Source organism: Flavobacterium glycogeni, from assembly GCF_048286775.1.
Taxonomy (GTDB): Bacteria; Bacteroidota; Bacteroidia; order Flavobacteriales; family Flavobacteriaceae; genus Flavobacterium.
Genome location: NZ_JBLVPV010000004.1, coordinates 57,411 through 115,081, shown reverse-complemented (window position 1 = coordinate 115,081; position 57,671 = coordinate 57,411). Strand labels below are relative to the sequence as shown.

Genomic DNA, 57,671 nt, shown 5'->3' with positions numbered 1-57,671 from the left:
GTTCCTATGGCGTTAACTACAGTACTTTGGGTCGTGGCTCCATTAGACCATAAATAACTGGATCCTGGAGAGGCGGTTAGGGTAGTGCTTCCGCCACAAACATTCAAAATACCTGATATGGTAGCAGTAGGGTTTTTTACTACCAGTTGAATCGCTATTATTTTAAAACATGTCGCATCTTTAGAAGCCCTCACAAAAATAGTGGTACTCGTACTCTCATAATTTAAAAAATTAGCAATAGCATTTGTGTCATTGGTAGCATCATTAAGAGTAGTAAAATAACTAAAGGTCAATCCGGGTTGAATACCCGCAATAAGTGCATCGGCATTGGTCAAGTTGAAAAATTCTTTTCCATTGTGGTTGGTGTCGCAAAGTTCTAAACTTCCTGTTTGAAGTGTGAAATTACAAGTGCTACTACAATTCATAAATGAAATATCCCAACCTGGATTAGCGTCGTCATCTGTTGCAGAAGCAAAACTTGTTCCATTACAATTGGTTTGTGTAATGCCGTAATTGATAGTTACCCCAACATTATAATTGCCAGTGGTTACATTAATTAAATTGGCAGCTTCCAAATTAAAACAAAATTTATGGTTCACTAAATCCAATGATAAAGGAGTAGAGGTTGTATAAATTACTGTGTTTGTGTTATCATAAACTTTCATTGTAATTGATGTAACTGTAGCAGAAATACCGCCGGAATTAGGTAAAGTATAATTTCCACAAACAGAAATGGGCATGCTTGGGCAAATTTTATATAATGGATCCAGTTCAATACTTCCTTGTGAATTTTCAGTAGAATGTAACAAACAAATATCATCTATGTAAGCATAACCAAAATGTCCCATCAAACCACATCTTGTAGCCATAAACTCAACCGTAAATTCTTCATTGTTAGGAATAGAAGAAATATCTAAAATACCAGATTGCCAATTTTTGGTATACAATACGATACTTCCTCCTTCTAAATTAGGTGCTTGTGTGAAAATACAATTCGTTGGATCACCAATTAGACAAAATTCACTGACAACAACACCATTTTTATTCAAAACCCGGGCTTTAAAATAAGGTTGCTCATTATTATGACCACTTTCTGTAATACTTTGTAAAATTGCTTTGTAATTAAATTTTAAAGTAGTTTCGTTATTGGTTTTAAAACGCTTTGCCTGAACCATTCCCATATTGTAATTAGAGGATTTATAGTTCACTTTTAAAGAATATTGATCAAAAGCATTTATGTTGCCAATGTATTCATCCAAAAAATTCGATGGTATTGTAGAAACCATCAAACTACTATTATTTGGGTCGTATTGCCTGATATTTTGATTTGCAGTTTCTGTAACTGATTTACATTGTATAGGATTTTGAACAAATCCTTCGGTGAACATGAAGTCTTTTAAAACATTGACTCCTGTTACAGTTTCATATTCTTCAAATCCACTATTGGAACACATCTGAACAGCAGTTTGTGCTAATGATAAACGATTACTTATTTTGGTGTCAAAGTCAATGTTTTGTTGTTTTTTTTCAAAATAGGTCTTGCGCTCTATGGAATCAGTTATTAAACGACCATTCTGATCTTCGATTTTTATATTTCTGATAGAGGAAAAACCAGAAACCTTTTTATCATGTAAAGGTTGTAATGTATTTTGTGCAAAGATTGTAAAACAAGTAAAATAGAATAAAACGACAAAGATATTTCTCACAGTAAGAGTATTTAAAAGGACCCAAATATAGCTAAATATTTACAAATTAAAACAGGAAAAGGTATTATTTAAAACCGTCTTTAAGTTTTGATAGTTTTTATCTCACTTGTAAATGACTAGCACAAATTTTTACGCAAAAACCGATAAATATCCCTTATTTTTGCACAAAACGTATTCCTTTTGAAAACCAAATTATTCTTAATTACGCCTCCTTTTACCCAACTGAATACACCGTATCCGGCAACCGCTTATATCAAAGGGTTCCTGAATACCAAAAATATTGAGTCTGTTCAGGCGGATTTGGGTATCGAAGTGATTTTGAAATTGTTTTCGAAAGTCGGGTTAGAGAAATTGTTTAAAGTTGCAAGTTCAACGTTTAAAGTTGGAGAAGCTTCGGATAATTCTAAAAGAATTCACGCTTTACAAGATGAATATCTAAAAACTATCAATCCGGTAATTGCTTTTTTACAAGGGAAAAATCCAACATTGGCGCTTCAAATTTGTCAGGAAGATTTCTTGCCGGAAGCGTCCCGATTTGCGCAATTAGAAGAACTCGATTGGGCTTTTGGAACGATGGGAACACATGACAAAGCCAAGCATTTAGCGACTTTGTATCTCGAAGATATTTCGGATTTTATTGTGGAATGTGTCGATGCTAATTTTGGTTTCAGCCGCTATGCAGAACGTTTGGGACGAAGTGCGAATTCTTTTGACGAATTGTATGAAGCCTTGCAACAGGAACCAACTTATATTGATACCGTTCTTCTTTCTATTTTAAAAGAGAGAATAGAAACCATTCAACCTACATTATTCTTGATTTCAGTTCCGTTTCCAGGGAATTTATATTCGGCTTTTCGTTCCGCACAATGGGTGAAGAAGAATCATCCAAACATCAAGATTTCTATGGGTGGCGGTTTCCCTAATACTGAATTGCGTTCGCTTTCGGATGCACGCGTTTTTGAGTTTTTCGATTTTATTACGTTGGACGATGGCGAAATGCCAATCGAATTGCTTGTGGATGCTGTCACCCCGAGCGTGTCATCCCGAGCGCAGTCGAGGGACGAGGGGCAATTTAAAAGAACATTTCTACTTGAAAACGGAAAAGTAGTTTATAAAAATAATTCCCTAAAACACGATTACAAGCAATCGCAAGTAGGAACGCCTGATTATTCGGATTTGCTTTTGGATAAATACATTTCGGTTATCGAAATTGTGAATCCCATGCACCGAATGTGGAGCGATGGGCGCTGGAATAAACTTACCATGGCGCATGGTTGCTATTGGGGAAAATGTACGTTTTGCGATATTTCTTTGGATTATATAAAAATCTACGAACCGGTTGCCGCTAATTTATTGTGTGATCGAATGGAAGAAATGATTGCACAAACAGGTGAGAACGGATTTCATTTTGTTGACGAAGCGGCACCTCCGGCTTTGATGCGCGCTTTGGCACTCGAAATTCTTCGCAGAAAATTAGCAGTGACTTGGTGGACGAACATTCGATTCGAAAAAAGCTTTACCAAAGATTTGTGTCTGCTTTTAAAAGCTTCCGGTTGTATCGCCGTTTCCGGTGGATTGGAAGTAGCTTCCGATAGATTATTAAAACTGATTGATAAAGGCGTAACAGTCGAGCAAGTGGCGAAAGTCACCCGAAACTTCACCGAAGCAGGTGTCATGGTTCATGCGTATTTAATGTACGGATATCCTACGCAAACCGTTCAGGAAACGGTAGACAGTCTCGAAATGGTACGTCAATTATTTGAAGTGGGCATATTGCAATCGGGATTTTGGCATCAGTTTGCCATGACAGCGCACAGTCCTGTGGGAATGTATCCGGAGAAATTTGGTGTTTTGAAAGAAACGGAAGCCATTGGAACTTTTGCCAATAACGATATTAATTATACCGATTCAACAGGAATTGACCATGATAAATTCAGTTTTGGATTGAAAAAATCCTTGTTCAACTTCATGCACGGAATCTGTTTTGATTACGAGTTGCAGGATTGGTTTGAGTTTAAAATTCCAAAGACTAAAATTTCACCTGATTTTATTTTTGATGCCTTACAGGAAGAAGAGGATTTCAATAGTAAACCCACAGCCAAAATTGTTTGGTTAGGCGGGAAGCCATTTACAGAACATTTTACCAAATCCAAAAAAGGGAATTCTTGGGAAATGATGACTTTGACTTTTCATGATAAAAAGGAAAGTTTCAGTATTCAAACGAATAAAAATGAAGGAGAATGGCTGGTAGAAATGCTACAAAAAATCTCCGTTTCGAATGCTAAAATTTATAATTACCAAGAAGTTAAAGCTGATTTTGAATCACATCTGGAAGACTTTGAATTGTTTTGGTACTCAAAGCCTATTAAAACTCTCAGAGAGTTTGGATTATTAGTCTTATAAGTTTTTCCGCCTAACTATATCTATTTAGCATAAAACTTAATTTTTGGTTTACGAAAACGTTTTCTTTTACTTATTTTTACGATTCTAAAATAGAAACAAATGAGTATTGGTTATAAAGTTAATGTAAACGACACTTTTCATTTTGATTTGGAAAAGGAAAGTGTTTCACAACTGGATGCAGTGCGTGTGGAAACGAATAAGTTCCATATTTTACACGAAAACACTCCTTATCAAGCGGAAATCATCACTTCTGATTTTCTTCAAAAAAACTATACCGTCAAGGTAAACAACAACACGTATACCGTTGCCATTTCAAATCCTTTGGATATTTTGATTAAGGAAATGGGATTCGAAACGGGACTTACCAAACAAGTCAATTTTATCAAAGCACCTATGCCCGGATTGATTCTCGAAATCAGTGTTGTGGTTGGACAAACAGTAAAAGAGAATGACAACCTGATTATTTTGGGTGCCATGAAAATGGAAAACAGTTTTCTTTCCCCGCGAGATGGCGTTATCAAAACCATATCGGTACTGATGGGAGATGCCGTAGATAAAGGACAGTTGTTAATTGAATTCGAATAAAACACCACTAATTCGCTAGTTAAAAATAGAATGTTGAATTATTCAACGCAAGTGATTGTAAGAGGATTAAAAATCAGCGAATCTGCGGTTAAAAAATAAAAAATGAAAAAATTATTAGTTGCCAATAGAGGGGAAATCGCCATCAGGGTGATGAAAACCGCACAAAAAATGGGCATTAAAACCGTAGCAGTTTATTCAACTGCCGACAGAAATGCACCGCATGTAAAATTTGCCGATGAGGCCGTTTGGATTGGAGAAGCACCTTCGAGTCAATCGTATTTATTAGGGAGCAAAATTATAGAGGTTGCGAAATCTTTAAACGTAGATGCCATTCATCCGGGTTATGGATTTTTGAGTGAAAATGCTGATTTTGCTGAAGAAGCGGAGAAAAACAACATCATTTTTATTGGTCCAAAGTCGAAAGCGATAAAAATCATGGGAAGTAAACTGGCGGCTAAAGATGCCGTTAAGCAATACAATATTCCAATGGTTCCCGGTTTTGACAAAGCCATTACGGATGTCGAAAAAGCAAAAGTGGTTGCCAAAGAAATTGGCTTTCCGATACTGATTAAAGCATCTGCCGGAGGTGGTGGAAAAGGAATGCGTGTGGTAGAAAGTGAAGCTGATTTCGAATCTCAAATGGATCGTGCCATCAGTGAAGCAATTGCTGCTTTTGGAGACGGTTCTGTTTTTATCGAAAAATATGTGGGCTCGCCAAGGCATATCGAAATTCAGGTGATGGCGGACAGTCATGGTAATGTGTTGTATTTATTCGAAAGAGAATGTAGCATCCAGCGTCGTCACCAAAAAGTAATTGAAGAAGCGCCTTCTTCGGTTTTAACTCCGGAATTGCGTAAAAAAATGGGTGAAGCAGCCGTTTTGGTGGCTAAATCTTGTGATTATTTAGGAGCTGGAACCGTCGAATTTTTATTGGACGAAAACAATAATTTCTACTTCCTAGAAATGAATACCCGTTTGCAGGTGGAACATCCCGTTACGGAATGGATTACTGGAACCGATTTGGTAGAACTGCAAATTAGAGTGGCCAGAGGAGAAGCATTGGCAATCAAACAAGAAGATTTGAAAATAAAAGGACATGCGATGGAATTGCGTGTGTATGCGGAAGATCCGATGAATGATTTCTTGCCGAGTGTTGGTTATTTGGATGTCTATCAATTGCCTGTTGGCGAAGGAATTCGTGTGGATAATGGTTTTGAACAAGGGATGGATATTCCGATTTATTACGATCCTATGTTGGCCAAATTGATTACTTATGGAGAAACCCGTGAAGAAGCGATTCAAATTATGATAAAGGCCATTGAAGACTATCATGTGGAGGGTGTGCAGACGACACTGCCTTTCGGGAAATTTGTTTTTGAACATGAGGCGTTTCGTTCCGGAAAATTTGACACACATTTCGTAAAGAACTATTACAATGCTGATGTGTTGAAAAAACAAATGGCACAAGAAGCCGAAATAGCTGCTTTGGTGGCTTTGAAACAATATTTTGAAGATCAAAAAATAGTACGCTTACTAAATTAAAATTGTTGTTTTAACCATTAAGAAATTAAGAAAAATTAAGCACTGCTTTTCTAAATAAAACTTAATTTCTTAATGGTTTTAAATAAAATTAGCGAATTGGCGGTTAAAAAAGAACAGTATGAAAGACAAAATAAATACATTAAACGATAAAATTGCCGAAGCGCATTTGGGTGGTGGCAAAAACAGAATTGCAAAACAACATTCGAATAAAAAACTAACGGCGAGAGAACGCGTCGAGTATTTGATGGACGAAGGTTCTTTTGAAGAAATCGGGATGTTGGTGACCCACCGAACGTCTGATTTTGGAATGGAAAAAGAACTGTATTACGGTGATGGTGTCATTACGGGATATGGAACCATAAACGGACGATTGGTCTATATTTTTGCACAGGATTTCACGGTTTTTGGTGGTTCATTATCCGAAACCCATGCCGAGAAAATCTGTAAAGTTATGGATATGGCAGTCAAAATGGGAGCACCTATGATTGGATTGAATGATTCTGGTGGAGCACGTATTCAGGAAGGTGTTCGTTCTTTGGGAGGTTATGCCGATATTTTTTATAGAAATGTACAAGCCAGCGGTGTGATTCCGCAAATCTCAGCTATTATGGGACCTTGCGCTGGTGGAGCCGTGTATTCTCCTGCGATGACTGATTTTACGATGATGGTTGAAGATACCAGTTATATGTTCGTAACAGGGCCAAATGTGGTAAAAACCGTGACCAACGAAACCGTGACTTCGGAGGAATTGGGTGGTGCGAGTACGCATTCCACTAAATCTGGTGTGGCGCATTGCACCTCGACTAATGATGTGGAATGTCTGGAGGATTTGAAACGCTTGTTGAGTTATTTGCCACAAAGCAACAAAGAAAAAGCACACAATTTACCTTACGAACTCAATGATGAGGTACGTACCAAATTAGCGACTATTATTCCGGATAATCCCAACAAACCGTACGATATGCACGAGGTGATTGGTGGTATTATTGATGAAGATTCGTTTTTTGAAATTCATAAAAATTATGCCGAAAATATCCTTGTTGGTTTTGCCCGATTGGGAGGAAAAAGTATTGGGATTATAGCCAACCAACCGATGATTTTAGCCGGTTGTCTCGATGTGAACAGTTCGAAAAAAGCAGCTCGATTTACCCGTTTTTGCGATTGTTTTAATATTCCGTTATTGGTTTTGGTGGATGTACCGGGATTTTTACCGGGAACCGACCAAGAGTGGAACGGGATTATTGTTCATGGTGCGAAATTGTTGTACGCCCTTAGCGAAGCAACCGTGCCAAGAGTAACCGTAATCACCCGTAAAGCCTATGGCGGTGCGTATGATGTAATGAACTCCAAACACATTGGTGCCGACATGAATTTTGCCTGGCCAACTGCCGAAATTGCAGTGATGGGAGCCAAAGGCGCTTCTGAAATTATCTTCAAGAAAGAAATTAACGAAGCCGAAGACCATGAAGCAAAACTTTTGGAAAAAGAAGCGGAATATGCCGATTTGTTTGCGAACCCATATACAGCAGCGCAACGTGGTTTTGTAGATGAGGTAATCTTACCGCAAGACACCCGACGCAAATTGATAAAAGCCTTTAGTATGCTCGAAAATAAAGTGAGTGTTACTCCTAATAGAAAACACGGGAATATTCCTTTGTAATTGTTGGATAGAATTGAAGAAACCACCTGATGAAGGTGGTTTTTTTGTTTTATGCTTTCTAAATTATTTTTCTAATACGAACCGAAACCCAATCCCGTGTAAATTTTCTATTGCAACTCCTTTTTCGTTGGCAAGTATTTTACGCAATCGGGAAATAAAAACATCCAGACTACGTCCCATAAAATAATCGTCATCGCCCCAAAGTGAAGTAAGGATTTGTTCTCGTTTTAGAACTACATTTTTATTGTCTAGAAATAATTTCAAGAGTTCGGATTCGCGTTGCGTGAGGGGTATCTTTTCGTTTTCGTTGTATAGAATAAAATTTTTGGTATCAAATTGGTATTTACCGATTTCATAAATCGATTTCTCAGCAGTATTATTTTTATGGGAACGTTTCAGAAAAATCTCTATTTTTAGGATTAATTCTTCAATACTGAAAGGCTTTACGAGATAATCATCGGCTCCCAAACGCAATCCTTTAATTCGATCTTCCTTCAAGGTTTTTGCCGAAAGGAATATAATAGGAATATCAATATTGACCTTTCTAATTTCAGTAGCCAATTCGAATCCGTCCATTTTGGGCATCATAATATCCAGAATGCAAATATCAAAATCGCCTTTTTTGAAGTTTTCCATACCTATTTTTCCATCGCAACAATGTGTCACTTCATAGTGGTTTTGCTCCAAATTATCTTTGGTAAGGAATGCTAATGTCGCATCGTCTTCGGCATAAAGAATTCTGGAAGTACTCATTGTTTATTAGGAATTAAAATGGTTAGGGTAATGCCTTTTTCGATATTATTGGTAGCGTTAATTTTCCAATGATGCAAATTGCAAATCTTTTTTACATAATACAAACCCAATCCAAACCCATTGACTTCATTGCTTTTTTTACTTGGAATTCGGTAAAACTTGTCGAATATGAAAGAGAGGTTTTTGTTTGAAATTCCGATTCCGTTATCAATAAATTCGAGTTTTAACACGTGATTTTCTTTCGATAATCGGATAACAATTTCGGGTTTCGCATCGCAATATTTTGCGGCATTGTCAAGGAGATTGTAAACTAAATTATTGAAATGAAAGGAGTCTGCAATTATTGTATAATCAGGTGAATCTGATTTGATTGTTGTTGTAATTTCAGGATATTTTAGTTTGATGTTTTCGATGGCATTTTCAATTATCGGAATTATCGCAATGTTTTCTGTATTCAACTCCAAAGGAGAATAATCGGATTTGGCTATTGTCAAAATTTTCTCGATATGCTGGTTTAGTTTATTGCTTTGATTGATAATAATTTCGGCGTAGGTGTAGAGTTTTTTATCCTTTTTGATGGGTTCTTGCTTGATTAAATAATTAGAAGCAATCAAAATGGATGATAACGGTGTCTTGAATTCATGCGTCATATTATTAATGAAATCCCGTTGTAATTCGGAGTATTTTTTTTGCTGTAAAAGCGTAAAAATAGAATAGACATAAATCAGTAAAATAAGAATTAACACCAACGAAAGTACAAACCAAAACCGCAATGAACTGAACAAATAAGTGGTTTCATTGGGGAAACGAATGGCAAAATAATATACTAAATCCCTATGTTTTGGGAAATAAATAGACTGTTTTCCTTTTGATTTGTCCGACAAAGAAATATAGTTTCCATATACCATTTCATCGCTTTGGCAATTGTACATGGCATATTCAAAATCGGTCGCGAGATTCATTTTTTTGAACTCGGATTTTAGATAAAACTCTAAAATGTCAGGCTCAAAATCATTATCGATATTCACTACATAATAATCATTTGATATTTTTTTTACCGGATTTTCTGTGGGTAAATCATGGTTGGTACCTTGGTATAATTTTTTGGCAACCTCAAGTAAGGCGATATGTGTTTTTTGGCTGAACTTTTTTTCCTCAATAGTAAAAGCTTCTTTAGTCCAAAGCAGTTGCGCTACCAGTATGCCAATGATGGCAATGATCCCGAGAACGATGATACTGTTGAGTTTGTTTAGTTGCAAGTAAAATAGATTTTAAAGTGTAATATTAATCAAAATTACATTCAAAAATTGCCATTAACAAGTCGTTAACAAACATTTGAAACTGCTTAACAGGAGCCAAAGATTTTCTAATCTACTTTTGGTATGTTCAAATGAAATAATCTATTGTATAACTATTATAAAAATCAAATTATGAAAATCATCAAAATTTCAATGTTGGCATTAACTCTAGGATTAATGTCATTTTCAGCCATCGCTCCAGCAAATGCTTTGGTGTCAAAAGTTTCGTCTGTTGCTTCGTCCATTTTATGGAAAAGTGAGAGTATAGATGTAGGGCAAATTCCTCATAACACACCAAAAGCCATTAATTATGAATTTAAAAACACAGGAAAAACAACGGTAATAATCACTAACGTACAAGGGTCATGCGGTTGTACAGCAACCGATTATACCAAAACACCAATTCTTCCTGGGAAATCTGGAAAAGTTACTGCTACGTACAATGCGGCCAATAAAGGTGCTTTTACAAAAACGGTTACAGTTACAACAAATGCCGAGGGAACTCCAAAAGTATTGACCCTTAAAGGAATTGTTATTTAGGTTTTGAAGGTTGTTTAAAATGTTAAAAACTCGATTCGTCTTAGATAAATCGAGTTTTTTTATGCCTAATCTGAGTTTTTTTGCTTGTAATTTGATTTTTTTAGATCAATCATTTTTAAATAAAATGTTTATCTTTCCTTTTTTAAATTTAAAAAATGAAATACAACAGATGTGGGAAAAGCGGTTTATTACTGCCACAAATATCTTTAGGATTATGGCATAACTTCGGTTCGGTGGATAATTTTGAAAATGGGGAGAACATTGTCATAGCCGCTTTTGATAAAGGAATTACCCATTTTGATTTGGCTAATAATTATGGTCCGGTTCCGGGTTCGGCAGAGACTAATTTTGGTAAAATACTGAAAAATAATTTTCAGGGAAATCTGCGTGATGAAATCGTAATTACAACCAAAGCCGGTTACACCATGTGGAACGGTCCTTATGGCGACTGGGGTTCCCGAAAATATTTGTTATCAAGTTTAGACCAGAGTTTGAAGCGTATGAATCTGGAGTATGTAGATATTTTTTATTCACATCGTTTTGATCCGGAAACGCCTTTGGAGGAAACCATGATGGCCTTGGACTATGCCGTGCGAAGCGGAAAAGCGTTATATGCGGGGATTTCCAACTATAATGCAGAACAAACCAGAGAAGCTACCGAGATTTTGAAACGATTGGGAACACCTTGCTTGATTCATCAAGTGAAATATTCGATGTTTGTTCGGCAACCAGAAGCGGGATTATTAGATGTTCTGGAAGAAAAAGGAGTAGGTTGTATTGCTTTTTCGCCTTTGGCACAAGGACTTTTAACGGATAAATACCTGAAGGGGATACCTGAAAATTCCAGAGCTTCTAATCCAAACGGGCATTTGCAATCAGAAGAAGTTTCTGAGGCAAAAGTTGAAAAGATTGTAGCGTTGAATGAAATAGCGAAAGGACGAAGCCAGTCTTTGGCTCAAATGGCATTGGCTTGGTTGTTAAAAGACAACCGAATTACTTCTGTTTTGATTGGTGCGAGTTCAGTTGGTCAGTTAAATAATAATATTGACAGTTTGCAAAATCTGGATTTTTCTGCAGCCGAATTGTTGGAGATTGAGAAGATTCTGGGATAATTACAGTATAGAAATGATCTATTGATTGGATGTATGCAAAAAAGATAAATTAGATTACTTAGTCCGTTTCTGATAAAGAATAAAGATGTTCCATTTTGAAAAAATAGGCAAAGTCTGAAAGAAAATGGAAAAGTAGGGATTTAAATGGATCAAAGAGCAAGGTTAGGGAGCTTTTACGAAAGTATACCGTTGATAAATAAACCTTTATTAAAGTAATCTCCGTCAGTTTTAATTGATTGGAGATTCTTTTTATAATAAAAAAAGGTTAACTTGCGCTAAAGAAAAAAAGTGATATATCTTACAAAAATGTGTAATGTATTTTAGTTTTACTTTTTAGATTTGACTTTATTCCATGAAGAGATTAATTCATTTAAATACGTATTCTAAACTACTGTTGTTGATACTTTCGACAAGTATTTTCTTTTTTCTAATTTACATCTCACTCTACCTTTATACCGTTCAAGAAGAACATCATTTTTACAAAACTACATACAATCAATACGACAAAGAAGTAAAGTCTCTTTTTAGGCTCAATTCCAAAACGGCTACAGCCACTATTATTGATGTTACCTATTGGGACGAGTTGGTCCATTTTACAAAAACAAAAGATAAAAAGTGGTATGATAAATATATTTTAAGTGTATTTGAATCGTATGAATCGGATTACATTGGTATTTATGGTTTAGATCAAAAAATAATAAATAAAACAGCTTCATCTAAGATTAAAAGTCTTGATTTTATTTCAAAAGAGATGATGTCAGTGCTTTATACATCTAAACTGAAAAGATTTTACATTAAAATTCCAGAGGGTGTTGTCGAGGTTTTTGGGGCAACAATTCATCCTTCAAATGATCCTAAAAAGATTAAAACGAAACCTTCCGGTTATTTTTTTATGGCCAGACTTTTAGACGAACCCTTTTTTAATGCTTTGGGAAATATAAGCAGCTCAAAGATTAATTTAGTTTCAAGTGATTATGTAATTGCAAATGAAGATGATTTTGTCATTGTAGGCTTAGATTTAAAAGATTGGAAAAATGAAGCTGTAGCCAAATTACTTTTTAAAAGACCTTTCAATTTAAATTACACGAATACAAAAGAGATTCTTTTTATTGTTGTTCTGGTTTCTTTAATTAACATTTTTGTTTACGTTTATTACACGAAAAGATGGGTTTATAATCCGTTAAAGTTAATTAAAAGTATTCTTGAAACGGGTAATATGAGTTCCATTAATAGTTTAAAAAGATCCCAAGGAGAGTTTGGATACATTGGAAACCTTTTTGAAGAAAATAGCAATCAAAGGAAGCAATTAGAAATTTCCAAGCAAAAAGCAGAAGAAAGCGATACGCTAAAATCCTCTTTTTTGGCTAATTTGTCGCATGAAATCAGAACGCCCATGAATGCCATAATGGGATTTAGTGATTTACTTTCTGATACAAATTTGGAGGAAGACAAGAGATTAGAGTATTTAAAAATTATAAAAAATAGCGGGAGCAGTTTAGTGTCAATTATCGAAGATCTTATTGAAATGTCTAAAATTGATGCGAAGCAAATTGTGCCTAATTATAAAGGATTTGATTTAGAAAAATGCATCACAGAATTGTATGATTCCATTAAAATTACCATTCCTAAAGACAAAGAAATTCAATTTTATATACTTGAAAATCCAGATAAAATCCAGGAAAATATTCTTACTGATGAAACGAAACTGAAACAGATTATTGTTAATTTAATTACTAATGCAGTAAAATTTACGGATAGAGGTTTTGTTGCTTTTGGATATTCAATAAACAAAGAAAAAGAAGTTTTAGAATTTAAGATTGAAGACTCAGGCATGGGAATCAGCGAAAATTATTTAAAAGTAATTTTTGATAGATTTAGAAGAATTGAAGGCGATGGATCTATCGAATTATCAGGATTAGGTCTGGGGTTATCAATTACAAAAGCGTATGTTGAATTGTTAGGTGGTGAAATAAAGGTAAAGTCAACAATTGGATTGGGTTCTGTTTTTTCATTTACAATACCATTAAAATGGGATCAAACGGTAAAAGCTATAAAACCCAAAAAAATAAAATCTTTTTCCCAAAATCATGAAAATAAAATGATTTTAGTAGCAGAAGATGATGCAATTAATTTCTTGCTGCTGAAAAAAATTATAGAATCAAAAAATCATATTGTCCTAAGAGCTAAAAACGGACAAGAAGCAGTAACCATTTGTACTGAAAACCCAAACATTAGTTTGGTATTCATGGATATAAAAATGCCTATTTTAGATGGTTATCAAGCCTTCGAAAAAATAAAAGTAATTAGACCTGAGCTTCCTGTAATAGCCCAAACGGCCTATTCCTCATTTGAAGATAAAGAGAAAATGATGCAATCCGGTTTTATGGACTGTATTACAAAACCACTGGATAAGGAAAAAGTGTTAGAACTGCTGGATGCTGTTTTTATGGAAATCAATAAATAAAATTCAGAACACTTAAGCTTGAAGGAATACTTTTGATTGTGCTGTCTTTACTTATTTCTAAAGTTTCTCAAAATTTTTAGAAACAGACTTGTCTCCGTTTTTTAGTATTCTTCAGAATAATTTTTAAACTTTTCATCAGATTAATAGATGTAATGCCATTTTTGGTTAGAAATTACTGTAACCCGTTTATTGCTAAAAATTAGAATCAAACGACTCAGATGAATTGCCGCTGGTTAAAACCAGCGGCAATTGATAAAAAAATAATACAGTAATTTCAAAGACTAAATGGTATAATTTTACTAGATTTAAAACATTAGTGAGGACAAGTGAATCGTTAATCGATATTGGAAATAATTTCAAACGGCTGATTAATTTTCCAAAACTTATATTTCAAAGAATTTAAATTACAAACACATGGTTTTTAAATCGATAAATCCGTTTACCCAAGTAATTATAGCCGAACACGAAGTATTGACAAATGCGCAATTGAATCAAAAACTGCAATTGTCAGAGCGTGCATTCAAAAATTGGAAACAAACCACATTTGGGCAAAGAGCGGATCTGATGAAAAAGTTAGCCAATATTCTTAGAGAAAAGAAAGAGGAGCTGGGTTTGTTGATAACCAATGAGATGGGTAAGGTGCTATCTGAAAGTGTTTCTGAAGTGGAAAAATCAGCTGGAAACTGTGATTTTTATGCCGAGAATGCCGAAAAAATACTGAAAGAGGAATATTATGATACTCCTTTCAAAAGCATGTCCGTTTATGATCCAATGGGAGCTGTTTTTGCAATAATGCCTTGGAATTATCCTTTTTGGCAAGTGTTGCGTTATGCAGCTCCGGCAATTATGGCGGGCAATGTAACTCTTTTAAAACATGCGCCAAACGTTATCGGTTGTGCAAAAGCTATTGAAAATGCGTTTTTGGAAGCCGGTTTCCCTGAAGGTGTTTTTCAACAAATTACTATTGATATTCCTCAAGTCGAAAGTGTGATTGCTTCGGATGTAGTGCATGGAATTACTTTGACCGGAAGCGAAATGGCGGGTTCATCTGTAGCTGCATTGGCAGGAAAGCACATCAAAAAATCAGTCATGGAATTGGGTGGTTCAGATGCTTTTATAGTTTTGAATGACGCAAATCTTGAAAAAGCAGCAACGGTTGCAACACAATCCAGAATGTTAAATGCCGGTCAGGCTTGCATTTGTGCCAAACGATTTATTGTCACTGAGAAAGTAGCGGATGAATTTGCTGCGCTTTTTACCCAAAAAATAAAATCTTTGCTACAAGGGAATCCATTACAGGAAGGAATTAATATGGGACCTCTGGCTCGGTTGGATTTAGCGGAGAAATTAGCGAATCAATTGGAAAAATCATTGCAACAAGGCGCGGAATTAATACTAGGCGGGGAGCGGGAAAATTGTAATTTTCAACCAACACTAATTGATTTTGTAGATTCAAATAATATCGCGTTTCAGGAAGAAACTTTTGGTCCATTGGCAACCATTTGTAGAGCTAAAGATGAAAATGATGCTATAATGATTGCCAATAATCATAGATATGGTTTGGCTGCAGCTATTTGGACTGAAGATCGCGATAATGCGTATAGACTGGCAAGGAGAATTGAAGCGGGAAATGTGTTTGTGAATTCATTAGTGCGGTCTGATTCCAGAGTTCCTTTTGGAGGAATAAAAAAATCAGGTTATGGAAGAGAATTGGGAACAATAGGAATCAAGGAATTTATGAATATGAAAGCATTGATTATCGAATAATAGCATTTGATACTTATTATAAGTAAAGAATCGAGAACAGGGATTGTGTTTAAACAAACCTGTCCTCGATTTTTTTGTTCAATCTATTCCCTATTTATAAAAGAGTCATGCTTTCAATTGAGAGCTAGATTTTCGTTACACTAATAGGTATAGATAACCGCTTTTAAATCTTTTGGCTTATTGGAAAGAATCACAATAAATGGAGATCCTTTAAGCGCGGCATTTTGTTTTAATCGTTTTTCGCCATTATCTGAAAATGATAAAGGAGATTCTCCTTTCGTACCTCCATAAAAACTAGTTATTATACCGGATTCTTTCAATCCTATAGTTTGATGTTTTTTTAACACAACCACTTTTTTATAATCCGATTTTCCATTTAGTTGAATTTTTTCAGATATGATTTGAGAATCACTGTTTGATTTTTCATTCAATTGAGCCACGGCATATTGACTAATTGTCTTTTCTTCAGCGCTTTTGGGTAGTGTATAATGCACTAAATTATTTTCTGTTTTAATAAAGTTTATATCCATTGTGCCACCATCATGTTTAATCATTTGATGGGTTTGCGCAATTAATGACGCTGTAAATAAAATAGTGAATGCTGTAAATAAATTTTTCATGTGTTTAGATAATAAGGATGACCCATTCTTGATTTGGGAAATATGTTGGTGCTTTTTTTAGTAAAGAAATGTGGATTAAACGACTTCTGGCGGCGGAGTCAGATTTTTTAAAACAAACTCTTTGACAACAAATAAATCAAAAGAATTAATGCTGTTTTTATTAAAAGAATAATATTCGAAACAATTAAAAATTTCAATTGCATCTATAAAAAGTAGTTTCAGCTTACTCTCTGTATTGTTTTCTTCGGTATTATTTCCAGTTAGTTCATAAAAATCATATTGCTTCTCATGAATAAGTATTGAAAGTGTATCACTTACCCAGATAAAGGAAAAAGTGAGGAATAGAAGCAAAACGGAGATTTTAAGTGCTAAACGAAACATATTTTAAATGTACTAAAAAAGGAATGTATAGGCAATTAAAATTTTTATAAAATAAGCAGTACTGATAGTGCAATTGGGTTTCTGTAATTGTTAATCCAGTAGCTTCTGTAATGTCATGTAAATTGTGTTTCAAAAGTTAAAAACGCTCGATAGGAAAGTTTTTTTGAAATGTTTTTATGTTTTTGAAAAATATTTTAGTTTAAAAATACATATAAATTTAAAGGGGGTGTGTTTTAATTGTATTGTAAAATTGTTTAAAAAATTACTTTTTGTTATTTATTTTTTGAATTTGTATTGAATATTTAGGGGGTTTGGTTTTAAAGTGTATTATTGAATTTTTAAAATTGGTGCTTTAAAATACGGAATGTCTATTATTTTTTAACGATTTTTCGTTATTGATAATTCTTCTGAAAACGAGGTAAAAAAGTTATAAATAGTAATTCAAGTGAAATAAAAGTTAATAAATTCGCTTCAGAAACAAGAAAATTTGACAATAAAAAAAACGCATATAAATGTGGTTTTCTGGATTAGAAGTAATAGAATTTTTTAAAATGTATAAACTAAGACCAAAATAATAACCAAACTAGATTACTAATTAAAACCAATTAAAGATGAAAAAAAACCTAGCTATTATAGCATTAATGCTAACAACAAGTTTGACTTTCGCGCAAGACGCTCCAGTTGCCCCTTCAACTACTTTTGCAGGATCTGCAGATGCCTATTATAAATATGATTTTTCTGGTGTAGACAACAGTTTGACCAGTTTTACAAATTCTCATAACTCATTCGAATTAGGGATGGCTTCTATAGAAGCATCTCACAAAATGGGGAAAGCATCTGTTTTTGTTGATTTAGGATTTGGAAACAGAGCGGCTCAATTTACTTATAATGATGAGAAATCGACTTTTATGATTAAACAATTGAATTTTACTTACGAGTTTTCAGATAAGTTTAAAGTTATTGCGGGCAGTTTTGGAACTCATATAGGGTATGAATTATTGGATGCAGTAGATAATAAAAACTACAGTATGTCTTATGCATTTACATACGGTCCGTTTTTTAATACTGGAGTAAAAGCACAATATACTTCAGGAAAGTTCAGTTTCATGGCTGGAGTTTCAAATCCAACAGATTTCAAGACGACAATTGAAGCGGGTTCAAGCCAAAAAACTTTCATAGGACAATTAGGTTATGTTGGGGATACTGGAAATGCCTATTTCAATGTTACCTCTGGAAGTAGTAACCCCGCTTCTGATGAGAATAAAACGCAGTTTGATTTTGTGGGTTCGAAAAAAGTGAGTGATACATTCTCTTTAGGATTCAACGGTACGTATGCAATGACTAACAATGACTTTGACAGTTCATTGGATGGTGAGTGGTTTGCTTTAGTTGGATACGCAAATTTCGCATTGAAAGAAACATTAATTTTAGCGTATAGACTTGAGTATTTAGATGCTAAAGAGGCCACTGTTGGGCTTGGTTCGCTTGCTGGAACCAGTGTTGTTGGTAATACTTTGTCACTAAATTATAAGGTAGGAAACTTGACTATTATTCCTGAATTTCGTGTTGATACGGCATCAGAAGATATCTTCACAAATAGTGATGCAGCTCCAAAAGGCTTAACAGCATATGCATTACTTGCTACAACTTATTCGTTCTAATTCCTATATTTTTTTTTTGCTGCCAAGATGCTTTCGAGTATTTTGGCAGCTTTTTTTGCTTAGATTTTAGTAGTACTACAAAAGTGTATTTTGGGGTAAATTATAGAAGGGTTTGAAAAGTATTTAAACAAAAACGGTTCTTTGAAAGATTCAAAAAACCGTTTTCTATATGTATTTGTATAAACTACTTATTGTTTTTTATAAATAGAATAAATGGTATTTATTGTTTTTTCATCTAAAAGAGCATTGACTTCTGTTTGAATATAATGCAACTTAAAAGCAGTTATTGCAGCGGGTAGATTTTTAGTGTCATATCCTATAATTCGCAATCCTTGTTCTGCATTAAAATCAGTTGGAGCAGTTTCTAAAAATTCATCAGACCAAATACCAAAACCTTTGTCCGCTAATATTTTCCAAGGAAACAATTGGCTGGGATCTTTTTTTCTGGTTGGTGCAATATCTGCATGGCCAATAATGTTTTGAGCAGGAATATTATAGTCTTTTTTTAGCTTCGTTAAAAGCGCAAGTAAGCTATTGATTTGTAATTCAGAAAAAACTTCTGAACCATTGTTGTCCAATTCAATACCTATTGATGTGGAATTAATATCCGTATTTTTTCCCCAAGTACCAGTGCCTGCGTGCCAAGCTCTTAAGTAATCATTCAACATTTGGACCACTTTACCATCATCCGAAATTAAATAATGGGAACTCACTTGGGATTCTATTTTTGTGAACGTTTTTAGTGTTTGTTGTAAGGAATCCTGTGCGGTATGATGAATGATAATAAAATTTGGCTTTCTTAGATTAAAATTTACGGTTCCTATCCATTCTGTATTAACACCGTTTTGCAAAGGCGTGGATCCCATTTTGAAAATAGTATCTTTATAGGTGTGCAACTGTTTCGTGTATAATGTGTCAATGTTTAGTTCTACATGAGGAATAACAGGTAATGGTTGTGACTCTTTATTAGAAATGGTTTCTTTTAATGTTTTGAGCTTGCTGTCATAAATTTTTTCACTCTTTTTATAAGGATTTGTTGAGCAAGAAGCAGCGATAATGACTAAAATAAGGCAGTAAAAATTTTTTTTCATGTAGGTTTACATTTAGCAACAGACTAAAATCGATTAATTAGATTTTTTTTTAGATTTCGATTTTTTTGGATTTTTAGCTTCTTCATTTAGAGCGATATATTTTTCCTTCTGGTCTTTGTTTAATAATTCCATTACTTTTCTATCAGTAGTTTCTGAAAGAGCTTGAATATTTTTTATTTTGTCTTCCTGGCTAACTTCAGCTTTTATAAGCATGCCTTGTGTTCTTATACTTTCGTTCAAGATATTAGAGATTGCAATTGCCTGAAGTTCATCAAGAATGAGTTCCGGTTTTAGTCGCTCCATTATTTTTCCAACCGTTACTTCAACGGGAATTTCTTTTGGTTTTTCCTGAGTTCTGGATTGATCCATTCCACTATTCATCCTGCGATTACTTCCGTAACCGTTCCCGTAACCATTATTGTATCCGCCATTTCCATATTGTGCAGAAATTATATTTGTAGATAATAATACAAATACGATGATTAATAGTGATTGAAATGGTTTCATATTTAGTTTTTAAAATGGATTAAAATCGTCTTAAGAAAATTATGCGGGTTCTCCGTACAAATCAAATTCTGTTGCTTCAATAATTTTTATCATTACAAACTCACCCGTTTTTACATAATGTTTTGATGCGTCAATCAAGACTTCATTATCTACATCTGGACTGTCAAATTCAGTTCTTCCTACAAAATGTCCACCTTCTTTTCTGTCGATGATGCATTTGAATGTTTGTCCCACTTTCTCTTGGTTTAAATCCCAAGAAATTTGTGACTGTAATTCCATGATTTCGTTTGCACGCTCTTGTTTTACGGTATCTGGAACATCATCTTCCAGTAAGTAGGCATGCGTATTTTCTTCGTGTGAATAAGCAAAACAACCCATTCTGTCAAATTTCATTTCTTGAACAAAATCTTTCAATATGTTGAAATCCTCTTGCGTTTCTCCAGGATATCCTACAATCAAAGTCGTACGAATAGCCATTCCGGGAACTGCTTCACGGAAATCTTTCAATAATTTTGTTGTTTTCTCCTGAGTTGTTCCGCGACGCATTGATTTCAAAATAGAATCTGAAATGTGTTGCAGCGGAATATCAATATAATTACAAATTTTAGGCTCGCGCTTCATGATTTCCAATACTTCCATTGGGAAACCGGTAGGGAAGGCGTAATGCAGACGAATCCATTCGATTCCTTCTACTTTTACCAACGCTTCCAATAATTCTCCTAGAGCTCTTTTTTTGTAAATATCTAAGCCGTAATAGGTTAAGTCCTGAGCAATCAAGATTAATTCTTTGACGCCGTTTTTAGCTAATCCTTCTGATTCTTTAACTAATTTTTCAATAGTTTGTGAAACGTTTTTTCCTCGCATTAATGGAATTGCACAAAAGCTGCACGGTCTGTCGCAACCTTCGGAAATTTTTAAATAGGCATAATTTTTTGGGGTCGTAGTCAATCTTTCTCCCAATAATTCATGCTTATAATCAGCGCCCAAAGCTTTCAATAATTGTGGTAACTCTGTAGTTCCAAAAAACTGATCTACATTTGGTATCTCTTTTTCTAAATCAGGTCTGTAACGTTCCGATAAACATCCGGTAACGAATACTTTGTCAACCAATCCTCTTTCTTTTTTGTCAGCATATTCCAGAATCATATTTACTGACTCTGCTTTAGCATTATCAATAAATCCACAAGTGTTTATTACAATAATATTTCCCTCTTCAGCTTCCGGCGCTTCATGCGTAACGTCTTTTCCGCTTGCGCGAAGCTGTCCCATTAGCACTTCACTGTCATACACATTTTTCGAACACCCAAGAGTGATTACGTTGATTTTATTCTTTTTTAAAGACTTAGTTCTCATAACATTAGAATCCCGATAATTTGGGAATTTTGCAAAATTACAATTTTTTATTCAAACTGAACTTGTTTCAGTTTCTTTTCAAGTGTTTTATGGAGCTATTCCTGCTATCCGCTCTATCTTTTTCTGGCTAAAGGAGCCAGAAAAAGGATGCCGCTGCTATCAGGGCTAAAAAAAAAATCCGTTCCATGATAACGAAACGGATTTTAAATTTTAGTTTTCGGATTGATTACAATTCAAATAATAATGTTACTGAAACATTGTTGTTTATGGCATCAATACTGGCGGCATCAGTAAATCCTTGATTAAAAAATCCTTGTTGTGAATTTCTTTTGGCGTAAGAATACGCTAAATCTACTTTTGTAGAACCAAAACTGTATCCTAAACCTGCTGAATAACCGGTCAAATCACCTATAGTAACTCCGTTTTTATAAGGACTTTGTTCGTAACGATATCCTGCTCTTAAGCTCAAAGCCTCAATTTTATACTCAGCACCAATTCTTAGTTCGCCTGTAGTGTCTAATATTGAATTCATATCACTATTTAGACTATTAAAATAAGAATCGTTTTCAGGTTTGAATTTAGTATTGCTGTAATCCTTAATAGCATAGTCAACACTTAACAAGCCGGATTTTCCAAAAACATAAGCAAAACTTCCAGTTAGCTTACTTGGAGTTTGTAGTTTATAGGGTTCGTAAATATTAACGACCTGAGGATCTACTACGTCATTGGTGTCATCCAGATTTGTTGCGCTGCTTACTACAACCAGTTTTTGAGATAGTTCATCATTTAATTTATACCATGTAGATGATTCGTAAGCCAGGCCTAAACGAATTTCATCAGAAACCTTTGCAATCGCTCCCAGTTGAAAGGAGAATCCTGTTCCGTAAGTGTATAAGTCATTTTCAAAACGTAAATTGGTTACAGTGTAATCAGCTGTTAATGGAGCGTTGTTCTCTTCGTAAAAAGTAGATGATTTGTGAAAGTCAGTGAAATGGGAGTTCAAATTCAGTCCAATATATAATTTGTCTTTGTATGATGTTGCGGCATTAAAAGATAATTTTCCGTTGTATCCGGTGCTGTAAATAGAATTTTTCTGATAATAATTACCTCCCGCAGGAACATTCGAGAAATATGAACTGTTTGGGTCATTTATATCAGTAGCATCGATTATAAAACCTTGATTATAAAATGCTATCATTGCTTGTTGCGCTGCAAATCCATTTAAATTTGGATACTGGTTATTAGGAAGATTGCTTCCTAAAAATGAATATAAGTCAGAAATAGATTCTCCTGGCTCTCTATTTACAAACTGTTGCGGAATGGGTGCTCCATTATTGGAATTGTTGGCGTAACTCAAAAAATATTGATCTATAGAATTGTTTGGATTGGTTCCGGCAGAAAAAATTCCGTTGTCAAAATTAGTCGTGTTTTCGTAATTAACACCCAATGAAACCTTTTTCCAATTGCTGTTTGAGTTTCTGTTATTAAAAACAAAAACTGCACCCGCCTGATTCAAATCAAAGGAATTGTTTTTTTCGCTTGCTGTGCTGCCAAAATAATTGGACTTATTTTTTGTATCAAAATTACTTAAGGTAAGGGCCATTTGGTTGTTTGTAAATACTGCAGAACCCGCAGGATTTACATTCAGAGAGGATAAATCACCGCCAAGGGCTCCAAAAGCACCGCCCATTGCTCTAAAACGAGCTGTTCCGTTCAGGTTATCCTGCGCGTAACGCATGGCATCTGAGATTTCTTGTGATTGAGCAACGCTTGCAGAGAAGCCTAAAGCTAATAAAAGTATATATTTTTTCATTTTTAATTCGTAGGTTTTAATTTAATATCAAAATAGGAATGTATAGAAAGAATTATTATCCTCTGCCGCCTCTTCCGCCGCCACTGGATGATCTACCGCCGCCAGAATTCCCGGAGCTGTTTGATCCGGAACTATTTGAACTAGGACTGTATGATCTGGAATTGTTATCGTTTCTTGAACTTGGAGTATATGATCTGGCAGGAGAGTTGTTTTCGCTGCGGGTACTATTCGTGTTTGATCTTCTGCTTGGATTGTTGTAAGAATTGTTTCGTGATTGTCCTTGATTTCTTGAAAATGTTGGACTTGTTCTATTGAATCCGTTTGTAGTATTTCTTCTGAGATCAGTATTGGTATTTCCTCTGTAATTTGAATTATTAGATCTTCTGCTAACCGTATTGCTTTGGTTTCTTGAATAATTTGCTGAATTTCGGGTGCTGTAATTTCTATTACTGCTGGTGTTGTTGGTGTAGGAGGAACCTCTTCTGCTTGCGTTATAGGAATAAGTTCTATTGTTGTAGTAATTTGGGTATCCCCAATTATTTCCATGCCAGTTATTCCAGCCCCAATTGTTTCCGTACCAGTTGTTTCCATGCCAATTATTCCAACCCCAATTGTTACCGTACCAGCTGTTCCATCCGAAACCAATGTTCCATCCCCATCCATAACCAGTATTCGATCCCCAGTTATTTCCATACCAATTATTCATTCCCCAACTGTTGTCGTAGACGTTTATACTTACGGTTTGAGGATTGCTGCCCCAGCCGGGATAGTTTGTGCTATTGTCTTGTAAGCTGTCGTTTTCTAAACTATAATCGTTGTAATTATCTACATCCGTAAAAATTTCAACGGGTTGATTGTTGTTTTGTAAAGACCCAAAGTAGTCTTTATATTGATTATTAGGAGCATTTTGCGTCTCTACTTCAACAGCTTTTCTTGGGGTGTTACCATAAATTCCGTCAGAATCATAGTAAGAACTGTTTTGGTAGGAGCCGCAAGATGTCAACAAGACGCTCAAAAATCCAACAATGTAATATATTGTTGGGTTTTGGGAGGAAAGAGTACTAGTTTTCATATATAAGGAGTTTTTTATTGTTGCACATTACAAAAATAGTTAGTTTTGCTGAACTATTTATTTAAAATTATTAATGCAAAATTTGTGCCAAACTATTCAATATGAGTAAGAACTTAACTACAAGATCAGAAGATTATTCAAAATGGTATAACGAGTTGGTTGTAAAAGCCGATTTAGCCGAAAATTCAGGAGTTAGAGGTTGTATGGTTATCAAGCCTTACGGTTATGCGATTTGGGAGAAAATGCAAGCGGAGTTGGATCGAATGTTTAAAGAAACAGGGCATCAAAATGCTTATTTTCCTTTATTTGTTCCTAAGAGTATGTTTGAGGCTGAGGAGAAAAATGCGGAAGGATTTGCAAAAGAATGCGCTATTGTTACTCATTATAGATTAAAAAATGATCCGGATAAGCCAGGGAAACTTATGGTTGATCCTAATGCAAAATTAGAGGAAGAATTAATTGTTCGTCCTACAAGTGAGGCTATTATTTGGTCTACCTATAAAGGATGGGTTCAATCGTATAGAGATTTGCCTTTATTGATTAATCAATGGGCCAATGTAGTACGTTGGGAAATGAGAACCCGATTGTTTTTGCGAACAGCAGAATTTTTATGGCAAGAAGGGCATACGGCTCATGCTACAAAAGCAGAGGCTATTGAAGAATCAGAGAAAATGATGAATGTGTATGCTGATTTTGCCGAAAACTTCATGGCAATTCCAGTTGTAAAAGGAATGAAAACCGAAACGGAACGTTTTGCCGGAGCCGAAGAAACGTATTGTATCGAAGCTTTAATGCAGGATGGGAAAGCGTTGCAAGCCGGAACTTCACATTTCTTAGGTCAGAATTTTGCTAAAGCGTTTGATGTTAAATTTGCTAATGCCGAAGGAAAGCAGGAATATGTTTGGGGAACTTCATGGGGTGTTTCAACTCGTTTGATGGGAGCATTGGTGATGACGCATTCAGATGATCAAGGATTGGTATTGCCTCCTAATTTAGCGCCTATTCAAGTGGTGATTGTTCCTATTCATAAAACAGACGAGCAATTAGCTGCTATAACTGCAGAAGTAACTGTTTTGGCTGCAGCTTTGCGAAAATTACAGATCTCCGTGAAATTTGATGACAGAACCACTCAGAAGCCTGGTTTTAAATTTGCGGAATGGGAATTAAAAGGTGTTCCTGTTAGAATTGCTGTAGGTCCAAAAGATTTAGAAAATGGAACTTTCGAGGTAGCAAGAAGAGATACATTGACTAAAGAAGTAGTTTCTAAAGATGGAATTGCGACTTACATCAGCGATTTATTGGAACAAATTCAAAAAGAATTGTTCGAAAAAGCATTAAATTATAGAAATACGCATCGTACTGAAGTGAACAGTTTTGAAGAGTTTAAAGAGGTTTTAGATACTAAAGGAGGTTTTGTATCAGCACATTGGGATGGAACTGCAGCAACTGAAGAGAAGATCAAAGACTTGACTAAAGCGACCATTAGATGTATTCCTTTGGACCGAGTAGAAGAGGCGGGAAGCTGTGTTTTTACTGGGAATCCTTCTGTAGGAAGGGTGTTGTTTGCTAAGGCATATTAAAAAAAATAATTTTTTTTTGCCTCTGCTATTGTACGTCTCAAAAATAGTTGTATTTTTGCATCCGCATTAGAGAAGCAGGGCCCGTTCGTCTATCGGTTAGGACGCATGGTTTTCATCCATGTAAGAGCGGTTCGATTCCGCTACGGGCTACTATTTTTTTTGCATGTTAAAGTTTTCCTGAACTTAGAGGGAGAAATGGCCCGTTCGTCTATCGGTTAGGACGCATGGTTTTCATCCATGTAAGAGCGGTTCGATTCCGCTACGGGCTACGATTTCAATATTAGATTGATAAAAACTTAGGGGATAATGGTCCGTTCGTCTAGGGGTTAGGACGCCAAGATTTCGTCTTGGTAACAGGGGTTCGATTCCCTTACGGACTACAAAAATTTGTAAAAGATAAAAAAATAATAAAATGGCAAATCATAAATCAGCTTTAAAGAGAATTAGAAGTAACGAAAAGAGAAGAGTATTAAACAGATACCAACACAAAACTACTCGTAACGCTATCAAAGCCTTGAGAATAGCTACTGATAAAACAGATGCTACTTCTAAATTATCAAGCGTTATATCTATGATTGATAAATTAGCTAAAAAGAACATCATTCATGATAATAAAGCTTCTAATTTAAAATCTAAATTAACGAAGCATGTTGCTAAATTGTAAGTAACACAATTTATCTACTTATAAAAAAAGCTCCCAATTATATTGGGAGCTTTTTTTATGTCATTTGTTGAAATTCGTTTTTTTTTTTTTTATTAAAGTATTCAGGTGTTACTAGAGTATGTTAGGTTTAAAAAAAAATCAATAACCATTGGGCTTTTAGATTTTGTTTTTTAAGTATTCAAGCATTGTTAGGGTAATAGGTTTCGATAGAAAATCAATGACCATAGGGTAGGTTTTGGATTTCTCTAAGTCTTCGGGGTCTATTGTTGAGGAAAGGACGATAACCTTTGTGTTTTTAAATTCAGAAAATGCTTCGCTATTAAAATGATCCAAGAATTCCCATCCTCCCATTACCGGCATGTTTAAATCTAAAAAAATTAATTGAGGATGTTTTTTTGATTTACTTTCAGTGTTAGTGTGTTTTAAAGTATTAAGGTAGCTAAGCGCTTCTTCTCCATTTTGGGATGTGATTATTTCATTCGAAAAAGACGCTTTGATGATTACTTTTTTGCATAACATAAGTGTTATAGGGTCGTCATCAATACATAAAATTTGATCTAACATTATTGTTTATTTTTAAATGTTAATGTAAATGTGGTTCCTTTGTTTACTTCGCTCTCAATACTAATAGTTCCTCCCATAGTTTCAACTTGCGATTTTACCAGATATAATCCCAGACCTTTGCTGTCAGGGTAATTATGAAAACGCTGATAAAGTCCAAAAATTTTATCTTTATTTCGCACTAAATCGATACCAATGCCGTTGTCTTTAAATGTTAATACGGCGGTATCATCAATTTCACTGGCGGTAATAGTTATTTTGAGTTTTCTGTTTTCGGATTTGTATTTTATGGCATTTGTCAAAAGGTTCAATAATATGCTTTCTATATAGGCTTTATTGATGTTTATGATAGAGACATTTTCAAAATTGAGCTTTATGATGGGTTTGTATAATTCAATTTGAAAATTAAGCTGGCTGAAAACATTTTCAAAGATTTCTTTTATTAAAACGGCTTCTTTTTGAATGGAAGGGTTGTCTTTTATAATGATAACTTTTACTAAATCATTGATAGTGTCATTCAATAAATGAGTAGATTTATTAAAGCCATTTAAAATTTCCTTTAATTCTTGGTTCTCGATAGGAATGTCCTCCAGTAAGTTCAGTAAGCCTGTTAAGTTTGATAGCGGAGCTCTGAGGTTGTGGGAAGTTATATAAGAAAATTGTTTTAAGTCTTTGTTGTTTTGAGTTAATTCCCGAATAAGTTGTTCTTTTTCTTTTTCTTGTTTTTTTTCTTCGGTTGTGTCTCTTTGAATGGAAATCCAGTGGGAAAGTTCATTGTCGGAATTATAAATTGGTATCATGGAGAAACGAACCCAATATTCTTCTTTGTTTTTTGTCAGACTGATTGTTTCTACAAGACATTCCTCTTTGTTTTTTATTGCGGCTAATAGTTTTTCGAGTTCATTACTATCAGAATTTGGACTGTTGAAGATATTCGGAGATTTTCCTATTATATCACCAGATTCATATCCTGACATAATAGAAAAAGCAGGGTTTACATAGATGATGTTAGGGATTTTTTCGTCAATAGAATTAGTTTCGGTGATTATGATAGAATCTTTGGATTGGGTAATTACAGTTTCCAGTAATTTAAGCCGTTGTTCTTCCTCTTTTTGTTTTGTTATGTCTTGTATGGCTCCAATCATTCTAATGGCTTTTCCTGTTTCATCTTTCAGGAGGAATCCTCTGTCTAGAACATATTTATAAGTGTCGTTAGCACATTTGAAACGGTATTGATCTTGCCAGTTTTCGGTTTTTTGTTCTATAAAGGAGTATAGTTTAATAGACATTTTAATACTGTCTTCAGGGTGAATTTTATCAAACCACCATTTAGAACTATCTCCCACTTCATTTTCTCTATAGCCAAAAACGCTTTCAATTCCTTTATTCCAAGAAAAGCTATCTTCTTGTATTTTCCAATCCCAAATAGTATCGCTGGTTGCTTTAGCTACAATGTTGTATTTTTCATTCGACTCCTTAATTTCGTCATTTGTATTTTTAAGCTTTTCAAAAATGGCGATGTTTCTAGTGTCGTTTTTAGATAAAATAAGATTGAAAATTATTCCAGTCAAAAAGACAAATAGAATGTCTTTTGTAAAAGTGTAAAATGGATGATTTGAATCAGAAATATATTGTTGTAATAATTTATGACTAACAATAGCTACAAACATTGCGGAGAGAATGTAGATGATGATTACTTGTTTGGTTTTGCTTTTCATTACTCAAATATAATTAATTATTGCGAAATTATTAAACAACATTCGTAACTTATTTTTTGAGATTTTTTTAAAGGCCTATTTTTGTGTCTAATGCGTTAACAATATGTAAACTATTGCATAAATATTTTTTATATCAAAATAAAGTGTACCTTTGCACCCATTAAAAATCACAGATGGAATCTATTAGAAACATTGCAATTATTGCCCACGTCGATCACGGTAAAACAACTTTGGTTGATAAAATTATGTATCACTGTCAGTTATTTCGTGATAACGAAAACACAGGTGACTTAATCCTTGATAACAACGACTTAGAGCGTGAAAGAGGTATTACCATTACTTCAAAGAATGTTTCTGTAGTATACAAAGGAACAAAAATCAACATTATCGATACTCCTGGTCACGCCGATTTTGGTGGTGAGGTAGAACGTGTATTGAACATGGCGGATGGAGTTTGTCTACTTGTAGATGCTTTTGAAGGGCCAATGCCACAAACGCGTTTTGTATTACAAAAAGCCATTGACTTAGGTCTTAAACCTTGTGTTGTAATTAATAAAGTTGATAAAGAAAACTGTACTCCGGAAGAAGTGCATGAAAAAGTTTTCGACTTAATGTTTGAATTAGGAGCTGAAGAATGGCAATTGGATTTTCCAACTGTTTACGGATCTGCTAAAAATAACTGGATGTCTGATCATTGGGAAAACGTAACTGATAATGTTGAAGCATTGTTGGATATGGTTATTGAAAATGTACCTGCTCCTAAAGTATCTGAAGGAACACCACAAATGTTGATTACTTCATTAGATTTCTCTGCTTTTACAGGTCGTATCGCTATCGGTCGTCTGGAAAGAGGTGTTTTGAAAGAAGGTATGCCAATTTCTTTGGTAAAAAGAGACGGTACTGTAATGAAATCTAGAATTAAAGAACTTCATACTTTTGAAGGTCTTGGTCGTAAAAAAGTACAAGAAGTAATTGCTGGAGATATTTGTGCAATTATAGGTGTTGAAGGATTTGAAATTGGAGATACTATCGCTGATTTTGAAAACCCGGAAGCTTTGAAAACAATCGATATTGACGAGCCTACGATGAGTATGTTGTTTACAATTAATGACTCTCCTTTCTTTGGTAAAGAGGGTAAATTTGTAACTTCTCGTCATATTAGAGATAGATTGAATAAAGAATTGGAAAAAAACTTAGCGATGAAATTGGGTGAAACTGATTCAGCTGATAAGTTTATGGTTTTTGGTCGTGGAGTACTTCACTTATCTGTTCTTATTGAAACAATGAGAAGAGAAGGGTATGAGTTACAAATCGGTCAACCACAAGTTATCATCAAAGAAATTGATGGTAAAAAATGTGAGCCTATTGAGGAATTGACAATCGACTTACCAGAAACTCTTTCGGGAAGAGCGGTAGAGTTTGTTTCTTTCCGTAAAGGAGAAATGTTGAGTATGGAAACTAAAGGTGAGCGTATGATTATAAAATTCAATATTCCATCTCGTGGAATTATTGGATTGCGTAACCAATTGCTTACTGCTACCGCTGGTGAGGCTATTATGGCACATCGTTTTATAGGATATGAGCCTTACAAAGGAGAAATTTCTGGACGTAACAAAGGTTCATTGATTTCTATGGAAAAAGGAAAAGCTATTCCTTATTCTATCGACAAATTGCAAGATCGTGGTAGATTCTTCGTTAATCCTAATGATGAAATTTACGAAGGTCAAGTAATTGGAGAAAACTCTCGTAGCGATGATATGTGTGTGAACGTGACTAAAGAGAAAAAACAATCTAACGTTCGTTCTTCTGGAAATGATGATAAAGCTAGAATTATTCCTCCAGTTATTTTCTCTCTTGAAGAAGCTTTAGAATATATTCAAAAAGATGAATATGTTGAGGTAACTCCAAAATCTATTCGTTTGAGAAAAATATATTTGACAGAAACAGATAGAAAAAGATTTAAATTCTAATTTTTATTTTTTTTAAATATAAAAGCCATTCGTTAATTCGAATGGCTTTTTTTATGCGTTTTACTTTTTTCTTGAAAATAAATTATTGTAAAAAAAATCACAACATTTTAGTATAAAATTTACTGGATAAAGTTGTTGTGATTTTGTCAATTTCGACGAAATGAAACAGATATTATTTTTTATGAGTGTCCGCTTTGTGGACTAACTTCAATTTTTTTTGCCACAGATTTAAAAGAATTTTTCCAATAGATCTAATTCATTTTTTTCATTAATTTGTGAAAATCCTTTTAAATCTGTGGCAAAAATTATTGCTGGTATTAGTTCCGATAGTCATATTATTTTTATTACCTCTTTAAACTGAAATGTCCTTTAGCTTCCCTGCCGTCATCCAATTTTATGGCATACCAATAATCATCTCCAGATAAGGGTAGACCCAAAAAGGTACCATCCCAACCTTGACTAGAGGCAGTAATTTGTTTTAAAAGCTTACCATAACGATTAAAAATATAGATGATTGAATTTTCATTGAAATTTGCATTTATTCCTTTTACATTCCAATAGTCATTGTATCCGTCTCCATTTGGAGTAAAAAATTTTGGAACACCAATTACGGCTATTGTTTGACTCACGGTTCCACAACCATTTTTGTCATTAACGTATACTTCATGAATTCCGGCAGATACATTATCAAAGAAATTTGAATCCTGAAAAGGTCCAGAAGGTGCGTCCAGACTATATTCATATTGTCCTTGTCCCGTTACGTTAACCGTTACTGAATTTACATCTGATAAATCAATAATTGAAATAGTTCCTATTTCTGCTATATCCGAAGCGGTTACTTTTAAAGTTCGGGTTCTGCTACAACCGGCTAGTGAGCTAACTTCTACCGTATAATCACCTTCTGTATTCACATCTAATGTTGAACCAGTTTCAGCTGTTAAAACAACATTGTCCTTTGACCAAACGTAAGTATAGTCAGTACTGGGAGTGCTGTCTTGAATTCCAGAATCTAATTTTACAAAGAAAGTGGGAAGGTTAGAACAAACTAATTCATTCTCATCAAAATCATCGTTTGTATCAATATTAGGTTTTGGATTTACTTTTAAAGTAACTCTTGGACTCAAGCCATAACATGCATTGTCTGATGTGCTTTCCACACGGACCCAAATTTTTTGTTCATTTGGATATCCACTATTTGTATAATTTGATGGGTTTGTTATTTCATCATTTTCTGATAAAGCATCTGCTTCATTTTTATAAAATTTTATCGAATAAGAAGAACTCGATGAAGGAAGAATAGCTGAAATATCAGTGGCTACACTACTGAAATCAAAGGTAGCGATTCCATCAGTATCGTCATTAGTTGCTCCTAAATCATCACAGGTGGAAAAAGTACGACTGAATGAAGCTGGAATTTGGGTAGTAGAAACCACTAAGGTAATTTGAACGACACTACTACATCCATTAGTATTTTTTACTCTTGCCCAAACCGGCATACCACCCGAGGTTGTATTTGTAAATGCTAAAGGATTAGAAATTAATTTCCCAACATCTGCTGTTTTAGCCCCTGAAAGTGAAGTGTAATAGGTAAAAGTCTCGGATGTGGAATTTGACGATATCTCATTGTTTTTCACCGTTAAATTAAAATCAGAAAAGCCATCCGTATCATCATCACATTGAACAATGGTAGCAGTAGTTATCACAGGTAAACGATAAACAGTCAATGTTGTTTGAGAAGAAATCAAGCCACATGAATTTCCAATTTTATCCAGTTTCACTCTGTATTTATAACCATTCATTACATTGGTCACTTTTATGAGCATTAAGGTTTTTGTTGTGGCACCTTGATAAGTAGCATTGTTTGAAATGTTATTCCAATTTATTTCGTCAGTAGACAATTGCCATTGATAGGTATTTCCGCCATTATCAAGTACTGTAATTGTTGCGTTTTCTAATTCGCAAGTTGGCGCAACTTGAGGTTGAGAAGTGATTTCTATTGGCGCAGCAATTACGTAATTGTTATTTGGAGTCAAATAACCTATACCACTCGTGACTTTTCCTTTAACATTAATAGTAACGGGATTGTTTCCTAATATTCCATCATTGTTAGGGTCATTAAAACCAGCTTCAGTGACATCAAAACAAACATCATTATCACTATCCAAATCGATATAATTAAAAGTTCCATCTGAATCGGTATCAGTAATGGTATAATTTAGTTTACCACTATCCGGACTCGTTTCTAGTCCGTCAAATAAACCATTTGCACCAAAAGCAGTAGCAGTGCCATCTATAATTCCATCTTTATTGGCATCAATAACAGTACTGCCAGATTCGATTAAGTCAAAAATCCCGTCGTTATCACTGTCTAAGTCAAGTACGTCGGACATAGGAAAGTTACTGTAATCATTGTCGGTGTTAATTTTAATTAATCCAGGTTCAAAAGCATCATCTAATCCGTCTTTATTCGTGTCAATGCCAGAAAAAACTTTGAAGCCTTTTCCTTGTGCCTCAATGGTATCTGGAATTCCGTCATTGTCGCTGTCTAGATCTAATAAGTCTGGAATTCCGTCTAAATCATTGTCTGTTGAATATGTGATTAACATTGAAAACGTAGCTTTGTTGGCTGTGGTTTCTGATAAATTTTGATGCTCGTATGTGATCGAATCGGTGAGATAACTAGAAATCGAAAATCTACTAGAACCCGGTATGGCAGGAATTGTACTTTTTAATCTGAATCTGATTTCAAAAGATGAGAATTCGGAAACTCCACTTTCATAAATTCCATCATAATTAGTGTCAACTAGTAATTCATTTAATGGATCCATCAAGGTAAGTGTTTTGTTTGTTGGAACCCGCAAAATAAAATCACCATCCGCATTTAGATAATCGGAAACATCAGTGGTTTGGGTACTGCTGTCAAAAGTCATATAGTTAAAACGTAGACTCGTTGGAGCATTGAATTGAAGAGTGTAAGTTACATTTTTAGTCTTTCCAGCAGGAACTTCGGATACAAAACCATAATAAGGTTTTCCAATGATGGTGCCATCGCCACTAATTGTTCCCGTATAATCAGAACTGTTTTTAGGGTCGGATTGGTTCAACAAGGGGATTCCTGCTTCAATATCATTGCGTATCCCATCATTATCTAAGTCAATATCAATGTTATTATTTGTTCCGTCATTATCGGAATCTAATGGGCAATCGCTCACGGGGATTTTGTCGGAGAAAATAGGAACTGTACTTGGGCAACCCACAATACTTCCTTTTACTTGATAATAACCAGGTTGAGTAGGTGTGTATGAATTTGAAGTTTCTCCAGGAATAAGAATGTCATTTTGATACCACTGAAAAGTATCATAAGAAGATAAAGTGCTGATTTTTAGAACAACATTTGGTATGCATGCCGAATTAGATACTGCAATTTTATCAGTTACAATTTCTGGTTTCGTATCAAATCCGGAATAATAACCACCATAAGTTGCTGCGCCATTTGTCCCAAAGTAAGAAACATAGACTTGTCTCGTGGATTTTACAGCAATATTCCCCGTCAGATTAAATACGGTGTATCTCACATAATCTGTATTTCCTGTTACAGGAACAGCGGTGCTATTGATAGGATTGTTATTTATGGTTACAGTAGCACCTGCTTCAGTCACAATATTTAACCCACCATTATAGAATGTACTTCCTATCGATTCAATGGAAGGAATATTGTCAACAATGCTTGGCGTTGCACAATTTAAAGGTGGTACAAAAAATAAATTTTGATTGGCAGCGAAATCGTTTCCTCCAATGCTTTGATAAGCAGATACGTTTTCGGAGGTTCTAACATATAAATTTCCATTGGTAAATTTACTTCCATCAATATCAGCGTATTCTCCTTTATTAATAGTTGCAAAAGGAGTTATACCGTCTAGGTAAACTTTAGTATTATCTACATTTGCAATCAATAAAACCCGTTCAATTTCATCAGTTCCAAGTCCTTTTACAAAAATGTATTCCTTACCAGTTTTATCTGTTGGGACAATTTGGTCAAAACCTACATCTCTACCCGTTGGGCCAGTTGTGCCGTTTTGAAAGGTACCAATAAGTGCACTATTGCTTCCTGCAAACGAACCGGAATTGACCACAACAGGTTTGTCTGATTCTACTAATGCGCCAATCATTTTGGAGCTATTGGAAGTTGAATTATTATAATTCTCCAAAGCCAAAACATAACTTTCATTTTTGTTTAAAATAACTTCTATTGGTTCCGAAATAGTGGTGCCATTTGAAAGCCTTGTACCGATTTCAATATTCGAAATAGTGACTTTGGTATTGTTCTCTGTTGACAGTATTGAAGCAAAATTTAATAAACTTGTATCATAAAGTGGATTGAGCATTGCTCCTAATCTAAATTCTTTACCCAAAGCACTGTTTCCTTTTGATACAAGACCACCTGCGTGTACGTATGTAATAACTCCATTGAGTGTAACGTTTTTACCTGCATTTACCCTAACGCTCACATAAACTAGATCTTCGGCTTCAATTATGTATCCCTTGTTGCTAACTTTCCCAATTTGTGTTTTAGGAATAAATAACTGGGTATCGTTTCCTTGACCAATAGGATATGGATACGGAGTACTGTTCTTAACGACTCCCGTTATAATATTTCCACCAATTTCAATAATTTTGAAATTAACATTTTTTATACTTGGTGTAGAGATATATAAGTAATGATCTTCGGCTAAGTTATTTTGCGCTGTTAAAGGCGGAATATAATGTGTTTTACTAAACTGCGAGAAACAACTTATGGAAAAAAGGGTAATGAGTAAGAGTAATGTTTTTTTCATGTGCTAAAAATAGCAAAATTTAGATTATCTTTTTAATGAAAAATGACCTTTTATTATTCTGCCGTTTTCTAAATTCAAATGAAACCAATAATCATCAGTGGGTAATGTAAATCCATTGAAAGTTCCATTCCATCCAATGTCTGAAGTAATTAATTGTTTTAATAATTTTCCGTAACGGTCAAAAATATATAAAGTTGATTTGGGTAAATTATCCAGATTTTTAATTTGCCAAACATCATTATAACCATCTCCGTTTGGAGTGAAATAACGAGGATAATCCAAAACATATACCACAAACGGAATTGATAAACCACAGCCATTTTTATCTCGAGCATAAACGGAATATTCTCCGGGTGCAACTCCGTTAAACATTGGATTATCCTGAAAAAAAGATCCATCTATAGAAAATTCATAATCGCCAGATCCGGTATATTCTATTAAAACTGAATTCTCATTTCCGGAAAAATCATTTATTGTTGCACCAGTTATCGTTGCTACTCCAGAAGTTGTAACATGATATTTTTTTATTTTTTCACAACCATTAAAATTTGTAACGGTTACCGAATAATCTCCGGGAGTAGTAACAGTTATGGTATTTGAACTGGCTCCCGTACTCCATAAATAGCTCGAAAAACCGGCATCAACGGCTAAATTGATTGAAGTACCATTACATAAAAAAGCGTTCTCTTCTTGAAAATTAGGTGGGTCAAAGGTGTTCACTACAAGTGTAATGGGAGTAATTGCATAACAGTCGGGACCATTTACGATTCGGGCGTAAATAATTTGTTGGGTAGCAACGGTATTTTTAAAAATATTTGGTAACTGATTCTGTTGGGCAATTGCTTCTGTTGGGCTTAAATAATATTCTACGATTAAGCCAGCAGATAAACCCGTTACTACTTGAGGTGTTACTTGTGAGTTTAAATCAAATTGGGCTAAACCATCATTCGTACCATCGGTGTCGCAAGTTGAAACAGGACTTTGGGGTGCAATTGTATTGTTTAAAATAATCAGATTTACTTCGGCATAATTTACACAGTTAAATGAATTGCTAACACTTGCAAATACGGACTGGTTTATGAATTTGTTGCTATACGTTGCAGGATTGGTAATTGGATTTATTTTTGCTTGAGCATCGGACAAAGTTTCATAATAAACAACCACACTTAAATTACTCACATTGTTTTTTACAATGGCATCGACTTTGGTTAGGTTGAAAATGGATATTCCATCATTATCGATGTCACATTGTGAAAGTGTGGTGTCATTCAAATCGATTTCTGGAGTGTATTCGATTATTATTTCTTCGGTAGCGATACAGCTGGGAGTCAATTGCACTTCAACTTTATAGATGCCTGGACTGGTAACAGAATAAGAAAGGGTTGTTTCTGGTTGAAGTACATTGTCTTTATACCATTTATAGGAATATCCTAAACTCGTTGGTAATTTAGTGTCAATGATAAGGCTTTCGCCAAAACAAATGGGATTGTTAGTTGCTAACAAACGGTCTGATCCCAAATCTATTTTTGGTAAAAAACTGCCCGCTTCAAGAAATACTGCCGAGTCGTACGCTTCATTACCTTGATCCGCAATTACTAGTTTTATATGGTATGTTTTTCCTGCTATAACATTTGTTTGCGCTGTCAATACGGTAGTTTGTCCGGCATAATTTATAGGACTGGTAGCAGTGTTGTATCCGTTAAAGTAAGTTTCGTTTATTGCTGGACAGCCAGGTTTAAATAGTCCTTGACTATTATACGGATTTATTAAAGGGTGAATATTTACGGATGAAACAGGTGAAGTATTAGGTAACACCGCTAAATTTTGATAATTAGCCGTGCTGCCTTTTTCTTTGATTAAAAAGGCAAATCCATCAGAATATTCACAAGGAAAATAGTCTTGATATTCATTGGAAGCAAAAATATAGTTGAAGCTGATAAAATTGGTCAACGGTATAAAATCAAATTCTAAAAAAGTGGCATTTATTGTGTTCGTTATTCCTAATGCTTGCTGTAAATCGGAATCCCCTAACCAAGAAGAATTTCCTCCTCCCGGGTTTCTTAAAAAAGGGCCTTCAGAATTCTTGCTACTCCAGGTACTCAAAACAATGCCTTCTGTAAAAGGAAAACTACTTGTTCCGGAATTAAAATAGCCGTAACTGTTTTTACTGCCGGAATAGGAATCTCCTTTTACGGTAATAGTAGAAACATTAGCGCAAGAACTATTTACTAAAACATTTTCAACAAGTTGTTGCGCTGTGTAAGAGTCTGTTACTGAAATAGATTGAGCGGTTGCATCAAATATAACGCAACAAATAAAAATATAAAACAATATTATTTTCACACATTTCATCGTGTGTAAAGATACTACAAATCTCTATTTTTTAATAATCGATGGGAAAGGAAAATAAAAATTACAGTCCAAAATAATACGATAAGAATAGCCGATAGGTTAACACCATATTCTTTAATATTATCCAAACCAATTTGCGTTCCCAAGTTTTTTACCACTGATAATCTGGAAAAAGGTTCTACTATTAAATTCGACATGGATTGTAAAGGTAAAAACTGAGTAATAGATGCTGCCGTATTGCTATTCGGGAATACTTTAAAAGTTAAAACGCCATTGATAACTCCTTCGATGATATTCCAAACTAAAAGAAATCCCAGTGCAAATGCGGAACGTTTCACTAATATTCCTAAAAATAAACAGAACGAGAAAAAACCAACCAGTTTGATAAAATAGGCAAAAAGGTATTCTAAATCAGTGAAAACGATACTAAACTCAGTGTAGGAAGAATAGCTTAGTCCTAAAATGAGTGACATTATGAAAATAAAAATAGTTGATACTGTTGCAAATAAAATAACAGTTAGAAATTTAGACTGAATAAATTCCTTTTTACTCATTCCATCAATTAAATTTTGTTTTAGTGTTCCATAGCTGTACTCATTTGCCATCATGGAAACAATTACGATCGCTAAAAACAATTTTAATATGGCTGCGATATACGTGTTGAAATGCCATATAAAAGGGAAATTAAAAATTCCCATCTCAGCTAGATGAAATTTAAAAATACCGAGATCAAATTTTATGGAGGCTATTAATGCTATAAAAGTTAAGAGAATAAAATAGGCCAATGTTAAAACACGACTGGCTTTGTTTTTCCAAATTTTTTGTAATTCTATTGAGAGTAATCTTTTCATTTTAGATTATTAGATTGTTAGACTATTAGATTGTTGGACTATTAGATTTTTAGATTTTTTTATTGCCATTGAAATTGCCATTGAAATTGTCATTGCCATTGAAATTGTCATTGCCATTGAAATTGTTATTGATTTTTAGTCAGTTCTAAAAATTGTTCCTCTAAGCTGTTTTTACGTTTTACCAAATGATTTAGAATGATGTTTTTTTCAAAAAGAAATCGATTCAATTCCTTAGCGTCTAAATCATTTTTTAAATAAACTAAAACTTTTCCATCCTCGTTTACAACATTTTTAACAGCTGGATGAGTTTTAACAGCTAGGATTAAATTTTCAGTATCATCAGCTTGTAATTCAAAAAAGCCTTCATTTGCTGACATACCATCCACTAAACCAGTGTATAAAATTTCTCCTTTCCTTAAAACCAAAACATGGGTACATACCTTTTCTACTTCGTCTAGTAAATGAGAGGCGAGTAAAATGGTAGTCCCTTTTGATGCAATTTGTTTGATAATATCTCTAATTTGATGAATCCCTTGAGGATCTAAACCATTAGTAGGTTCATCAAGAATTAAAATTTCAGGATCATTCAATAGGGCAGAAGCTATCGCTAATCGCTGTTTCATCCCCAAAGAAAAAGTACTGAATTTACTGTTTTGTCGATCAACTAAACCTACTAATTCAAGTTTTTCATTGACTTTTGTATAGTTGATTCCTTTGATTTTACAAACCAGTTCTAAGTTTTCCTTAGCAGTCATGTAAGGATAGAAATTAGGTCTTTCTATAATGGCACCTACTTTTTTTAGGGCTTCGTGCGTTTCCATTGAACCACTAAACCAGCTGTATTCTCCCGAGGTTTTATTAACCACATTCAAAGCGATTCCTAAAGTTGTTGATTTTCCGCTCCCGTTAGGACCTAGAATTCCGTATACATTGCCTTTATGTATGTCGAAAGAAACGTTTTTCAGGGCTTGTAGTGAGCCATAACGCTTGTTGAGATTTTTGATAGAAAGTATAGTTTCCAATGGGTTCATCTTTATTAATTTAATATAGGACGAACAAGACAGGAAATTGTTACTGTTAAACTTGAATTAGTTTATTTTAGCAATTAGTGCGCATAGCTCATTTAATTTTTGGGCCGTAATAGGTTTCATTATATAATCTTTTATCACATCATATTTTTTTGCCATTTCTATATCTGCAGGGTCGATTGAAGAGGTCATGATGAAAATTGAAATTTCTTTTTTTATCGGTAAAAGAATAAATTCATCCAGAAACTGCCATCCATCCATCACAGGCATATTTAAATCAAGTAAAATGGCATCGGGTAGATTTTCATTATCATCCCAATTTTCTTTTAATTTAGCGATTGCTGATTGGGCATTATTAAAGGATTGAATTTCTTCACAAAACTTATTTTTAGAGATGAGAATGCTCATCAATTTCAGCGTTAATTTGTCATCATCAATAATGTACGTTAATTTATTTTTCATTTAAATAAATTTTAAAATTTGAACCATAACCTACTTCGCTTTCTACTTCAATTTTTCCATCCATAGCTTCGAGTTGGTTCTTGGTTATAAATAATCCAATTCCTTTTGCATCTTCATTGCCGTGAAAGGTTTTATACATTCCAAAAAGTTTATGCCCATTTTTTTTTAAATTCAGTCCTAAACCATTATCTCTAAAGTTTATTATGGTGTAATCATCTCTGGTCTCATAGCCAATTTCTAAAACAGCTTTGCGTTCTGGAGATTTATATTTAATGGCATTTGTGATTAAATTCAACAAAATACTATCTAAGTAGGCGGGAATTGCAATTACAACCAGATCATCTGGGATAGTATGCGTAATTGTTATTTGGCTATCTTTAATTACCAAACTCAAAGCCATTTTTGTTTTTTCGATTTCACTCTTTAACCGAATCTTGGTTTTTTCAATATTTGTTTTTTGCTGAATGGTTATAATTTCATTCAAATATTCAATTGATTCTGACAGTTTTTCTGTTCCGTCTTTAAATAAATCAAAATAGGAAAGCTTCTCAGCGATATCATCTGTATTTTCAATCACATCCACAACCATAGATAAATTACTGGTGTGCGAGCGTATGTTATGGGAGACTATGTGAGTGAAATTATACAGTTTGTTGTTTTGACTGCTGGTAACATCTAACAATCGTTTAAGTTCAAACTCTTTTTCAATTCTTTGGGTTACGTTTCGGCCCACTCCAACAAAATTAATGAAATTGTTATTGCTGTCAAATACAGTAGTTATATTTAGTTCAAACCAATATTTCTCTTTGTTTTTATTATAATTTAATATTGTGATTTTTATACTTTCTTTATTTTTAATTGCGTTTCTCATTAACGATGAAGCGCTTAAATCAGTTTCTGGCCCTGTGGATAAATAGCCGGGTTTTTGCCCTATTATTTCCTCCATATTTAAACCGGTAAGATCTAAATAGGCTTGATTTGCCCATACCGCTTCTCCATTTTCATTGGCAATTACAATGGTGTCCGTAGTTTCGGAAGCTGCTAATGATAGCAGATTTAATTTAGCTTCAACATTCTTTCTTTCACTTATATCTCTAATGAAACAAACCAAATACGTTATGTTAGCGACTTGAAATTTTTTCCCTGAAGCTATTTCCACGGGTATAGTTTCTCCAGATTTTGATTTGATATGCGTTTCATTGACCGTATATTCATTCCGGGTTAGATTATATTTTAAAAAAAATCGAAGCTCTGTTCTAAATTCTACAGGGAATAATTTTGAATTATGTAAACCTTTCAATTCAGAATTGTTATATCCTGTAAGTTCTGACGATCTGGGGTTACAGTCCGTAATTATTCCATTTGAGGTGTCAATAATAAAAATGGCGTCATTGGCACTGGAAAAAATCGAAGAAAATTTTTCTACGCTTAACTGTAATTCATTTATTAAATTCTGCTCATTTGTGATGTCCTGAAAAGTGCCCAGTAAATTCGCGGGTTTTCCGTCAATAGTTTCTACCTGACAAATACATTCAATATATTTGATGTTGTTTTTAGCTGTGGTGATCTGAAATTTATCATCAAAAGGAATCCCTTCATTGATTGCTCTTTCAATAAGTACTTTAATTCGATCTCTATTTTCGCCTATTGTATAGAAATTAATACCATTTCCATTAACAGGTTCAAAATCTTCCGGGACTTCAAGAATACATTTCGTAACAGCATCCCAATACACATCATTGGTTTGGAGGTTCATTTTCCAGATTCCAATTTTAGCTGACTGTGCAGCTTTGAAATAGAGTTCAAGCTTATCTGTCATTAGTGAGTTTTAAATGTTTTAATAGTCTTGGACACAACCAAATATAAAGTTTATATCTTGGTGTTAGTGTTTTTTAACATAAAAAAACTGATGTTTATGATTTTATTTTTATTGAATTATAGTTAATGTGTTGTTAGTTAGTTATTTGTGTCTTTGTTTTAAATTTAAAAAGGGTTTTAAAAAATCGGTTTTTGCCTAATAATTAAATAGTTATGTTTTTTAAACTTTCTTTTTACTGGAATAAAACATCAACGACATAATCCAGTAAATTCTATGTTCAAATGGTATTACTTACTTAAAGATCACTCTTATTCTCTTAATCTCTTTGTTTATTAAAGTCCTGAATTTATTGACAAATCAAAAACAAATGGATAAAATTTTTAGAGTGCCTTTTTAGTAGTATTTTTCCAATAGTAACACGATATTCTTAGTGTTTTTTATGTAAGTAGGTCGGTATATTTAAAAAGGAGTAACCTCCAACGGCTTAATTTATTGTAATTTTGTATTAAATTATTTTTCAAATGAGTAGTGAGCCAGTAATGCTTTTTAAAAAACCATCGTATCCAATAAACAAATCACTTTTGGAATACTTGGAACGTTTTGACCGTTTGTCAAAAGTTTCTATTTTTTACGATGATTTATTGCGCTTTTCAGGATCTGTGACCGTTTATGATAAAAACGATGAGGACACTTTATGGATTAGAGTGTATTATAATGAATTTGAAAGGGAAGAAATTGATTTAAATCTAAAAAAAATCTATTCGCTGTTGCATTCTGATGGTAATCTGGGGATTCTTAAATTTTTGAATGTGGATTCCATTGATTACTGTACTTTTGGAAACTCGAAACCTTTTCGAATAAAAGTCAGAAATATTCTGAATGATAATTACACTCATTTTTATATCAAGAAAGCAGATGCTTCCCGTATTTACGGCCTAGAACTCGAGCATATTCTGTCACCTGATAAAATCAATTTTTTAGTCTACAATGACACTTTGATAGAGGAACACATCATGGGAATTCCGGGTGATGTTTTTATAAAAACACTTTTGGCAGATTGTACCGAAACTGAAAAATCACAAATTGCAAAAGAATTTGTAAAATTCAACGAGCGTTGCATGATACGATTGTTGGGCGATATGCGTTCTTATAATTATGTAATTGTTCCTACACATGATTTTGACCATGTTGTTTATAAAATACGCGCCATCGATTTTGACCAACAATGTTATGAAGGAAATTTTAAAGTCTACCGACCTCAATTTTTCAAAGAAAACTATCCAATGGTAAAATTGGTTAAAGACAAACTTCAAAACAGTTCAATCGAGCAATACAAAGATGAGGAAAGAGCGGTTCTTGCCAAAAGAATCCATTCTGCCGAAAATCGTATTAAAAGATTATTGCAAATTATGGGGGATGATGTTATCGCACCAGAGGAACATTTGAATCAATTGCAATTAGAATTATACCGTTACACGAATGATTTGAATTTTAAAAAAGCAAAATCCATGGGGAATATTATGAGTGCTGCTTTTGAATTTATTACGAGAAACTTTAAAAACACAAATTTATTTAAAACGGGATTTTAGTCTTTTTATAAATTTATTATTTACATTAATTCAATTATGAGAAACTACATTTTCATCTTATCTGTTTTTACTTTTTTATCTTGTCAACAAGATTCGGGTACTTTAACAACGGTTTATTCGTTGCCTAAAAAGCTAAAAGAAGTTTCGGGAATTACCTATTTATCTAAAAGCAATTTGCTTTGGACACTCGAAGACAGCGGTAATGCGAATGAAATTTACGGACTGAATTTTGAAAACGGTAAAATTGAAAAAACGATAACCATCGAGAATACGGAGAATATCGATTGGGAAGATATCACAAAAGACAAAGATGGAAATCTGTATATTGGTGATTTTGGGAATAATGATAATGAAAGAAAGGATTTAAGTATTTATAAAATCGATAAAAATGCATTGAATACTGAAAGTGTAATTCCAGCGTATAAAATTTCATTTGCGTATCCGGAACAAATGGATTTCCCTCCTAAAAAAACAGAAATGTTCTATGATGTCGAAGGTTTTTTTGAGTTTAAAAATAATTTCTATCTCTTCACTAAAAACCGAAGCAAAGGTTTTGACGGTACCGCTTTTTTATACAAAATTCCAAATACGGCAGGCTTTCATCAAGCGGTTTTAATGGGAGAATTTAAAACCTGTGATAATTATAATCATTGTGCAATTACAGCCGCAACAATAAGCCCTGATGAGTCCAAAGTTGCTGTTTTAACCCATGATAAGATTTTTTTATTCGAAAGTTTCGAAGGCGATAATTTTCTGAAGGGAATAAAAACCACCCTCGAGTTAAATCATTTTTCGCAAAAAGAAGCCGCCTCTTTTATTGATAGTGACAGGCTTTTTATTGCTGATGAAAAAACCAAAAGCGTAGGCGGGAATGTTTATGATGTAAGTGTCAAAAAACTAAAATCCAAATCCTAAACCAAAAGCAATTCGGGCTTCTTCATTGAGCGTTTTAAAATAGGTGATTCTGGCTGTGACCACATTCAGACCGTTGAGCCACAATCCGCCACCAAACGATTGATGCCATTTGTCTGAATTCTCGCCTTTTTGCCAAACTCTTCCATAATCAAAACCACCTAAAATACCGTAAGTCATAGGCAAAACACTTCTTCTGATTTTTCCTAAATTCCAACGTATATCACTACTTTGATAGAAGGATTGATTGCCTAAAAAACGCTCGTTTCTGAAGCCTCTTAAATCATAATCACCTCCCAAAGTTGCTCCTTGATAAAATTCGAAATTGTTATTCAATAGTACTTTTGCTTTCAAAATAGTCGCTAAAACTACTTTACCATTAGCATCAATTTTATGGTTAAAATTAAGTTTGCTTTCTACTGAAGGAAAATTTATTTTGGTATCATTCAAATTCATTTTCCAATTCCCAGCTATTGAAAAACCCATTCCCATGGAAGGAAAAGATGGAATATCATAATTTTCAAAACTATATTTAAGTGTTGCTCCCGCAAATTGTTGGCTGTCAAAAACACCAGGATTTACAATTCCCGGAATATTTATAAATCGATTATTGGTTTCTTCCACGCTGATCTGCTCAAATGAAGTTTGGAAATGCAAAGTGCTTCCATATTTGCCCACTTTTTTAATTGAGGGTAAAACTTTCAACATTCGGATGCGAACACGATTGTAATCCATTCCGAAAGTTTCGTCATTATTTGCGGTTTCATTTCCGGCACCAAAATAATTAATTGTAAAATTCGGACTCGTGAATTGGCTTTCTAAATCTAAATCCCATTTGCCAATTGACTTCGGGAAATGTGCATTGTAAATCAGTTCATATCCATCTGTGGCAAAAAAGTAATTCGCTTTCAAAATGTGTTTTTGCGTATATGGATTTTGATTGAATTTATTGATGATATAGTTTGCCATAAAACCTATTTTGACGCCATCATCAGGATTATAACCAATATTTGGTAATCCTGAGAATACATTGTATTTGGGTTTTTCATAATCATAATGACTGGCTTCATAGTCATCAGACAAAAGAACTCTGGTTTTTGAATCTAAAGCATAGGTATTACTTTTTGATTTAAAATCATGAATTTTTACCTTTTTTCCGTTTTCTACAGTATAAGAATCTTCGTCTTGTCCTCCAATTAATCGGATGTTTATATCTGATTTTGAGTTTCCTTTTACTTCAAAAATATCGTCTTCATCCAATCCGTAAATCCAGATATTTTTTGTTTTTCCGGCAATGAAATCTTTTGTGTACAGCAATTCATCTCCTTCGTTTTTTGAACGGTATACTTCGACTCCAAGCTTGTTTTTTGTTGTCTGATGAATTATAAATTTGTCTTTTTTATCGGTACCAACAATCAAAACTGTTTTTTGTAACACAGTATAATAGTCAGAAGCATAGCGTTGTAATTGCGTTTTTCGTACTTTTAATTTGCGCTTTATATCTGCTATAGTTTCATCCTGAACTGCTGCAGGCAGATTATCAAAGGCGCTGTCTATAGCACTATCCGAAAGGTTTTCCTGAATGTATTTGGCTTGTAATAACCAATCGTTTTCATTGGCAGTTTTAAGAAAAGCAAGATCCAAAGGATAAGGTTCGCGATTCAGCCATTTTACATTTTTAATTTTTTCTTTAAAGGTTTGCATATGGCGCAATGCAGGCATATTCATCAAAAGAGAAAGGAATGCCCCATCATATTTTGTAAATGCTTGGTCACGATCTCTTGGAATCGGTTTATAAATTATCTTTTTACCCACTTTATATTCTCCCCAACGCCATTGATCTTGATGTCTGTCCCAATCGCCAATGAGCATGTCAAATAAACGTGCTTTGATGTATTCACTTTCATTAATTGTATACTTTTCATCTTTGTGAAGATTCTTCAATAGATCTTCGGTACTGATTATTGCGCTTGGATTCCCAAAGCTTTTTACGTCAATTTGGCTGTCAGTAGGCCGTTCTTCCACCATATACAATTCATCCCCAAAATTGGTATTGTAATCTTTTAGGGCTTTATGTTTAGGAATATAATACAATACAGGATTTGTATGTGAAACATCAATTTTTTCGGCCAAATTCCCAATAGCAAAAGAAATGTAAGGATGTGAAGTGGTATAGAAATCAAATAAAAAATTCTCGGCATAGGTATCTTCAAATTCGTTTTCGATAAATTGGTCTTTAAATGCCACAGCTTGTAGAAAACGAGAAGCGCTTTTTTTTAAGGCGCGCATTACATATTCTTTTCCGTTTTTGTCAACAATTTGCAATGATTTGGACTGATGTCCGCCACCGGCACGTTTCGGTTTTAAACCTCCAAAAAGAGTGTCAATCGTAGTGGTTTTTACTTCTATTGGTAAGCTGTAATACTTTCGATAATGATTTCCGAAAAGGAATTTATAAAATCTGTTTTTATTGGTTTGTTTTTCTGAATAGATAGTTGCAGTGGTAGTTTTTGCAAATGAAGTTGAAAAATTTTTGGTACTGAAATCGTCTTTTTTAGCTACTATAAATTGTTCAAAAATCAGTTTTTCTTTGTTGTTTTCCTTCCCGTAAAAAGAAACTTTTACGGCTCCATTTTCATAAACAGATAATCTTGCATACCCATTTCCACCATAAGAAAAATCATTGGGGTAAACGGCTTTTGCAGCCTCTGATTTTGATCCGGCTCCACTTACAATTTGCTTGATGTTATCTTTTTCAATGTATTGTAAATTATGGTCATGGCCCGAAACTACAATGACATTATCCTGACTCTGCAATAGTGTTTTTATGCGTTTTATAAAAACAGTATAGTGTTTATTTTGAATGTCTTGCGGGCTTACTCCCGATGTTTTTCGGATAAAGTTGATAACGGAACCTAACACTGGAAGTGGAATTTTTTGCTCTAATGGAAATAGTTGTTTTTTCAATGAAAATTGACCGCCGTGTGTTCCATTGCTCATTAACGGATGATGAAGCGCCAGAATTATTGTTTTCTCCTGATTTTTATTCAAAATGTCCGCTAGCTCATTAAAAAAAGCTTCTCTTGATTTTATCGAGCAATCATCGTTAATGGTTGGGCTTTTATCCCAATCTTCCAGAAACCATTGACTGTCTATAGTGATCAGTGTTAGATTTTTATTGATTTCTAAATCATCAATTCCACAGCTTTTTCTGGGTAAGAATGATTTTTTATCATTTAAATATTCCGTTACAAACTTTGCTTGGCGTTCTAAACCTTTTATTCCACTGTACCAATCGTGGTTTCCGGGAATAAAAATGGTTTTACCTTTGAAGTCTTTAGATAATTTTAGTTGATTTGTCAGCTTAGTTTCGGCAATAATTCGCTCATTTGGATGGTCAGTATTGGGTAATCCTTTTGGATAAATATTATCGCCAAGAAATAAAAGAGTCGTATTATTGTTTGCTTTTTTTAATCGATCTTCCAGTAAACCAATTGTTTGTTGCGCTTTTTCTTCATTAGCATTTCCGGCATCGCCAATTAAATAGAAAGTATGTGCAATTTTTGAGCTGTCTGACTCGTTTTGTACTACTGGATTTTTGATTTCTGTACCAAATTGGGCGTGATGTGTTGCACATGATTGAAAAATCAAGGCTGAAACAAATAACATAAAAGTCACTTTCTTCGAGGTAATAAAACAATTATCCGAAAACAATTTCATAATTTAGTAGTATAAAAATTTATTTTATGACTCTTATCGATCAAGCCCAAGATTTTGTTAGTAATTTACTCAAAGATAAACTTTCTATTTTATATACTTATCATAATTTTAATCATACACTTGGCGTAGTTGATGCAGTTAATACATTGTCCGACAGTGAAAATTTAAATCCTTCTGACAAAGAAATGCTACTAATTGCAGCTTGGTTTCACGATACCGGATATATAAATGGTTGTGCAAACCACGAAGATTTAAGTAGTGCTATTGCTGCCGATTTTTTAAAAGAAAAAGGAAAATCGGATGATTATATAAAGAAAGTTTCTAGCTTAATCAAAGCAACCAGAAAGGATAGTGTACCTCAAACCCTTTTAGAAAAAATAATAAAAGACGCCGATTATTACCATCTTTTTAGTGAAGATTATGCTTTGGCTTGTGATTTTTTGAGAACAGAATGGGAAAACACAGAACAGAAATCATTTACGGATAAAGATTGGGCGATAGAAAACAGGGATTTTTTAGTAAATAAGCATCATTTTTATACTGATTATGCTATAAAAAATTGGCAACCCTTAAAGGAAAAAAATATTAAAAAAGTACAGAAAAAAATCAAGAAAGGTGAAGAAGAAGCGAAAGAAAAGCTAGAAAAAGAAATCAGAAAGAGAGAGAAAGAAGAAAAACCCGACCGAGGGATTGATACTTTGTTCCGAATCACATTGAATAATCACACTCGTTTGAGTGGCATTGCCGACAGCAAAGCCAATATTTTGCTTTCCGTAAATGCGATTATTATTTCGATTGCACTTTCTACGATTATTCCAAAATTAGACAGTCCGAAAAATGCTCATTTGGTTATTCCTGTTTTCTGTATGTTGATATCCAGTGTAATTACCATCATTTTTGCCATACTTTCTACACGCCCCAAAGTGACTAAGGGTGTTTTTACAAAGCAAGACATTGAAGATAAAAAAGTGAACCTGCTTTTCTTTGGCAACTTTTATAAAATGCCGCTGCAGGATTATGAATGGGCTATGAATGAGATGATGAAAGACAGAGAATATCTGTATAATTCGTTGATTAAAGATTTATATTTTCTGGGATTGGTTCTGGAAAAAAAATATAGATTATTGCGAATTGCCTATAATCTTTTTATGATAGGAATAATTTTGTCGGTTATTGCTTTTGTAATTGCTTTCAAAATGATTGGTGTTTAATTCAGTTCGTCCAATAAATCCTGATAAGAATACTTTTTAGTCATTGCTCCATTCCCGGCATTAACCACTTTTACTCTTATGGCTCTCAGTCCGGAAACACCTTGTAATTCTTCCACCTCAAATTGCTCGATGGTAGGTTCGAGAATGTTTTTGAATTGCAGGAATTTGACGTATTTCAAATATTCCGTTTCCTCTTGATTGTGTGAATATACGATGGTGATTTTTTCTTTTTCGGTAATACGATCTTTAGTCCCTTTGATGTTGGCTTTGTCGATTCGTTTTTTCACCACTTCATATCTCGCATTGTACGTTCCATCAACATCAAAACGCTTTTCATCCATTCTAAATCGGATAGAAATAGGGGAACTGAATACCAAAATCAAAGAAGTGACATCTAATTTATAGGGCAAAGAAGACTTCAGTTGATGATGTTCTAACTCCATTTCACACAAGGTTTGCAATTGCCACAATCGTAAATTATTAAGATACATCATGTCAAATGTTTGATTTGGAGCAATTGAAGCACCAATATACAAGTTATGTTCTACCCCGTCAGTTTTAAATCGTTCGTAATAATGCGGAAAAATATTTTGTGCTTCCGTTTGTTTTTTATCAAGAATTCCAGCCAGTTTTTTATTGACAATGGACAGTGCATTATCGAATTTCTTTCTGGATTGGTAAAACAGTCCCGTTTTTTCATCTAGTTTTTCAAAATAGTCTTCAACCAAAATTTGGCACTCATGATCCATTTTGGAATTTTTTAAAATGGGATGAATTTCAGTTTCAATATAACGTTGAATCTGTTGTTCGGTATCCGCTTTCAGGAGAAAATCCAACTCGTTGAAAAACGATTGTAATTCAAATTTTCGCTGTTCTAACAATACAAGATTGGTATTGGATTTTAGATTTTCAAAGATTTGCAAGAGTGTTTTCAGTTGATTCTTCAGATCTGCTTTTACGGTCTCGTTTCTATGCTCCGAAGAGCCTTTAATGTCTATTTGACCATATAAAGGATATACTTCTTTGAAAACAATTTCTTTAAAAATATAGCCTTTACTTTGATTATTGGTTTGAAAATATTTTTGGGCTTCTTTTTTGAATTTCCAATACACACTTGGATGAATCGTAGTATATTCTCTTTGAATAATGGCTTCTATTTGGTGTTGCATATCATTGTTGTAGCGTTCCAATGTATCTACCAAATAAGGCAAAATCAAGTCCAGATTGTTTACATTGATACTGTTTAGCTCTCTTGGTTTTGCCGAAACCAATTCTATAATGCCCAAAAGTTTATCGTTTTTTAGTACAGGAGCAAGAATGCAGCTTTTGATATTTTGTTTCAACAAATGTTCTCCCAGTTTTTCATTTCCGGATGTTAGGGTGAATTTTTCAACATTTGAAATTATAAAAGGTTTATTTTGCTCTAAAATGTTTTTTAAAGAGCAACCAAAAAGGGCGTTTTTACAATCGACTTCTTCGATATCGTGAAGAATAAAACTGCCTATTTTTTTTTCATCATAAATTGGCCTTGTAAATTTTTCATCTTCTTCATTATAAATGATGAAACCAACTTGTAAATCGGATACCTTGAAAATGGAACGAAAAATGGTTTCAAAATTCGAGGTATTATCGACTTGTTCCGTTTCTGATTTTAGAAGATTACTTTTTAAGTTTGAAATGGCACTTTCAATGGAAGCATCAAATAGAGATACGATACCAAAGCCTTTTAAAATCCAACTTTCCGAAGGGAATTTTTCTTTCCACAAATCGATGTTGTCATAATTATCCATCAATAAATCGATATCTTCTGGAGTTAATGTTATCGCTTTATCAGTGGGGATAATTTCCATAAAATCGGCATTATATAGAATTCTATAATGCTTCATAATACCATTTGCATCTGGGATATCGTAAAATAAAGGTTTGTTAAAATCGAAATGCTGGTTGTAAAATGTGTTCAGAATCAAAATGCAATTCATGATGTAGAATTGATGTTCATCAAAATCCCGGATTGACATGTCAAATGTTGTCCCGGCATTATGAAGTGTTTTTTTGAATCTTTCGGTATAATTGAAAGTAAAATTCTGGAAAGGAATCGTTACTGCTTTAATTTCATTATTAGTTAAGGCAGTAGGAAATAGGTCGGCTAATAGGTATTTGATTACCGTTTCATTTTCATGAATTAAATTTAAATCTTCAATTCCTGTTCTAAATTCAGGAAAAGGTTCTATTTGTTTTAATAATGCTTTGGCGTAATTGGAACGATAATCCACATTGGTGACAGCAATTTCTTCCAGAGCTTTGATAAGCTTATGGAATGAAATCAAGGTTTTGAACGGGCTGTCTTTAAAAAAATTAGGAGTCATCCTCTTTTGTTTTACGGAAAAACAAATTTACAAATAATTCGGAACCAAAAGTCTACAAATTGTCTTTTAGTTTCATCTTTAAGAAGCTCTTATTTGCAAGTATTACAGCTTTACATTTTTAGCAAGAGAGTATCTTTTAAATCAAGTTATGATTTGCTGATAAAGGTAATGTTGGAGTTCAAGAGACTTTTTTTTAATTTATTTTTTTGTCTCAATAGCATTATTGACTGGATTAATATAAGGATTAGCATCTTTTCAAGGTTTTTAGAGCGTTAGTGACAAACTGAATTTAAATTTTATAAAACGCATGCTTTCTTCAAGAATAAAAAGGGAATAAGTTGTTGCTTTGAAATCAAATAGATGTAATAAACAGAGAATAATTTTAAACCGAATGAATCCTTTTATTATAGAAACCAATCAGTGTTTCATTTATTTCTTTTAACTCTGGGGTAAGAAATGTTTTTCTGCCTTTTTCATCGTTAGTTAATTCGAGATGGCAAACAGTGCACTTAAATTCCTTGAAATGATTTGTGACATTTCGGGTTGTTATTATTTTATGGCCAAATAGTGAACACAGGATTTTTTTACTTATAAATTTTTCTTTGATTTCGATTGTGTTCATATATTGGTTATTTAGATTTGGGGGACTAAACTTAATTAATAACCGTTTAAATATCAAATAAAGTCGATTAAATGCATTTTAAATTAAATAAAATAATAAAATTCTCATAAAATTAACAAAATAATTTTTACATCCTCATATAAGAAGATGCGAAAAGTGCATAAAAAATCCCCAACTACTTAAGTAATTGAGGATTGAATATTTAGAAATATAAGAGCTGTAACTAGCTTTTCTCTTCTTTATTGAAATAAACTAAGTAGTAATACATTTGTTTTTCTTCGTCCCAACCTTTCTCAACAAATTTCTCCGCACTTTCAGGATTGATGAAATCCATTTTAATTTGAATGTGTGTATCCAAATTAATTACGTTTTTGATTGATTTTCTCGCATCAGAAACCGCAGCATTTGCAATAGGGAAGGATGTTACATCTTCAATGCTGTATTTTTCTCCTTTATCAATTTTATAGTTCTTGAATTCCGGAATTAAATCTGGATTATCCAATACTTCATTTAGGAAATTAGTTTCTTCGAACTGATCGTTTTTTGCAAAATAGTTCACAGAACGGTTCATGAACATCACTTCTTCTTTTTTGTCTTCCGCAGGAAAAACAACATCTTTAGCAAAGTTCTGACAAAATTTTAAATACTTTTTAGTGATAAAGTTTTCATCCTCAAAAGCATCAACAGATAAGAAATGTTCTAACCAATATCTGGCATCATAACGGTTGCTGTCAACAGTCAGGATTTTGTAACCTTCTTCTTTTTTATAGTTGAAGATCAAACAACCTTTGTCTAATTTATTTAGACTTACACCTTGTTGTAAAATCATTTCTAAGTGCGTTTCTTTTTCTTCAAATTGCAAAAAGTCAGCTTGTATCTCACTTTTGAAAATTCCTATAGCATCCACGACATTATTATCAATACTTACGTTTGTCAAATAGGTAACGTATACTTCACCATTCTTGATGTGTGGATGATTGGATTGCTCAAATAAATGCTGTGTTATTTTTTTAGAAGTTTCGTGAATATTACTTGGATTCTCGAAAATTTCCGTAGCAAATTTGAACATATCGTTGTAATCTAAATCGATTTCATGTGCAAACTGAAAATAGTTTTCTTCTTTTTCTCTAAATGGTTTAAAGAAAAATTCTTTCATCAAAGGCACAATTTCATCATTCAGATTAAAAGGTTGCTCCGATAAAAAAATAGCCTCGTTTCTACTTTTATTACCAACTCTGTGAATTGATAAGTTTTCGATGTGTGTATTATATAAATTGATCATATTTTTTATTTTTTTAGATAAAAGAACCAAGATGAAAGACAGCAAAAAGGTCTTTTATCTTGGCTCTTGATTCTTAATTGTATAATGCTTTAATTCCAGTTCTCTTCAAACCCGTAGTCTTCAAAACTATCGTCTCCTTCAAACATGTCTAAATCATCTTCGTCTAGTCCATCTTCAAATTCATCATTGTAGTCATCGGCATTATCTGATTCAAAGTTTTTTTCCATGGCTTCATCAGGCATTTCACCGTGAGAAAAAATGGTTTCCGGATACGTATTTCCAGCAAGTTGATCTTCTACAGCAGCCAGTTCTACAAGGAAAGTCCACATATTGATGAAATCATAAACATAGAGGATTTTAGTGTTTTCCTTATCTAAAATATCAGATAATTGGTAATCGCTCATGATTTTTTGCTCACCTGGAACATCACCGGTATCAAAAAGTGAGATCTCCTCTTCCTGATTCCAAGTTTCATCGCAAGTATAAAATGAAGCCACTTCCATTCCGTCAAATCCGAAGGAATTGAAAATAGCATTGTGCAAATCTTCTAAAGTATCGTCTTCAAGTATTGCAATGTCTCTAAAAACATCTTCTTCCGCGTCTAGAATCACTCTAAATTTATAAACCATAATCTTTGTTTTTATTGAAAGCTCAAAGGTAAAATTTAATTTTTAGATTTAGATTTCAGATTTTCGATTTGTTGATAAGATTTTTGTGTATGCATTCATTTAAGAATGGCGGTAATTGGAAGTTCACCAAGTCAGGATGTTGAATTAAAATGGTATTCGCAAAGTAGAATTTTCATTCGAAGGATACCATTTTAATTGTTTTTTACTCGTCAGTTTTATTTTTAAAGATGGTAACGACTCTTTTTCTGAATTGATGGTATTTTTTATGATTTGGATATAGTCTGCTGTGGGCCATGTTGTTAAAAACCAAAGCAACGGCAAGCAAAATAAGTACACCGCTCAAAACAGGAGAAAGTACATACCAATACCCCAGATTTTTAATTTTTTCAGAACCAGCTATTGCAATCAAAGCGGTTGCTCCGCCTGGCGGGTGCAATGTTTTAGTCATTTGCATCAAAACAATAGAGGAAGAAACAGCAAGCGGAGCGGTTATCCAAAGTATATCGGGAACGAATTTATATACCGTAACACCAATAATTGCAGAAATCAAGTGGCCTCCAATAAGGTTTCTCGGTTGTGCCAATGGACTTTGAATTACGCCATAGACCAAGACACTTGATGCACCGAATGAACCAATTAAATAAACAACATCCGAATGTGGTAATGTTTGAGATTGTAAATAGGCAATTATGCCAATGCCAATGAATGAACCCAAAAAAGCCCAAAAATGTTCTTTAAAATCGATTAAAGTTTCTTTGTATAGAATGTATTTAGTTTTGCGATAATTTCTTTTTATTTTTTGAACAGGCATAGGCAGTTACTTTATTAAACTTGGTGAATAGGAGTAAACAGTGAAAGGATAAATCATTTTCGCCGTATATTTTGAAATCAGGCAAACAACCAGAATTGGAAGAAATAAAGTATAATCATTGGTTAAACCACAAACTAAGAATATGGCAGTAAAAGGAGCATGGATACTGGCACTCAAAACGGCAGCCATTCCTATTATCATGAAATTTATTGGGATTACATCAGCATTAAGGTATGTGTTTAAGAGTAAAGCAAGGAGTAATCCTAAAAAAGCACCGATAAAAAGGCTTGGTGCAAAAACACCACCATCTCCACCAGAAGCAAGAGTAGCCGAAGCAACAATGGGTTTCAAAAGTAAAATTCCAATAAAGGTTAGTGCTAACGAAAGTGAAAGTACCATTTCATTTGGATTAATGAAAATAGTTTTGATAGCATGATATCCTTCGCCATAAAGTTGTGGGAAAACAAAAAGAGAAATACTCAGAATCAAAGATCCGATGATGATTTTGAAATAAGGGACTTTTATTTTCGAAAATTGTTCTTTAAAAAATAATACACAACGGGTTAAATAAACGGAATGTATTCCTGCTATAATCCCTAAAAGAATAAAGTAGGGAACAGCTCTTAAATGCCAAGTCGTACTATTTACTGCAAATAAAGGTTTTTCATTCAATAAATAAAGGAGTCCAAAAGCGATTGAAACGGCTATAAGGTTTGTTAGTACAAACGCCCGGGTTACTTTTTTTGAGATTACTTCGAGTGAAAATAAAATTCCGGCAATTGGACTGCTGAATAATGCCGTAATTCCTGCTGCAACTCCTGCACAGATTAATTCTGTTTTGTATTGTCTAAAAACATTTTGTTTCCTTTGCGCAACAGAACCAATAGTTGCCGAAGCGACAACTGTCGAAACTTCTATTCCGGTAGAACCACCAAAAACTACGGTCAATAAGCCGTTAATGAAGTGTGAAGAAATCTTGTAACTGGGTAGATTTTTTGAATTTGAATTGGTACTTTCAAAGATTTCTTTTATCCCTTTGTTTTCTTTTTTCTTGAATACATATTCCCGAAGAAAAAAAATAATTGACAATCCAAAAACTGGAAAAACAACAAAGAATATTGGATTTACAATCGTTTGGTGAAAAAAGATTTCTTCATAATATTCCGTTGCGTTTTTTAAAATAACACCTAAAAAAGCAGAAAGAAAACCAATTAGAATGGATACAATAACTAGTTTTTGGAGTTTAATGAAGTGATAGTTTTTTTTAATTTGTGTGGTATTGTTCATTTGAGAAATTAATTGTCTGAATACTACAAATTTAAATAAACAAAATCAAACTAGAATTGAAATATGAATTGGACTGTTTTCTTTTATGATTTCGGTAGTATTTTTACTTTTTTACAAGTGAAAACTGCTTATTTTTCATAAAACTCTATCGGTAGGTCATCTGGATCAGCAATAAAGAAAAACCGTTTTTTAGTGTATTCATCCACACGGATTTCTTCTGAATTGATATTTTGACGGACTAAAAAATCTCGCGTTTTTTGAATGTCATTCACTTCAAAAGCTAAATGGCGTAATCCTGCCGCTTCTGGTCTTGAAGGACGTTGCGGAGGATTTGGAAATGAAAAAAGTTCGACTACGTAATTTCCATTTAAGGCCAAATCAAGTTTATACGATTGCCTTTCTTCGCGGTAAATTTCCTGAACAATTGTTAGCCCTAAAACGGTTGTGTAGAACGTTTTCGATTTCTGATAATCAGAACAAATAATGGCGATATGGTGGATTTTATTGAGTTGTAGCATTTTATTTTAAATAAGTCATTTCAGGAAGATTTGCATTGGCATCTTGAATCAAAGCATCAGAATGAAGTTTATGGATCAACGCTTTGGTTTCATCAATATCATTTATTCGGAAAAGAAACAGTACTTCGTTTTCATCATCGACATTTTGCCAAAGATGCTCCAGAAACATATTGTTTTCGGCATGAAAGGCTTTGTCTTTTTCTAAAATTTCCCTAATGATTGCAATAGGAACATTCTTAAGTTTTGCTAATAGATGTGGCATTTTTTTTGAATTGATAAGGTGTAAAATGAACAAAGCCTAATCAATTGATTAGGCTTTAGTTTTTTATTTTTTTGCGTCGGAACAAAGTCCTACAATCTCATGGAAAGTGTCGTGTAAATCAGTGATTGATTTCAAAACTGCGGCATCAGATCCATTTGAAGTGACTAATTTATGTAACGCTTTGCTTTTTAACTGTAATCGTTCTGCCGATGCTAATATTGCATTTGTTTTAAATTCTGCAGGAATATCCGACTTTAATAGCATTGCTGCTTTGTTCATCATTTCTTCTGAACG

Annotated in this window: 43 protein-coding genes and 3 tRNA genes (2 of these 46 cut by a window edge); 18 read left to right on the top strand and 28 right to left on the bottom strand. The window is 33.8% G+C overall.

Annotation, left to right across the window (positions count from 1 at the left end; translation table 11 throughout):
- Positions 1-1,706, bottom strand: the start of a protein-coding gene (locus ACNQGX_RS04695) for a T9SS type B sorting domain-containing protein (protein ID WP_417974479.1). Its footprint begins 1,942 nt before the window's first position; the window shows 1,706 of its 3,648 coding nt (coding positions 1-1,706); its start codon is at positions 1,704-1,706; its stop codon lies beyond the left edge, outside the window.
- A gap of 180 nt (positions 1,707-1,886) precedes the next feature.
- Here ACNQGX_RS04695 and ACNQGX_RS04690 point away from each other — a divergent pair, with 180 nt between their 5' ends.
- From ACNQGX_RS04690 to ACNQGX_RS04675, 4 genes are all read left to right on the top strand, one after another.
- On the top strand, positions 1,887-4,109 hold the full coding sequence (locus ACNQGX_RS04690) for a B12-binding domain-containing radical SAM protein (RefSeq protein WP_417974477.1): 2,223 nt from the start codon (positions 1,887-1,889) through the stop codon (positions 4,107-4,109).
- Between the two features lie 99 nt (positions 4,110-4,208).
- The gene (locus ACNQGX_RS04685) at positions 4,209-4,694 is read left to right on the top strand and encodes an acyl-CoA carboxylase biotin carboxyl carrier protein subunit (RefSeq protein WP_131916271.1); all 486 of its coding nucleotides are present in this window, start codon (positions 4,209-4,211) and stop codon (positions 4,692-4,694) included.
- 102 nt (positions 4,695-4,796) lie between these two features.
- Positions 4,797-6,236, top strand: coding sequence for an acetyl-CoA carboxylase biotin carboxylase subunit (gene accC / locus ACNQGX_RS04680; protein WP_417974475.1), 1,440 nt, complete (start codon positions 4,797-4,799; stop codon positions 6,234-6,236).
- Between the two features lie 118 nt (positions 6,237-6,354).
- The gene (locus ACNQGX_RS04675; protein ID WP_417974473.1) at positions 6,355-7,896 is read left to right on the top strand and encodes an acyl-CoA carboxylase subunit beta; all 1,542 of its coding nucleotides are present in this window, start codon (positions 6,355-6,357) and stop codon (positions 7,894-7,896) included.
- A 63-nt stretch (positions 7,897-7,959) separates the two neighbouring features.
- On the opposite strand, the gene ACNQGX_RS04670 is transcribed toward ACNQGX_RS04675, so the two are convergent.
- The gene (locus ACNQGX_RS04670) at positions 7,960-8,649 is read right to left on the bottom strand and encodes a response regulator transcription factor (protein ID WP_417974470.1); all 690 of its coding nucleotides are present in this window, start codon (positions 8,647-8,649) and stop codon (positions 7,960-7,962) included.
- Entirely contained in the window at positions 8,646-9,908 is a 1,263-nt protein-coding gene (locus ACNQGX_RS04665) for a sensor histidine kinase (RefSeq protein WP_417974468.1), read from the bottom strand. Before ACNQGX_RS04665 ends, ACNQGX_RS04670 begins: the two co-directional genes overlap by 4 nt.
- A gap of 171 nt (positions 9,909-10,079) precedes the next feature.
- Here ACNQGX_RS04665 and ACNQGX_RS04660 point away from each other — a divergent pair, with 171 nt between their 5' ends.
- The 4 genes from ACNQGX_RS04660 (at position 10,080) to ACNQGX_RS04645 (ending at position 15,830) form a co-directional block, all read left to right on the top strand.
- Positions 10,080-10,487: a DUF1573 domain-containing protein gene (locus ACNQGX_RS04660; RefSeq protein WP_417974466.1), complete on the top strand. Its 408-nt coding sequence runs from the start codon at positions 10,080-10,082 to the stop codon at positions 10,485-10,487.
- 155 nt (positions 10,488-10,642) lie between these two features.
- On the top strand, positions 10,643-11,599 hold the full coding sequence (locus ACNQGX_RS04655; protein WP_417974464.1) for an aldo/keto reductase: 957 nt from the start codon (positions 10,643-10,645) through the stop codon (positions 11,597-11,599).
- A gap of 352 nt (positions 11,600-11,951) precedes the next feature.
- Complete coding sequence (locus tag ACNQGX_RS04650) at positions 11,952-14,063, top strand: response regulator (protein WP_417974462.1); 2,112 nt, start codon at positions 11,952-11,954, stop codon at positions 14,061-14,063.
- Positions 14,064-14,477: 414 nt separating this feature from the next.
- Positions 14,478-15,830, top strand: a complete 1,353-nt coding sequence (locus tag ACNQGX_RS04645) for an NAD-dependent succinate-semialdehyde dehydrogenase (protein ID WP_417974460.1) — start codon at positions 14,478-14,480, stop codon at positions 15,828-15,830.
- Positions 15,831-15,970: 140 nt separating this feature from the next.
- Here ACNQGX_RS04645 and ACNQGX_RS04640 read toward each other — a convergent pair whose 3' ends face one another.
- Both ACNQGX_RS04640 and ACNQGX_RS04635 read right to left on the bottom strand, forming a co-directional pair.
- Positions 15,971-16,450, bottom strand: a complete 480-nt coding sequence (locus tag ACNQGX_RS04640; protein WP_417974457.1) for a hypothetical protein — start codon at positions 16,448-16,450, stop codon at positions 15,971-15,973.
- A gap of 75 nt (positions 16,451-16,525) precedes the next feature.
- On the bottom strand, positions 16,526-16,801 hold the full coding sequence (locus ACNQGX_RS04635) for a hypothetical protein (protein WP_417974454.1): 276 nt from the start codon (positions 16,799-16,801) through the stop codon (positions 16,526-16,528).
- Between the two features lie 641 nt (positions 16,802-17,442).
- On the opposite strand from ACNQGX_RS04635, the gene ACNQGX_RS04630 reads away from it, so the two are divergent.
- The gene (locus ACNQGX_RS04630; RefSeq protein ID WP_417974452.1) at positions 17,443-18,492 is read left to right on the top strand and encodes an outer membrane beta-barrel protein; all 1,050 of its coding nucleotides are present in this window, start codon (positions 17,443-17,445) and stop codon (positions 18,490-18,492) included.
- Between the two features lie 188 nt (positions 18,493-18,680).
- Here ACNQGX_RS04630 and ACNQGX_RS04625 read toward each other — a convergent pair whose 3' ends face one another.
- The 5 genes from ACNQGX_RS04625 to ACNQGX_RS04605 all read right to left on the bottom strand — a co-directional run bounded on the left by ACNQGX_RS04625 (position 18,681) and on the right by ACNQGX_RS04605 (position 24,328).
- Complete coding sequence (locus tag ACNQGX_RS04625) at positions 18,681-19,583, bottom strand: N-acetylmuramoyl-L-alanine amidase (protein ID WP_417974450.1); 903 nt, start codon at positions 19,581-19,583, stop codon at positions 18,681-18,683.
- Positions 19,584-19,616: 33 nt separating this feature from the next.
- Positions 19,617-20,090: a hypothetical protein gene (locus ACNQGX_RS04620; RefSeq protein WP_417974448.1), complete on the bottom strand. Its 474-nt coding sequence runs from the start codon at positions 20,088-20,090 to the stop codon at positions 19,617-19,619.
- 39 nt (positions 20,091-20,129) lie between these two features.
- Positions 20,130-21,443, bottom strand: coding sequence for a 30S ribosomal protein S12 methylthiotransferase RimO (gene rimO / locus ACNQGX_RS04615; RefSeq protein ID WP_417974446.1), 1,314 nt, complete (start codon positions 21,441-21,443; stop codon positions 20,130-20,132).
- A 226-nt stretch (positions 21,444-21,669) separates the two neighbouring features.
- Positions 21,670-23,256: an OmpP1/FadL family transporter gene (locus tag ACNQGX_RS04610; RefSeq protein ID WP_417974444.1), complete on the bottom strand. Its 1,587-nt coding sequence runs from the start codon at positions 23,254-23,256 to the stop codon at positions 21,670-21,672.
- 55 nt (positions 23,257-23,311) lie between these two features.
- Complete coding sequence (locus ACNQGX_RS04605) at positions 23,312-24,328, bottom strand: hypothetical protein (protein WP_417974442.1); 1,017 nt, start codon at positions 24,326-24,328, stop codon at positions 23,312-23,314.
- A gap of 101 nt (positions 24,329-24,429) precedes the next feature.
- Between ACNQGX_RS04605 and proS the strand changes: the two genes are divergently transcribed.
- From proS to rpsT, 5 genes are all read left to right on the top strand, one after another.
- Positions 24,430-25,908 carry a proline--tRNA ligase gene (gene proS, locus ACNQGX_RS04600; RefSeq protein ID WP_417974440.1) on the top strand — a complete coding sequence of 493 codons (1,479 nt, stop codon included), beginning with the start codon at positions 24,430-24,432 and terminating at the stop codon, positions 25,906-25,908.
- A 78-nt stretch (positions 25,909-25,986) separates the two neighbouring features.
- Positions 25,987-26,058 (top strand) — tRNA-Glu (locus ACNQGX_RS04595).
- Between the two features lie 47 nt (positions 26,059-26,105).
- A tRNA-Glu gene (locus ACNQGX_RS04590) sits at positions 26,106-26,177 on the top strand.
- A 39-nt stretch (positions 26,178-26,216) separates the two neighbouring features.
- Positions 26,217-26,288 (top strand) — tRNA-Glu (locus tag ACNQGX_RS04585).
- 32 nt (positions 26,289-26,320) lie between these two features.
- Positions 26,321-26,572, top strand: coding sequence for a 30S ribosomal protein S20 (gene rpsT, locus ACNQGX_RS04580; RefSeq protein ID WP_035673520.1), 252 nt, complete (start codon positions 26,321-26,323; stop codon positions 26,570-26,572).
- A gap of 156 nt (positions 26,573-26,728) precedes the next feature.
- On the opposite strand, the gene ACNQGX_RS04575 is transcribed toward rpsT, so the two are convergent.
- Together ACNQGX_RS04575 and ACNQGX_RS04570 are read right to left on the bottom strand one after the other, a co-directional pair.
- Positions 26,729-27,136 (bottom strand): response regulator, encoded by a 408-nt coding sequence (locus tag ACNQGX_RS04575; protein WP_417974438.1) that lies wholly within the window; start codon positions 27,134-27,136, stop codon positions 26,729-26,731.
- A complete protein-coding gene (locus ACNQGX_RS04570; RefSeq protein WP_417974436.1) occupies positions 27,136-28,851 on the bottom strand; it encodes a PAS domain-containing sensor histidine kinase in 1,716 nt (571 codons plus the stop codon). Before ACNQGX_RS04570 ends, ACNQGX_RS04575 begins: the two co-directional genes overlap by 1 nt.
- Before the next feature lie 173 nt (positions 28,852-29,024).
- Between ACNQGX_RS04570 and typA the strand changes: the two genes are divergently transcribed.
- Complete coding sequence (gene typA, locus ACNQGX_RS04565; RefSeq protein WP_417974434.1) at positions 29,025-30,821, top strand: translational GTPase TypA; 1,797 nt, start codon at positions 29,025-29,027, stop codon at positions 30,819-30,821.
- A gap of 344 nt (positions 30,822-31,165) precedes the next feature.
- Here typA and ACNQGX_RS04560 read toward each other — a convergent pair whose 3' ends face one another.
- The 6 genes from ACNQGX_RS04560 to ACNQGX_RS04535 form a co-directional block, all read right to left on the bottom strand.
- The gene (locus ACNQGX_RS04560; protein WP_417974432.1) at positions 31,166-35,656 is read right to left on the bottom strand and encodes a T9SS type B sorting domain-containing protein; all 4,491 of its coding nucleotides are present in this window, start codon (positions 35,654-35,656) and stop codon (positions 31,166-31,168) included.
- Between the two features lie 24 nt (positions 35,657-35,680).
- A complete protein-coding gene (locus ACNQGX_RS04555) occupies positions 35,681-38,008 on the bottom strand; it encodes a choice-of-anchor L domain-containing protein (RefSeq protein WP_417974430.1) in 2,328 nt (775 codons plus the stop codon).
- 14 nt (positions 38,009-38,022) lie between these two features.
- Positions 38,023-38,859 (bottom strand): ABC transporter permease, encoded by an 837-nt coding sequence (locus ACNQGX_RS04550; protein WP_417974428.1) that lies wholly within the window; start codon positions 38,857-38,859, stop codon positions 38,023-38,025.
- A 125-nt stretch (positions 38,860-38,984) separates the two neighbouring features.
- Entirely contained in the window at positions 38,985-39,881 is an 897-nt protein-coding gene (locus ACNQGX_RS04545; protein ID WP_417974669.1) for an ABC transporter ATP-binding protein, read from the bottom strand.
- A gap of 66 nt (positions 39,882-39,947) precedes the next feature.
- Positions 39,948-40,349 (bottom strand): response regulator, encoded by a 402-nt coding sequence (locus ACNQGX_RS04540; protein WP_417974426.1) that lies wholly within the window; start codon positions 40,347-40,349, stop codon positions 39,948-39,950.
- Positions 40,339-42,168, bottom strand: coding sequence for a PAS domain-containing sensor histidine kinase (locus tag ACNQGX_RS04535; RefSeq protein WP_417974424.1), 1,830 nt, complete (start codon positions 42,166-42,168; stop codon positions 40,339-40,341). Before ACNQGX_RS04535 ends, ACNQGX_RS04540 begins: the two co-directional genes overlap by 11 nt.
- A gap of 521 nt (positions 42,169-42,689) precedes the next feature.
- On the opposite strand from ACNQGX_RS04535, the gene ACNQGX_RS04530 reads away from it, so the two are divergent.
- Entirely contained in the window at positions 42,690-43,757 is a 1,068-nt protein-coding gene (locus ACNQGX_RS04530) for a hypothetical protein (protein WP_131916297.1), read from the top strand.
- Between the two features lie 36 nt (positions 43,758-43,793).
- Positions 43,794-44,672 (top strand): hypothetical protein, encoded by an 879-nt coding sequence (locus ACNQGX_RS04525; protein WP_417974422.1) that lies wholly within the window; start codon positions 43,794-43,796, stop codon positions 44,670-44,672.
- On the opposite strand, the gene ACNQGX_RS04520 is transcribed toward ACNQGX_RS04525, so the two are convergent.
- Entirely contained in the window at positions 44,655-48,389 is a 3,735-nt protein-coding gene (locus ACNQGX_RS04520; protein ID WP_417974420.1) for a metallophosphoesterase, read from the bottom strand. The two genes, ACNQGX_RS04525 and ACNQGX_RS04520, sit on opposite strands and share 18 nt — an antisense overlap.
- A 26-nt stretch (positions 48,390-48,415) precedes the next feature.
- Between ACNQGX_RS04520 and ACNQGX_RS04515 the strand changes: the two genes are divergently transcribed.
- On the top strand, positions 48,416-49,600 hold the full coding sequence (locus tag ACNQGX_RS04515) for a Pycsar system effector family protein (protein ID WP_417974418.1): 1,185 nt from the start codon (positions 48,416-48,418) through the stop codon (positions 49,598-49,600).
- Here the strand turns inward: ACNQGX_RS04515 and ACNQGX_RS04510 are convergent.
- The 9 genes from ACNQGX_RS04510 to ACNQGX_RS04470 all read right to left on the bottom strand — a co-directional run.
- Complete coding sequence (locus ACNQGX_RS04510; RefSeq protein ID WP_417974416.1) at positions 49,597-51,966, bottom strand: GAF domain-containing protein; 2,370 nt, start codon at positions 51,964-51,966, stop codon at positions 49,597-49,599. The two genes, ACNQGX_RS04515 and ACNQGX_RS04510, sit on opposite strands and share 4 nt — an antisense overlap.
- A 382-nt stretch (positions 51,967-52,348) precedes the next feature.
- Positions 52,349-52,588 carry a DUF1660 family phage protein gene (locus ACNQGX_RS04505; RefSeq protein ID WP_131916302.1) on the bottom strand — a complete coding sequence of 80 codons (240 nt, stop codon included), beginning with the start codon at positions 52,586-52,588 and terminating at the stop codon, positions 52,349-52,351.
- Positions 52,589-52,811: 223 nt separating this feature from the next.
- Positions 52,812-53,870, bottom strand: coding sequence for a nucleoid-associated protein (locus tag ACNQGX_RS04500; protein WP_417974414.1), 1,059 nt, complete (start codon positions 53,868-53,870; stop codon positions 52,812-52,814).
- A gap of 89 nt (positions 53,871-53,959) precedes the next feature.
- Positions 53,960-54,499: an IS1096 element passenger TnpR family protein gene (locus tag ACNQGX_RS04495; protein WP_282715782.1), complete on the bottom strand. Its 540-nt coding sequence runs from the start codon at positions 54,497-54,499 to the stop codon at positions 53,960-53,962.
- Between the two features lie 202 nt (positions 54,500-54,701).
- Complete coding sequence (locus ACNQGX_RS04490; protein ID WP_417974412.1) at positions 54,702-55,310, bottom strand: HPP family protein; 609 nt, start codon at positions 55,308-55,310, stop codon at positions 54,702-54,704.
- A 6-nt stretch (positions 55,311-55,316) separates the two neighbouring features.
- Complete coding sequence (locus tag ACNQGX_RS04485) at positions 55,317-56,597, bottom strand: chloride channel protein (RefSeq protein WP_417974410.1); 1,281 nt, start codon at positions 56,595-56,597, stop codon at positions 55,317-55,319.
- 128 nt (positions 56,598-56,725) lie between these two features.
- On the bottom strand, positions 56,726-57,115 hold the full coding sequence (gloA2, locus tag ACNQGX_RS04480; RefSeq protein ID WP_417974408.1) for an SMU1112c/YaeR family gloxylase I-like metalloprotein: 390 nt from the start codon (positions 57,113-57,115) through the stop codon (positions 56,726-56,728).
- A gap of 1 nt (position 57,116) precedes the next feature.
- Entirely contained in the window at positions 57,117-57,377 is a 261-nt protein-coding gene (locus tag ACNQGX_RS04475; protein ID WP_417974406.1) for a hypothetical protein, read from the bottom strand.
- Positions 57,378-57,440: 63 nt separating this feature from the next.
- Positions 57,441-57,671, bottom strand: the 3' portion of a protein-coding gene (locus tag ACNQGX_RS04470; RefSeq protein WP_417974404.1) for a hypothetical protein. Its footprint extends 165 nt past the window's final position; only the last 231 of its 396 coding nucleotides appear in the window; its start codon lies off the right edge, out of view; it ends in the stop codon at positions 57,441-57,443.

Excerpts from the sequence above, each read along its gene's own strand:
- ACNQGX_RS04495 (WP_282715782.1), bottom strand. The coding sequence starts at position 54,499 with ATGGTTTATAAATTTAGAGTGATTCTAGACGCGGAAGAAGATGTTTTT.
- ACNQGX_RS04670 (WP_417974470.1), bottom strand. The coding sequence starts at position 8,649 with ATGAGTACTTCCAGAATTCTTTATGCCGAAGACGATGCGACATTAGCA.
- ACNQGX_RS04520 (WP_417974420.1), bottom strand. The coding sequence starts at position 48,389 with ATGAAATTGTTTTCGGATAATTGTTTTATTACCTCGAAGAAAGTGACT.
- ACNQGX_RS04650 (WP_417974462.1), top strand. The coding sequence starts at position 11,952 with ATGAAGAGATTAATTCATTTAAATACGTATTCTAAACTACTGTTGTTG.
- ACNQGX_RS04530 (WP_131916297.1), top strand. The coding sequence starts at position 42,690 with ATGAGTAGTGAGCCAGTAATGCTTTTTAAAAAACCATCGTATCCAATA.
- ACNQGX_RS04525 (WP_417974422.1), top strand. The coding sequence starts at position 43,794 with ATGAGAAACTACATTTTCATCTTATCTGTTTTTACTTTTTTATCTTGT.
- ACNQGX_RS04485 (WP_417974410.1), bottom strand. The coding sequence starts at position 56,597 with ATGAACAATACCACACAAATTAAAAAAAACTATCACTTCATTAAACTC.
- rpsT (WP_035673520.1), top strand. The coding sequence starts at position 26,321 with ATGGCAAATCATAAATCAGCTTTAAAGAGAATTAGAAGTAACGAAAAG.
- accC (WP_417974475.1), top strand. The coding sequence starts at position 4,797 with ATGAAAAAATTATTAGTTGCCAATAGAGGGGAAATCGCCATCAGGGTG.
- ACNQGX_RS04550 (WP_417974428.1), bottom strand. The coding sequence starts at position 38,859 with ATGAAAAGATTACTCTCAATAGAATTACAAAAAATTTGGAAAAACAAA.
- ACNQGX_RS04675 (WP_417974473.1), top strand. The coding sequence starts at position 6,355 with ATGAAAGACAAAATAAATACATTAAACGATAAAATTGCCGAAGCGCAT.
- ACNQGX_RS04655 (WP_417974464.1), top strand. The coding sequence starts at position 10,643 with ATGAAATACAACAGATGTGGGAAAAGCGGTTTATTACTGCCACAAATA.
- rimO (WP_417974446.1), bottom strand. The coding sequence starts at position 21,443 with ATGAGAACTAAGTCTTTAAAAAAGAATAAAATCAACGTAATCACTCTT.
- ACNQGX_RS04610 (WP_417974444.1), bottom strand. The coding sequence starts at position 23,256 with ATGAAAAAATATATACTTTTATTAGCTTTAGGCTTCTCTGCAAGCGTT.
- ACNQGX_RS04535 (WP_417974424.1), bottom strand. The coding sequence starts at position 42,168 with ATGACAGATAAGCTTGAACTCTATTTCAAAGCTGCACAGTCAGCTAAA.
- ACNQGX_RS04515 (WP_417974418.1), top strand. The coding sequence starts at position 48,416 with ATGACTCTTATCGATCAAGCCCAAGATTTTGTTAGTAATTTACTCAAA.
- ACNQGX_RS04555 (WP_417974430.1), bottom strand. The coding sequence starts at position 38,008 with ATGAAATGTGTGAAAATAATATTGTTTTATATTTTTATTTGTTGCGTT.
- typA (WP_417974434.1), top strand. The coding sequence starts at position 29,025 with ATGGAATCTATTAGAAACATTGCAATTATTGCCCACGTCGATCACGGT.
- gloA2 (WP_417974408.1), bottom strand. The coding sequence starts at position 57,115 with ATGCTACAACTCAATAAAATCCACCATATCGCCATTATTTGTTCTGAT.
- ACNQGX_RS04560 (WP_417974432.1), bottom strand. The coding sequence starts at position 35,656 with ATGAAAAAAACATTACTCTTACTCATTACCCTTTTTTCCATAAGTTGT.
- ACNQGX_RS04625 (WP_417974450.1), bottom strand. The coding sequence starts at position 19,583 with ATGAAAAAAAATTTTTACTGCCTTATTTTAGTCATTATCGCTGCTTCT.
- ACNQGX_RS04575 (WP_417974438.1), bottom strand. The coding sequence starts at position 27,136 with ATGTTAGATCAAATTTTATGTATTGATGACGACCCTATAACACTTATG.
- ACNQGX_RS04510 (WP_417974416.1), bottom strand. The coding sequence starts at position 51,966 with ATGACTCCTAATTTTTTTAAAGACAGCCCGTTCAAAACCTTGATTTCA.
- proS (WP_417974440.1), top strand. The coding sequence starts at position 24,430 with ATGAGTAAGAACTTAACTACAAGATCAGAAGATTATTCAAAATGGTAT.
- ACNQGX_RS04500 (WP_417974414.1), bottom strand. The coding sequence starts at position 53,870 with ATGATCAATTTATATAATACACACATCGAAAACTTATCAATTCACAGA.
- ACNQGX_RS04620 (WP_417974448.1), bottom strand. The coding sequence starts at position 20,090 with ATGAAACCATTTCAATCACTATTAATCATCGTATTTGTATTATTATCT.
- ACNQGX_RS04640 (WP_417974457.1), bottom strand. The coding sequence starts at position 16,450 with ATGAAAAATTTATTTACAGCATTCACTATTTTATTTACAGCGTCATTA.
- ACNQGX_RS04570 (WP_417974436.1), bottom strand. The coding sequence starts at position 28,851 with ATGAAAAGCAAAACCAAACAAGTAATCATCATCTACATTCTCTCCGCA.
- ACNQGX_RS04605 (WP_417974442.1), bottom strand. The coding sequence starts at position 24,328 with ATGAAAACTAGTACTCTTTCCTCCCAAAACCCAACAATATATTACATT.
- ACNQGX_RS04660 (WP_417974466.1), top strand. The coding sequence starts at position 10,080 with ATGAAAATCATCAAAATTTCAATGTTGGCATTAACTCTAGGATTAATG.
- ACNQGX_RS04540 (WP_417974426.1), bottom strand. The coding sequence starts at position 40,349 with ATGAAAAATAAATTAACGTACATTATTGATGATGACAAATTAACGCTG.
- ACNQGX_RS04630 (WP_417974452.1), top strand. The coding sequence starts at position 17,443 with ATGAAAAAAAACCTAGCTATTATAGCATTAATGCTAACAACAAGTTTG.
- ACNQGX_RS04505 (WP_131916302.1), bottom strand. The coding sequence starts at position 52,588 with ATGAACACAATCGAAATCAAAGAAAAATTTATAAGTAAAAAAATCCTG.
- ACNQGX_RS04475 (WP_417974406.1), bottom strand. The coding sequence starts at position 57,377 with ATGCCACATCTATTAGCAAAACTTAAGAATGTTCCTATTGCAATCATT.
- ACNQGX_RS04645 (WP_417974460.1), top strand. The coding sequence starts at position 14,478 with ATGGTTTTTAAATCGATAAATCCGTTTACCCAAGTAATTATAGCCGAA.
- ACNQGX_RS04490 (WP_417974412.1), bottom strand. The coding sequence starts at position 55,310 with ATGCCTGTTCAAAAAATAAAAAGAAATTATCGCAAAACTAAATACATT.
- ACNQGX_RS04685 (WP_131916271.1), top strand. The coding sequence starts at position 4,209 with ATGAGTATTGGTTATAAAGTTAATGTAAACGACACTTTTCATTTTGAT.